The following is a 46,524-nucleotide window of genomic DNA, read 5'->3' on the forward strand; positions in this document are numbered from 1 at the left end:
GGCGGCGTCGGCCCCGCCGGCGATCGCGTAGGTGAGCGGGTTGGCGTTGGCGTCGGTTGCGGTGATGGTGGTGACGAGCGAGCGGTTCTCGGGCGAGGTGAAGGTGGTACCCGAGGTGATGACCGGCGCGCTGTTGTTGGCGGAGGCGGGGACGAACGTGACGTCGACCCAATAATTCGAGTTGTTGTAGCTGGCGTTTGGAAAGACGCCGGGCGTGCCGTCGGCGAAGACGCCGGCGGAAACGCCGGCGGTCAGCACACCGTCGGGTCCGCTGTGGGCGGCGGTGAAGTAGTTGCTAGTGGCGGCGTAGTTCTGCGTGGTGCCGTAGGACACGACGTAGGTCGAGCCGGCTTGGATCGCGATCGGCGCCGAGAGGGTGCCGACCTGCCAGCCCGATTCGCCCGCGGCGGAGGTCACGGTGACGGACCCCAGCAGGACGCCTGCGGCGCTCCACAGATTCAGGACGCGCGTGTCGGTGTCGTTGGCGTCTGCCGCGCCGCGGAAGTAGCGCAGCTCGGTGATGGTGCCCACGGCGTTCGCCGTGAACCTCATGCCGAGCTCGTAGTCGGTCGGGTCGGTCGTCTCGGTCGTCGTCGGCGCGTCGGTCGAGGCGAAGACGCTTGAGCCGGTAATGCCGTTCTCGGCCCGGTCGGTGACGGTGACGGTGATCGCCTGGGTCACCGCCGGCGCGATGCCGTCGCTGACGCTGACGATCAGGTCGTAGACGTTGTTGGCGCCCGCGTCGGCTGGGGCCTCGTAGTCAGGCGCCGCCACGAAGCTCAGCACGCCGGTCGAGGCGTTGATGGTGAAGCGCGCGGCGTCGGCTCCGCCGACGATCGCGTAGGTGAGCGGATCGACGTTGGCGTCGGTCGCGGTGATCGTGCCGGCGATCAGCCGGTTCTCTGGCGAGGCCAGTGCCGCGGCCGACGTAATGACCGGGGGCGAGTTCACCGGCGCATTGAGGGCGTCGAAGGTGATGTCGACCCAGTAGTTGGCGCCGTTGTACGAATCCGACGGCATGACTGCAGTGCCGCCGCCGTAGTGGTAGACGCCATTGTTGCCGCCGGCCCCGTCCTGGACGACGCGCACGACGCCGCCGGACCCCCAGAAGGAATCGTTGTTGAGACCGTCGAAGGCGACGTCATTCGCATCCACGAAATAGTTGTTCGTCGACACGTAATTGTCGTTGGTGCGATACGAAACGATATATTGCGTCCCCGCCGTCAGGGTCACGGGCGACGACAGGGTGGCAACCTGCCAGCCGGTCTGGCCCAGGCCCGAGGTGAAGATCACCGTGGCGAGCAGGGTACCGTCGGCGCGCCAGAGATGGCCCTCGCGCACGTCGGTGTCGTTGGCGTCGCCACTGCCGCGCCAGTACCTGAGCTCGGTCACGCTCCCGGCGCGGTCGACGGCGAAGCGCATGCCGAGCTCGATCGTCGTCGCGTCGTTGGTCAGGACCGGAGAGCCCGGCGTTTTGCCGCCGAAGGCGCTGAAGGCGCTCGACGGCGTAACCGTGACGACCTCGATGTCCGGAGTAATGTTGTAGACGTTCAGGCTGTCGTCGATTGCCCGGGCCTCGATCGTGACGGTGCCCTGCTTCGTCGGATACCAGTAGAAGCTCCAGGTGGCCCAATTGTCGGCGGAGCTCGCAACCTTCCAGGTGGTGCCGCCGTCGACGGATACCTCGACCGCAGCTACCTTGCCGTCGGTCGTCAACGGGTTGCCATCAATGTCGGTCGCCGTGCCGGTGATCATCACCGGCGACAATGCCTCGACAGTGTCGGGCAAGTCGTTGATCGAAGCCACCGCGGCGGTGGTGTCGGTCGACGCGCTGGCGCGCTTCAGCCCTTGCGAGATCAGGAAGGCGTCAGCGACCCCCGGCTGGATTCCCATGTCCGCGAACATGTTGATCGTGAACTGCTGGATGTCGACGTTCTCGATGTTGGCACCGTAGGGTGAGCTGTCATGCTCGTCGCTGAGTCCCCAGGTCCAGAAGGTGGTGCCAGCACCAAAGACCAGCGAGCCACTCGCGGTGCGATAAAGCGACAGGTTGTGCGTCGCGACACCTGGGGCAGTGTTGTTGCCCTGGTCGGTCAGGATTGCATTCCACGACAGCGTCGTCTCGGACAGCTTGATGAGGCCGGCGGGACGCTGGTTGTCGTCGGGCGAGGTGTCCCACTCGTAGCCGAGGATTCCCGGGGCAATGTCGAGTTGGCCGCCGTTGGCGATGGTGGTGTCGCGCCAGACCCGCAGGGTGGCATAGTTCGACGGCACATCGAGGGCACCGCCAAACTGGCCGGCGCCATCGGGGCCGAACAGCTGGCCGGTCAGCTGGTTCTGGCCGCAGTGGCAGGCCGGGTTGAGGCCGGTGATCGGGTCCACATCCTGGAGGTTACCGCCGCCGGCCTGCGGGTTACCATGGAAGCGCGTGTCCATCCACGTTCCGGTCCAGATGTCACTCGGGTCTAGGTTGTAGTAGTCCGCCGGGCCGGCGTTGGGATCGGCGACCGCAAGCGTCTCCTTGTAGCAGACGAGCGTGCGGTAAGCCGTGCCGTCGGCGCTGTAGGCGACCTCCCAGCGCGTCTTCCAGTAGACTTCGTTGCCGCTCCAGAAGAGCAGGTTGACGCCAGAATCGCGCGCTTCTTCGACATTCGCGCGCTGGTCGCCCGACCAGTATTCGTCGTGGCCAACCGAGATGAATGACTTGTAGTTCTTGAGGTAGTCGGCCCCGAGCCGATCGGTGTCGACGCCAGAGATGTAGGAGACGTCGTACCCTTGCTTCTCGAGCCAGTAGATCGCCGAATAGTCGGCGCCGAACAGATAGTCCTGCGCGCCAGAGGCCGCGCCGGTGCCGTCATCCGTAATGAAGGGGCGATTGTAGCTGACCGCGTAGGCGCGATCTTGAGAGAAGTTACCGGCCCCTGGGATAGGGTCCCAGTTGATGCTGCCGTTTTGGTCTCCGTAAAGATTGGCGCCGACCACGCCGTTGTTGCCGCCCCAGGCATTGTAGGCCTGCCAAGTCGTGTCGGAGGTCTGCAGGACGATGTCGTGGCTCTCGCCGTCGTTGCGCACGACGAAGGGGATCTGGTTGACAGCTCCGTCGATCGGGTCGCCGTTCGAATCAAGGCGCTGCAGGCGGGCTAGGTAGACGCCGGAAACGGCGTCGGCCGGCACGTTCCAACCGTCGGTCACCGACCAGTTGCCGGCGTCGACCGTGCCGGTTGAGGCGTTGACGAGCGCGTTCGGCTGGACCTTGGCGTTGGTGTTCGTCCACTGGGCAACCTCGCGGGCACCGCTACCGCCGTAGTAGCCAAGGCGGAAGATCTCGACGATGTAGTCGCTGCCCGCGCCGCCGTTTACGTTGATCTTGAAGTCAACGCGCGTGCCGGCGTTGACGCTCATGTCTGTGGTGAAGCCTTCGATCTCCGTGCTGTGGGGTACGTTCCAGTACGACTCATCGGCACGACCTTCGACAATCGCATTCTCTTGGATAATCTCGTTCATGTACCCCTCGCAAACACGCATTGGTGAGGGGATAGATTCGAATGATTCAACAGCGACTGCAGGATCTCCTGCCTCCGCCGCCGCCCCTCACTCACCTCGCGCACAAGGGGCAGTTTGCCTTGCGCAATCCATGCGTGAAATCCTGAGCCGTGCGGTCATTCGGGGTAACCCCCTTGAGCCCGCCCCGGTTTGACGGAGCTCCAACTCGAGAAGGTCGAGCCATGACAAGCAACGCAGGAACAGCTCCGCCTGAAATCCGTAGGCGGTCATGAGTGTGAGCATGCGGCGCGATGGTCAGCGCTCGTCTCGATAGCAAGCAAAATTGGCTGAACGCCGCAGACGCTGAATGAGTGAAGAAGGTCGAGTGCGACGGCGGGCACAGGCACGGCCTGACAAGGGGCGTGGCAATCAGGGTCAGGCCTCTCGAGCCGGAGATCCGGGATTCTCGCCAGGCCAATGAGATCGATGTAAGGCGATCGCCGGGCGAAACCCCACCGCCGACACAGCCATGACCGCCTCAATCCACGATCACCCCCCTGGCGTAAGGGGTCGAGGCAATCTGCAGGATGCCGCCGATCACGGCGCGTGACCGATAGGGGATGGTAAGCGAGACTCTCGGTTGATTCGTGTCAGCTGGAATCGCGGTTTTCGCCGATATGCGCGTCGCCTGCAGCGACAATTTTGCGCTGAAAGCTGTGCCTCGGAACGAAACGCAACCGTGGACGTGAGACAAGACACCGTTCAAGTGCCGCCGTAAGCACCGCGCGATCCATGCCGGTTCCGATGAAGACCAGCTCTTGCCGACGATCGCCGAACGGCGCCCGCCAGTTCCCGTGGATTCGGGCGACGGCCTCGCTTTCGGTCGGCCAGTCCTTCTGTGGAATTGCCGCCCACCAGCGGCCGAGGGGACGGGTGTCGGTCAGACCGCCGGCGACACTGTACTCGAAAATGAGGTTGGGATCGGTCTCGACCCAGAACCAGCCCTTGGCGCGAAGGACGCCAGGCATGGCGCCGGCGAGGACGGCGTGGATCCGGCGGGCATCGAATGGTAGGCGAGCGCGCCAGACGAACGATTCGATGCCGTATTGCTCTGCCTCGGGGATGTGGTTCGCGGAGCCGTTCAGCTCCTGGACCCAGAGCGGGCGCGTGCGAGCCTTCTCGAAGTCGAACAGGCCGGTGTCGAACACGTTGGTCAGCGGGACGTCGCTGAAGTCGGTCTCGATGACCCGTGCGCCGGGGTTGAGGCTGCGGATGATGCGGCGGGCATCGGCCAACCGCTCCGGGCCTGCGGTGGTGACCTTGTTGAGGACGATAACGTCGGCGAACTCTATCTGGTCGACGAGAAGCTCGACTAGGGTACGCTGGTCCTCGGCGTCGCGCTTCTCGCCGCGGTCGCGGAGGAAGTCGTGGCTGGCGAAGTTGCGCGTGAGGTTGGCGACGTCGACCACGGTGAGCATCGTGTCGAGCCGGGCGACGTCGGAAAGGCTGACGCCGGTCTCGTCGCGGAAGTCGAAGGTGGCGGCGACAGGCAGCGGCTCGGAGATGCCGGTCGACTCGACGAGCAGGTAGTCGAAGCGGCCGTCGGCGGCGAGGCGGCGCACCTCGGTCAGGAGATCGCCGCGGAGTGTGCAGCAGATGCAACCATTGGTCATTTCGACCAGGGTTTCGTCTCGGTGCAGGACCTGGGGGCCCTCGGAGCCCACGCGCTGGGCGTCGATGTTCACCTCGGACATATCGTTGACGATGACGGCGATCCGCATCCCCTCGCGGTTGCGGAGCGCATGGGTGAGGAGTGTCGTCTTACCGGCGCCGAGGAAGCCGGACAGGACGGTGACAGGCAGTCTGGTCGGCATGGCTCTCACCCATCACGGAGAAGTGGCATCTGGTTGTTTGCCAAAGGCGTCGGGTCGCCGAAGGGAGACTGCGGTCGACGTGCGATGATAGGCTTGGAACCATTGGACGAACCGGTCGATGCCCTCGGCAATCGAGGTCGCTGGCTTGAAATCGACCTCGCGCGCCAAGTCGTCGACATCGGCATAGGTCGCCGGGACATCGCCCGGCTGCATCGGCAAGTACTCGCACTTGGCCTTGGTGCCGATGGCCTCTTCAAGCAAGCGGACAACTTCGAGCAACTCGACCGGACTGTGGTTTCCAACGTTGTAGATGCGCCAGGGGGCTGCGCTCGAAGCGGGGTCGGGCTTGTCGCCGGTCCAGTTCGGATCGGCTCGAGGCGTACGGCCGACCAGTCGGACAATCGACTCCACGACGTCGTCGACATAGGTGAAGTCGCGTCGCATGTGTCCATGGTTGAAGAGCTGGATCGGGCGCCCGTTGGTTATGGCATCGGCAAACAACCACATTGCCATGTCCGGCCTGCCCCAGGGGCCGTAGACGGTAAAGAAGCGCAATCCCGTCGTCGGCAGGCCAAACAGGTGCGCGTAAGAATGCGCCATCAATTCGTTTGCCTTCTTGGTGGCGCCGTAGAGGTTCAGAGGATGATCGACGTTGTCGTGAACCGAAAACGGCTGGTGCGTGTTGGCACCGAACACCGACGAGGATGAGGCATACAGCAGATGTCGGCAGCCATTGTGCCTGCATCCTTCCAGGATGTTGGCGAAGCCGACGAGGTTGGAGTCCACATAGGCATGAGGATCAACGAGAGAATGCCGTACGCCTGCCTGAGCCCCGAGATGGATCACAAGGGGGAAGCGGTTCCCAGCAAAGAGCGCCGCCATGCCCTCGCGATCGGCCAGATTCAGCCGGGCAAACCGAAAGGTAGAGTGCGCTGCCAGCTCTGCCAGACGCGCTTCTTTCAGGGCTGGGTCGTAGTAGGCGTTGAGATTGTCCAGCCCGACGACCTTGCGACCGTCCCGCAACAGCCGGCGCGCGACATGGTAGCCAATGAATCCAGCGGCGCCGGTAACGAGGATGGGAGACGCGGGCACTAGCGGAACAGCCGTTTATGCTTGCGACAGGGCGCTGGCGGCAGCGCGACCACCAAGCATCTGGCCGTACTGCGCGGTTGGCCGCACAAGCGGCCGTGCCGGATTGCCGACAACAACCATCCCAGCCGGCACATCCCGCAGCACTACCGCGCCCATGCCGATCAGGGCGCCCTCTCCGACAGTGATGCCGGGGCGCAGCATTGCGCCGGAGCCGACATACGCTTGTGCTCCGAGCGTCACGCTGCCGCCCAGCGTCGCGGAAGGCGCCACGGTTACGCCGGCACCCAGAACGCAGTCGTGGCCAATCACGGCACGGCTGCCAAGCCAGGCATGGGCGCCAATCTCCACCTGACCCGCGATGGCGCAGCCAGGCCCAATGCAGCTGCCGTTGCCGATCTCGGCACGGGTCGACACCGCTGCAAGGGGATGGATCAGCGTGACGAAGCGCGCAGCTTTGAGGCCGGTTCCGGCGATGATGTCGAGCTTGCGGCGATGGGTGCGTTCGCTGGCAATGCCGTTGATAAAGACAGTGTCGGCCAGCGCAGCAGCCTCAGCCAACGAGCCGACGATGGGCAGGCCGGTAAACTTGCTGCCCTTTCCGTGTTTGTCATCCAGCACGCCGGCGACCTTCCAGGGCGCGCCGAGTGCATCGATGATGTCGAGAATGTCGAGCGCATTGCCCGACGCGCCGAGGATAACGACACGCCGGCGGTTCAAGGCTGCACCGCGGTTTTCAGCGCGCCGACGACCTGATCCTGCTCGGCCTCCGTCATCTGCGGGTAGAGCGGCAGCAGGATTGTGCGGTCCTGCGCGTCTTCCGAGACAGGCAGTGGGAAACGTGCCGTTTCTGCATATGGCTTCTCGCGGTGGATGCACATGATGCCGCGGCGCGTGGCGACGCCGCGGTCGAGCATGGATTGCATCACCTCGCGCTGGTCCACCCCGTCCGGCAGGTGCACCGCGTAGGACTGCCAGTTGGTGCGGACGCGGTTCGGCTCTACAGGTGCCGCCACCTCGGGCGTCTCGGTCGCGATACGTTCGCGGTAGCGCTCGGCCAAGGTGCGGCGGCGCGAAACGATTTCCGGCAGGCGCTTGAGCTGTTCGATGCCGACCGCCGCCTGGATGTCAGTCAGGCGGTAGTTGAACGCCACGGCGTCGTAGGATTCGAAGATCACCTGCGGGCTACCATGGCGCACTGTATCCGGCACCGTCATGCCATGCTGGCGTAAAAGGCGGAAACGCGCGTCGAGCGCGGCATCCTGTGTCGTTAGCATGCCGCCGTCGCCGACGGTGACGACTTTGCGCGGATGCAGCGAAAAGCAGGCAACATCACCCGCCGGATCGCCGACGCGCCGCCACGATCCGCCAAATTGCATCTCGGATCCCAAAGCGCAGGCTGCGTCCTCGACCACCTTGAGCCCGTGGGCCCGTGCGACTGCCATGATCGCATCCATGTCGCAGGGTGTTCCGATCTGGTGCACGCAGAGGATGGCGCGCGTCTTCGGAGTGATGGCCGCAGCGATCAGCGCGGCATCCATGCCATAGCCGACCGGCTCGATGTCGATGAAGACCGGTGTCGCGCCGCACTGGTGTATGGCATTGGCGCAGGCAATGAAGGTGTGGCTGACGGTGATGACCTCGTCACCCGGGACCACGCCGACGGCGAGCAGAGCGAGATGCAGCGCGGTGGTACAGTTGGACACGGCGCAGGCGTGGGATGCGCCGGTGATTGCAGCGAATTCTTCCTCGAAGCGCGAGACGCGGGCGCCTTGCGTCAGCCAGCCCGAACGCACGACCTCGGCCGCAGCGAGGGCTTCCTCTTCGCCGATGAGGGGCTTCGTGATGGGGATCATGCAGCGACTCCGGTGAGCGCGGTCTCGGAACGCCACCAGCCGACCAACTCGGCAATGCCCTCCTCGAGGGCATGCGTCGCCTTGAAGTTGATCAGCTCGCGCGCCTTCGAGACATCGGCGAGGCGCTTCGGTACAGGGTTCACTGCGCGGGCCTCTTGGTGCACCGGTACGAGCTGCGGCTGGCCCATGACGTGGCAAAGGAGGCGAGCGAGGTCGAGCAGCGAGGTCTCCGTTCCGCTGCCGACATTCAGAGCGACGTCACTGGCCGGTGCGACGGCCGAGAGAATGTTGGCACGCGCCACGTCGCGTACATGGACCATGTCCATGGTCTGCAGGCCGTCGCCGAAGATGATCGGCGGCTCGCCGCGCGCGAGGCGTTCCATCCAACGCACCAGCACCTCGGTGTAACGGCCGTGGATGTCCATGCGAGGGCCATAGACGTTGAAGTAGCGCAGCGCTACGTAGTTCAGCCCGTGCATGTCGTTGAACGAGCGGTAGAGCCCCTCGTTGAAGGTCTTGGCCGCGCCGTAGAGGGTGCGGTTGTTATAGGGATGCTGTGCCTCGGTGGTGGGGAACTGGTCCGCCATGCCATAGACCGAGGCGGTGGAGGCGGCGACCAACTTTCGGATGTTCTCGGCGAGGCACAGTTCCACGAGGTCATAGGTCGCCGCGACCATCACCTCGAAGGCGGCGCTTGGTTCCTGTGCGCATTGCGTGATGCGTAGCGCGGCCTGGTGGAAGACGGTATCGCATCCAGCGACGAGCGACTTCATTGTCGCCGTGTCCCGGATATCGCCCTCTATCAGGCGCACCCGGTTGCTGGCGAGCGCACGAGCAAGGTTGTCGCGCCGCCCACGCACCATATTGTCGATGACGCGAACCTCGGCCGCACCGGCGTCCAGAAGCAGTTCGACGATATGCGAACCGACGAAGCCTGCGCCGCCGGTGACGAGGCAGGTGGTGCCGGCAAGCATGCCCTGAGGGTCGAGGGTTTCACGCGGCATGACTGGTCACCGGGTTAGGAACGAGGAGGCCACGCAGTGCACCGGCAATGTGGCGCTGCTGCTCGGGGCTGAGTTCGGGGAAGATGGGCAAGGAGAGGAATTCGGTGGCGAGGGCCTCGGCCACAGGGAAGCTGCCGGGCCCGCTGCCGAGGTCGGCATAGGCTGGCTGCAGATGCACGGGGCGTGGATAGTGGAGGCCCGTCGCGACGCCGGCTTCTGCGAGGCCGTGCGCGAGCCTGTCGCGGTCCGGATGGCGCAGTGCATAGACGTGGTAGACGTGCTCCAACGCTTTGGGCTTGGCTGGCAATTGCACGGGAAGCTCGGCGAGCAGCGTATCGTAGAGGGCTGCGACCTCGCGCCGGCGCTCCGTCCAGCGCGGCAGATGCGCGAGCTTCACCGACAGGATCGCGCCCTGGATTCCGTCCATGCGGTAGTTGAAGGCGTGCTCGACATGGTTGTAGCGGCCCTCTTGCCCCCAATCGCGCAGCTTGCGCATCCGAGCGGCGAGGGTGGCATCGTTGGTGACGGCGCCGCCGCCTTCGCCGCAGGCGCCGAGGTTCTTGCCGGGGTAGAAGCTGAAGCAGCCGATCGCGCCAATCGTGCCTGCGCACCTGCCCTTCCAGGTCGCGCCATGTGCCTGGGCGGCGTCCTCGATGACCGGCAGGCCATGCTGCTCGGCGATCGCCATGATGGCGTCCATGTCGGCCATGCGGCCGTGCAGATGGACGGGGATAATGGCTTTGGTGCGCGACGTGATCGCGCGCGCGATGCCTGCCGGGTCGATGTTCCAGGTGAGCGGATCGGCATCGACCAGCACTGGCGTCGCGCCGGCATAGCGGATGGCCGCGACCGTGGCGACGAAGGTCATCGAGGGCGCAATCACCTCGTCCCCCGGGCCGATGCCAAGCGCGAGCAGCGCGAGATGGAGCGCGGAGGTGCCGGAATTCAGCGCCACGGCTTCCTTGGCGCCAGTGTAGGTGGCGAAGGATTTCTCGAAGGCATCGACCTTCGGACCGGAAACATAGGCGCCGCTCGCCAGCGTCTCGAGCACGGCGGCGTCGAGTTCGGACTTGATGCCGGCGTACTGAGCGCGAAGGTCGAGAAGCGGAATCATGAAGCCATCCTTTTTGGAGAAATGTCGATGGGCTGGCCGCGCTGCCGCAGCGACAGCATGGCGGCTTCGAGCGTCTCGACGACGGTCAGACCGCAGCGCCCGGAGGTGATCGGCTCCCGCCCGTGGGTCACACAGTCGACGAAATGCTCAATTTCAGTAAGCAACGCCTCCTTCACCGAGAGCTGCGGCGCCCACATGTCGCCACTGCGATAGGAGATGCGCGCGGCGAGCTGCTCGGGGCCCTCGCCGCAGGTAACACCGCGGTCATAGACCTTGATCTTTTCGGTGGGCTCGAGGTCGTTCCAGACGATCATCTTGCGACTGCCGCCGACCAACGTCTGACGCACCTTCACCGGCGCGAGCCAGTTGACGTTGAGATAGGCAACGGTGCCCGAGGGATAGAACAGGCTGAGATGGGCCATGTTCTCCTGCCGCCCGCGGATGTGCCTTGCGCCGCTGGCCGAGACCGCGGTGGGCTTTTCCTGCAGCAGGTAGTCGAGCACCGAGAGATCGTGCACGGCGAGGTCCCAGATCACGTTTACATCGTGCTGGAACAGGCCGAGATTCACACGCGTGCTGTCATAGTAGTAGACATCGCCGAGGTCTCCGGAGCGGATGATCTCGCCGATCTTCTGCACCGCGCTGGTATAGACGAAGGTGTGATCCACCATCAGGGTGAGGTTGCGTCGCGTCGCCTCCTCGATCAGTCGGCGCGCATCGTCCGACGAGTCAGCGATCGGCTTCTCGACGATGACATGCTTGCCGGCGCGTAGCGCGGCAGCGGCCAGGTCGTGATGCGTCGCGACCGGAGTGGCGATCAGCACGGCATCGACGGCGGGGTCGTCGATCAGCGCGCGAGGGTCCTGATGCAGCGCGAGGCCTGGATAGCGCTTGCCAGCGCGCGCCAGTGCAGCAGCCGAGAAATCGGCAATGCCTGCAAGGCGGCAACCTTCCGTCTCGGCGACGCTGCGCGCGAGGTTCGGCCCCCAATAGCCGTAGCCGATGACTCCAATTCCGATCATTGCGCCGCCATTCCTGTTGCCGGGGTGGGAAAGTCTTCACGATTGCGAACATCGCCGACCACCTTGGCCGGAACGCCGGCCACGATGGCGTAGTCGGGCACGTCGCGCGTCGCCACCGCCCCTGCGCCGACGAGCGCGAAGCGCCCGACTGTGATGCCGCAGATGATGGTGGCATTTGAACCGATCGAGGCACCGTGGCGGATGCGCGTCGGCACCACCGACCAGTCGGCCTCCGTCTTGAGTCCTCCTTCCGGCGTGCAGGCGCGGGGGAAGAGCTCGTTGGTAAACATCACGCCGTGGCCGATGAAGACTTCGTTGTCGATCGTCACGCCTTCGCAGATGAAAGTATGGGAGGAGATCTTGCAGCGAGCGCCGACGTGGCTGTTCTTCTGGATCTCGACGAAGGGGCCGATCTTCGTTCCATCGCCGATTGAACACCCGTACAGATTTACGAGATCCGGGTGGGTGAGGACCGTCTCGGTACCAAGCTGGACGTTTCGGAGAGCCATTGCCCGGAACATCTGTGTTTGCCGGCTCTGTCGCAATCGGGCAATGGAGGTAAGACCAAAGTCCAGTCCAGGCTTGGAGCGCATGCAGTGCCGCTCGGGAACCCGATCGGGAGGACGATCACATTGCGGAGGCTGAGGGTGTCGACCGGGGGGGCGAACGAGAAACCAAGGCTAAGCGCAACCCAAGGGGCGCCAGGGTGGCCGAAGACCCTTCATCTCGATTCCGGCTTCACGCGGCCTTCATTCGTGCGGCCGCATCCAGGATGTCGTCCAGCCGTTTCAGTGTGGCCTTCCAGTCATGCCCCGCCAGCACGGCGGTGCGCGCCGCGGCGCCCAGATCTGGCGTCCTGCCGGCCAGCACCCGCGTCACCGCCGCCGCCATCGCTTCTGCACCATCCGCCACCAGCAGGTCGCGCCCAGCAACGGCCCGCACGCCCTCATGCGCTTCCGGCGAGGCGACCACGGGGCGCGCCATGGCCATCGCCTCAAGTACCTTGTTCTGGATGCCGCGCGCGATGCGGAGCGGCGCCACCGCCACCGCCGCATGGGCCAAATAGGGCCGCATATCCGGCACGCCGCCGGTGACGTGTACGCGCGGCAGTTCGGCCAGGGCCCGCACGGCAGGCGATGGACTGGCGCCAACGATGTGGAAATGCGGTGCCGGCAAGAGCGACACCAAACGCGGCATCACTTCGGTGGCGAAAAAGCTCACCGCCTCGATATTCGGCCGGTAGTCCATGGTGCCGGTGAAGATGATGGCGGGCGATGCGGCGGCGAAAGGGTCGGGCCAATCGTATTTCGGGTCAAAGCGCTCGACATCGACGCCGTTCTCCACCCAGTCAATACGGGACGCCACCTCGGGCGCGAGTGCGGCGAGGGTCTGTGCCTCCTGCGCCGAGACAAGCAAGGTGCGATCGAATTGCGCCGCGGCCCGGCGCTCGAAGGCCAGCAGGGTGCGCGCCTCCCGCGCCCAGACCAACCGTTTCGGCCCGCCGGCCGAGGCGGCGTAGGCGCGCCATTTCTCGGAATCCACATCGACCATGTCGAGGATGCGCAGCGGCCCGCCGGGCCCCGGCGGTACATAGGTCGCCATTGCCGAGGAATAGACCAGCACCGCATCGTAGCGCTGAGCGCCGAGGCCGGCGCGCACCCAGCGCGCGAGACCGGGCTCGCGGAACCAGGCGAGGCTCAGCGGCTCTCCGGGCCGCGTGCCAAACAGGGTGCGCGCAATGCGCCCGTTGCGCGTGACCGGCGCGGCATAGACCGCTGCGCAGCAGCCCCGCAGCACTGGCAAATGCTGGGCGTCCGCCGGATCGTCCACGAGGCAGCCGAGATCCACCACCCAGTCCCGCGCCAGATGCTCCAGCATGTGCCAAGCGCGGATCTTCTCCCCCTTGTCCGGCGGATAGGGGATACGATGAGCGAGGAATAAAAGCCGCGGCTTGCCCACGTGCTCAGCCCAGCCCGCGCACCAGATGCGGGCCGATCGCGTTGGCCACGGGCAAAGGCAGCCGCTTCCAGGCCGAAATGAAGTAGCGGAATTTCGGATTGTTCGGGTTGTTGTCCGGCACCTTCGCGCCCGGTGCGAGACGATAGCAGTAGTGCAGTTGCTCCGGCTCGAAGCCCCAATTCTTCTTGAAGGCGAAGGCGCCGGTATCGGCCTTGCTGCGACCGAAATCGAACATCGTGGCGCCGCGGTCCCGCGCAGCGCGACGCATCACCTCCCAGTACATCACATCGGCGGCGGCGAGGCCGCGCGCTTCCCGCGTGCCGCCGCCGTAATAGGGCAATACTTCCTGCTTGTAGTGGAAGGAGAGCACCGAGGCGACCGCCTGGCCGTTATGCAGGACCGTGGTTACATCGGACTCCTCGGGGAAGGCCTCGAGCAGCGCGCGGAAATACCGCTTGGGGAAGACCGGGCTGCCGAGGTTGCGCACGCTTTCCGCATAGACGCGGAAAAGCGCATCGACGTCGCGGTTGGTGTGGATCTCGAGGCCCCGCTTGGAAGCTTTGCGCACCTCGGCGCGCTGCTTGCGCGGAATGTTGGCGGCCATATCCTTGGCGTCATCGCCGGTGAGGGCGGCGATCGGCTTGCGGAAGGTGTAGTAAAGCGCCGGCCGTTCCACCCAGCCCGGATCGGCGGCGCCGAAGCGGCGATATTCGAGGCAGGGCGTACGGAGCTTCGCCTGCAGCTCGAAGGCATACTCGTTTAGCGCGTCGGCACCCTCCGACGTGGCGGCCAGCCCGCCGCCGTAGACACAGTAGGGCGTGGAGGCGAGCAGGTCGCCGAACAGCAGAGTCTTCATGCGCACGAGCGGCAGCACGCCGACCACGGCGCCATCCTGTTCAGCCAGCGCGTAGTGGGTGGCGTGGCCGAAACTCTGGGCAATCACCTTCGCCCAGGCTGAAAGGTGGAAGAAGCTACCTTCCGGCAGGGCGCGCACGAAGGCATCCCAAGCGATAGCGTTGGTCTCGTCGAGGGGGCGGATGCGGACCGACATGTCAGGCCGCCTCGAGATGCGGCGCGCCGATTGCGGCGCCGAACACCTCGTCCATACGGCCCCAGCGAAAGTCGCGCAGGAGCCGCACCAACCGCGCTTCCATCTCGCGCAGCCCGACATAGTGGCGGAAACGCGAAAGACGCCCGGCCCCCTCGGCGCGCGGCTGAGCGGGGTCGATCTCCCAGGGATGGAAGTAGAAGACACCGGGCTGGCCTTCGGTGGTATTAACGCGGCGCAGCCCGCTGCGCGTCAGCCCGTAGGGCAGCAGGCGGAACCAGCCGCCCCCTGCGCAGGGCAAGCTGCGCCCGAAGGCGCGCACCGTCGTCATCGGGATCTCCGCGACGCCGTCCGGGCGCGGCCGGTGCGGCCGGCGCGGCGCATCGGGATCGCCATAGAGGTCGTGGCGTACGGGGAAAACCGAGGAGGAGTAGCGGTAGCCTTCCTCCGCCAGCACCGCATGCGCCCAGGGAGTGTGCCTCGCACTGATCGAGAAGGTGGGAGCGCGATAGCCGATCACCGGTACGCCGCCGGTATCCTGCAGGATGGCTCGGGCGCGGCGGATGTCGGCACGGAATGCGGCCTCGCCGATGGCATTCACCTGTTCGTGGCCATGGCCGTGGCTTGCCAGCTCATGGCCCTCAGCGACGATACGGCGGATCAGCGCTGGATGTCGTTCGGCCACCCAGCCCAGGGTAAAGAAGGTGGCGCACACGTCGGCGGCGGCGAAGAGGTCGAGCACGCGATGGGTGTTCGTCTCCACGCGTCGCTCGCGCGCTTCCCAGCTGTCGCGCGAGATGACGCTGGTGAAGGCCTGGACCTGGAACCAGTCTTCCACGTCGACGGACATGGCATTGCGAAGCGAGCTCATGCGCGGCCGCCCAGCGTGGCGAACTGAGTCCACAGCTTCTGCAGGCGCCCCCTGCGTTCGCGGGGCGCCACGCCGCGTTCCAGCTGGCCTACGCGCTCGGTAAGCGCACGCAACGCGGTGCCGTCCTCCGCGCCATGGGGTGCCGGAGCCTTAGCACAGATCGCGCCAAGATCCTGCGTTAGCTCTTCGGCGGTGATGCTGACCAGTTCGGCGGTCAGCACCGTGGCATGTTCCAGTGCCCCAGCCAGCAGCACCCGCGTGCAGAGCCGGTTGATCCGGCGCGGGATGCCGCCGGAATGCTCGTGCACCAGGTCAAGCGCCTTCTCCTCCAAGGCGGGATAGCCGGTCCAGCCCACCGAAGTCATGCGGTGCCGGACGTAGAGATGCGTCTCCTCCCGCGTCAGGGCGGCGAGGTGATAGGCGGCGAGGACACGTTGACGGAGCTGGTCGAGATCTGGCCGCGCCAGGGTATGGCGCAGCTGCGGCTGACCTAGCAGCAGCACCTGCAGCAGCGCATGCGCGCCCTCGGTCACGTTGGAAAGCATGCGCAGCTCCTCAAGCGAGGCGACCGGCAGAGCCTGCGCCTCGTCCACGATGAGGATCTGCCGCCGGCCCCTTTCAGCAACGCCGCGGCGCAGCGTGGCGATGATGCCCTGCAGCAGCTCCGCCTTACCGCCGTCGGCCGGGGCGCCGAAGGCGATGGCGACGAGGCGCAGTAGCTCCGCGGGCTCGACCTGTGTCGTCATCACCCGCGCCATGGCATGGCCCTTGGTGGAGAATTCGGCGCAGAGCCGTTCAATCAGGGTGGTCTTGCCGGCGCCCACCTCGCCGGTGACAACAACGAAGCCCTCGCGCTGCGACAGGCCGTAAAGCAGATGCGCATAGGCGCGACTGTGCGCCGTGCTGGGGAAGAACAGCCGCACATCCGGCGTCATCCGGAAGGGCTGCTCGTGAAATCCATACACGTCGAGATTCATGGCGCTGCCTCAGAAGGTTCGGCGCAAGCTGGCGCGGATGACGCCCTGCGAGTAGCCCTGGTTCACTACCGAAGAGGTGTTGTTGGTCCAGGCGACCTGTATGCTGCCGGTGAGCTTATCGTTCAGCTGGTGGATCAGCGTCGCCGACAGAGCATAGGTGTCCGAGTCACCCTGGGCAGGTTGCCCGAAGCCGGATTGCCCGAAGCCAGGTTGCTCGAAGACGTGCCCATACTGCGCCGTCGCCACGCCGGTGGTGCGCGGCGAGAACTCGTGCCCCCAGCTTAACGTCGCATAGGTTCCGCGGTTGGAGATGGCGGGTACGGCGTTGTTGGCAGAAGTCATGGGATCCTGACTCTGCCAGGTGCCGGAAAGCGTGAGGACATCGCGCGGCCAGTGATGGCGCAGCGACGCCGTGCCGATGCGCATGCGGTAGAGCGTGTCGGACAAGCCGAGAAAGGGATTGATCAGCACGACCGGGGCGCCAGACTGGCTGTCCACCGGATTGCCGAGCGCATCCACGGTGGTGGTGGCCAGCAGGTCCTGGGCCTGAGTGAGTGTCGTGGCGAGAGTTTCCCTGTAGGTGGCGAAGAGAGTTGTCCGCACGCCGAGGGCCGTGCCCGCATTCAGATAAAAGGAATTGAAGCCGTTTTGTCGACCATATTTGATAACCACGATGGAATCGGGCCCCGGCGTCAGTCGCAGTCCAACCGACCAGATCGCATCGCTTATACTGAACGGGCTAGTGCCCGAGTATTCCTGGTTCTCATAGCCGATCTCGCCAAGGAGGGCGACGCTACGCAGAATGGCGTAGCGTGTCTCGAGTGCGGTGATGAAGCGGTGCGAGTCGTCATAGATGCCGTTGCCGACATACTTGGTGCCGTCGACACGCGCCTGCAGCGCCAACCGGCCGAAATCCTCACCGCTGCGCAACACCGCAAAGCCGCGATGCGCCGTGTAATTTTCGGCCGAGCCCGGGCTGTTCAGGCTGAATTCCGGGCTGCCTTGGCTGAAATTGGTAAAGTTTTGCGAGGAATACTGGAAAGAATAGCCGGCCTGCACCGTCGCAGCGCTTCCGAAACGTTGCACGAGAAAGGGCGTGACCTGCGCAGTGTAGGTTTGCATGGTGTCGCTCCCGGCGACAAGCTGCCCGCTGCCCGGGATGAAACCGGCGAAGCTTGGCAGCACACTCGCCGCCCCGCGCACGTCTACATAGAAGAGCCCGGGAACCAGCGCCGCGAGGAGCCGCCCGTCGCCGACCTGATCTACACCATCTTGGTTGGAATAGGTGGCGTAGAGGCGCAGTGCCGGCATATAGCGCAGTGTGCCGGTCAGGCGCGTCGTAGCGATCGCCGCTTCGAGGCTCGGCGCGATGGTGGTGACGATGTCACCACGGGCATCGGATGTCTGAAACACATTGTCAGTGGCCAGGACCTCGACGCCGATCGAGGGCCGAATGGCGTAAGGCCGATTGCCCAGCTCGAAGGGTGTGCCGACGCCGGCGACTCCAAGGCCCGGTGCTGTGTTCGCAAAGCCTGGCAGCGCACCGCCTAGGAAGGGACGGTTGATCGGAGTGTCGGGGGCGCTCAGCGGGCCGAGTGCGGGAGACTCCAGGGCAGGCGTGGCAGGCGGTGTGACGGTGCTGTCGCCGGGAACGGCCGGCGTCGGCGGCGCGCTGTCGCCTGTGACAACAGGTATCGTGCCACCCGCTGGCGGGGCGATCTGCGCGGCGGCGGGCAACGCGACCACCACGCTGGCCAGGAGGGCAGCGCCAAGCTTAATGGGCACCGACCGCCACATCCCCCGCGCGCGAGGCGGGCCCTCTGAATCGGTCACTGACCCCCAGTGCCAAGCGATTCAGGAGGAGTTGCAACGTCGGGCAGGCATCGAGGATGTCGAGGGCCGCTTCCATCTCCGCTCGCTTCGTGCGTTCCGCCTCCACCACTAGCGCAATCTGACCGGCCGCGGAAGCGAGCAAGCCGGCGATACTGGATTCCAGGCAGGCCGGTGTGTCAAGGACGACGATATGGTCCGAAAGCCGCCCGCTGAGATGAAGCAGTGCCGCCGCCATGGCACTGCCCTGCGAGCCGGAAGGCCCGGCCATGCCATACGGCAGGACTAACAGGCCGGGGACTTCGGTGCGCCGCAGCAAGCCCGCGGGGTCGGGGCCGCCCGTGTCGCGCAACTGCGCGAGTCCCGGCGCGCTGCCCAGGCCGAGAAGGGCGGTGAGCGAGCCGGCGCTCCGTTCGGCATCCACCAGGATTACGGGGCGATGCGCGCCCTCGGCGATGCTCGCAGCGAGGTTAAGCGCGACGAAGGACTTGCCCTCGCCGCTATGGGTGCTGGTGATCATCACCAGCCGCGCCTGCCGCCCCTCGGCCGGAGGCGTGGCTTCGACGCTGCGCAGCACCTGCTCGCGAACCAGCGCGATCTCCTCCCGAGCGGAGCCCGCCTTGTCGACCAAGCCAGCGCGCCGCAGAAGCGCGCGGGTGACCGGGGCGAGCTCGTTGTGGCCGAGCAGACTGGCGCCCTGGCTGTGGGGAGGCGGCGCCACTACCGTCTCCACTACCGCGGGGATCACCTCGACCGGTGCCAGAGGCGGCCGCGACGCACGGGCGAGGGATGCGTCGTCCGCTATGGCGATGCGGGCCGCGTCGGCCGCCCGTTCGACGAGATGGCGGCGCCCATCGTCCGCCATAGCGATGCGGGCCGCATCGGCCGCCCGCTCGACCAGATGGGAACGCCGAGGGATGGAGGCGCTCATACGGCGAACCTTGCCACGAGGTTGAGTGGCCCAATGGCCGTAACGACGAGTCCGAGGGGAAGCGGCAGCAGGCAGAGGAAGAGGAGCACGACGTCCGCCCTGCGCAGCCGGCCGCGCGACGGGGCGGAGAAGGCGCCGAGCACCGGCAGGCCGATGCCGCGCAGCTCGCGCAGCGTATAAAAGCTGGTGTCGAGCTGCACTTGGAGGAAAAGCAGCGCGCCGCCCGCACCGAGTGCCGCCAGCAGCACTCCAGCCGCCAGCAGCAGGCGCTTGGGACTGGTTGGAATGGTCGGCATGGTCGGCGGATCAACCACTTCGAGCGTCACGCGGTCGCTGCCTGTGCGCGCGGCTTCGGCGATATTCACTGACTCGCGGCGGGCCAGCAACTCCTCGTAGTTGCGACGGATGATGTTATAGTCGCGATCGAGATTGGCGAATTGCGCCTGTACCTCGGGCGCGTTGCGCGCCATTTCCTCCAGTCGGTTACTCTGCGCCTCCAGGTCGCGCAGTTGGCGTTCCAGCGAGGCAATCTGGGAGTCGGTATCAACGATGCGCACCAGCAGCTGCTCGCGCACTGGATTGGCGCGCGTCGTGCCAGCGGCCGTGCGGTTGGCGCCAACTGCGCGGGCAGCCGCAACCGCGGCGCGCGCCGCGGCCACATCCGGGTGCTGCTCGGTGTAACGCTGGCGCAGGATCATCAGGCGCTGCTCCGCGTCGGCGGCGGAGGCTCCGGCTGGGGCCGCCACCTCGGGCGTAGCGTCGATCTGTTGCTGTAGGAGGGCGCGGAGGCCGATCTTATCCGACAATTCGCCGCGCATTGCCTCGATACGTGCGCGCACGGCATCGAGCCGCGAGACGCTGCCGTTCAGGGCGAGCAAATCCTGGTAGCGCGAGGTGAACTCCGCGCGGCGCCGCTCTGCTTCGCGCAGCTGCTGCTCATACGCGGCAAGCTGCTGCAGCAGGAAGGCGCGGGCATTCCCCATTTGGCGGCGGTCCGAGCCGCTGGCCAGTTCGAGGAACAGGTCCACAACCTGCTGTACCACGCCATGCGCGACGATCGGATCGCTGTCGACATACTCAACGGTGAACAGGTTGCGCGCTTGGCTGCCGAAGCGGAGGTCGCGGGCCAGCGTATCGATGGTCTTCTCGCGGTCCGCGCCGGCGGCGATGCGTTGGGAGAGCGCGGAGCGGTCCACCAGCCTTTCGAGGTTGGGGCGACTAACCAAGGTACGCTGAAGCACCTCGACCTGCGCGGCAGGGGAATTGTCCATGGCGATGCCGCGCAGCAGCATGCCGAGCACAGCGTCGGCGTCGGCATAAATGCGCGCGGTGGAGACGTAGCGGTCAGGCAGCATACGCACGCCGGTCCAGCCGATCAGCGCCACCAGCCAGATCAGCGCCACGGCCTTCCAGCGGTGCCGCCAGGCCGAGGCGGAGTAGCGGCGGAGGAGGTCAATGGCAGTCACTGTTCAGAACCAAGCTTGCGGAATAACGATGGTATCGCCCGGGCGAAGTGGCACGTCCTGGCTGACGTCGCCGCCGCGCATCAGGTCGTCGAGGCGGACGCGTAGGTTGCGGGGGGGCATGCCGGAGGCGTCGCGGCGGATGATTTCGGCACGGTTGCCGGCGGCATATCGGGTCAGGCCGCGCGCCTCGATCACGGCGTCGACTACAGTCATGCCCTCGCGGTAGGGCATGGTGCGCGGTTGGGTGGCCTCGCCGATGATGCGCACCTGGTGCGCCGGGGAGCCGACGAAGCCGCGCACCATCACCGTGACATTGGGATCGATCACATAGGGCCGCAGCCGCGCCGTGATGTCGGTGGCGAGCTGGGTGGGCGAGCGCCCAGCGGCGACGATGTCTGGTACCAAAGGCAGCGAGATGCGCCCGTCCGGCCGCACCGGCAGGCCGGTCGTGCTCAACTCCGGAGATAGATAGACGAAGACGTCGAGTCCATCGCCGGGGCCGATCACATACTCGGGCGCGGCCGCCCCGGTGGACACGGCGATGCTCTCGGGCGGCGGCGCAGTAGCGCTTGTGCAACCCATCGCCGCGAGGGCAAGAACCGTCACGGCATAGTGCAAGACGTTCGTTGAACGCATTGATCCCCCAAACAATGATGGGGTGAACCTACGCAAGGTCGAATGCTCAACGCAACGCAGCGAAAGCCAAACATGATTGGTTCTTTTGGACTAGAACTTTTGGACAACTCTGAAAATTCAATGGGTTGTCGGCTAAGACGGGCCTTCTTGGGCGAGCGAGCCGAAGCATCTGGCTTGGCCTTCGCTGGCTTGCGCGACACAGGTGGCCCTGTTTGGCCGTCCCTACTGGCTGGCTGGCTGGCGGCGCGGCGATGGCAATCACACCGTCGACGGCGGCGCGGGTGCGGACGCCATGGACGACGGCCTGAGCGAAAACCTCTATCACGACGGCTATCTAACCCCGCCGGTGATGTTGCGACCGAGTTCGTGGCGGCAACGACGCGGTACACGCTTCGGTACCTTCGCTCTCTCGGTAACGTCGAGAACTTGACCTTGACCGGTGCGGCCGCGATTGAAGGCACCGACAACATCCTGCCCGAGCTTTGCCGGCATTAACACGCTGATTGGCGGCAGCAACGACACCTTGGGTTCGGCGCGACGCTCGTCGGCTCCAGCTGTCAGTGCGTTTCTCTTCCGAACGGGTGCCTCGGCCGGGCACATCCGAGGTACCTATTCGGCTTGGATGCAAATGTGCAGTCGAAGCGGATACGTTGCCCCAGCCAAGAGTTTGGCAGGGTGTGGGCGGCCGGTGGGACGGCTGCCGCTAAGGGAAGGAGAATTCATGTGCGTTTTGAACGTTCCCGGGCGGTATCCGACGATCGCGGCTGCAGTGACGGCAGCGTGATCGTGGCGCCAGACTATGCGGGCGGCGAGGCCGTCATGGTGAGCGCCGATGGGCAGGTGGTGCCGGAATTCTTGCCGCAGAACTGGCTACGCGGCACCCGCGCCCTGCGCCAGGGCGCGCTGGAGCATGTCCTGCATCGCGGCCTCGACATCTGTGCCAGCCTCTCACTGCTGCTGCTGACACTGCCGCTGCTGCTGGTGGTCGCGCTGGCCATCAAACTCGATACGCGCGGACCGCTCTTTTACCGCCAGGAACGCGTCGGGCAGCACCATCGCCGCTTCCATATCCTGAAATTTCGCTCCATGACGGTCGATGCCGAGAAGCCCGGCGCAGCGGTCTGGGCCACTGTGGGCGATAGCCGGGTGACGCGGGTGGGCCGCTTCATCCGCCTCACCCGAATCGACGAGATTCCGCAGGCCATCAACATCCTGCGTGGCGACATGGCCTTCGTCGGCCCGCGGCCTGAGCGACCCGTCTTCGTCGAGCAGCTCACCGCCGCCATCCCGCATTACGCGGACCGCGCCGCGGTACGCCCGGGACTGACGGGCTGGGCGCAGGTAAAATACTCCTACGGCGCCTCGATCGAGGATGCGCGGGAGAAGCTATCCTACGATCTGTGGTACATCCGGGAGCGCAGCCTATGGCTGGATCTGCGCATTATCCTCGCCACAGTCCGGGTGGTCCTGCGCCAGGCTGGAGCACGGTGAGGCATGGCACGCCTGTCCCCCTTGGCCGCCGCCGCCCCGTCGGCGGAGATTCTGCCCTTCCCCGTTGAGATTAAGCGCAGGGATGTCGCACCGCTGCGCTTGCTGACCTTCAGCACGTTGTACCCGAACGCGGCGCAGCCCAATCATGGCATCTTCGTCGAGAACCGGCTGCGCCACTTGGTGGCGAGCGGCGGGGCGACCAGCACGGTGGTCGCGCCGGTGCCCTGGTTCCCCTCTCGCGATGCGCGGTTTGGCGAATGGGCGCGTTGCGCCGCGGCGCCAGCCGAGGAGATGCGGCACGGGCTGCGCGTGCTGCATCCGCGGTACGCCGCGCCGCCGCGCCTCGGCATGTATACCGGCCCTTGGGCGCTGCTGCGGGCCGGCCGCGCCGCGCTCGCCCAATTGCTCGCCGAGGGCGCGCGTTTCGATGCCATCGATGCGCACTACCTCTACCCGGATGGCGTTGCTGCGGTGTGGCTTGCGCGCGAGGCCGGGCTGCCGGTGGTGATCACCGCGCGCGGTTCGGACACCAGCCAGCTGCCGCGCTTCGCGCTTCCGCGCCGGCTGATTGGCGCCGCACTGCGCGAGGCGGATGCGCTGATCGCGGTAAGTGCGGGTCTCGCTGCGGGGCTGAACGCTCTGGGGGCGGCACCTGGGAAAGTCACGGTGCTGCGTAACGGCGTTGATCTCGCCGCCTTTACCCCGCCGACTGATCGCACCGCGCTGCGGGCGGAACTCGGCTTTTCGGGACCGGTTATCCTTTCGGTTGGGCATCTGATTGAAAGGAAGGCGCATCATCACGCAATCGGCGCCCTGGTGGAGCTTCCTGGGGTCAGCCTCTTGATCGCCGGTGAGGGACCGGAGCGCCGGGCCCTGACGGCGCTGGCCGAGCGGCTCGGCGTGGCTGAGCGCGTCCATATGCTGGGTGCCCGGCCGCATGGTGAGCTGAAGAAGCTTTACGGCGCGGCCGATGCGTTGGTGCTCGCCTCCACCCGCGAGGGCTGGGCGAATGTGATGCTGGAAGCCATGGCCTGCGGCACGCCGGTGATCGCCGGTCCGGCTTGGGGCAGCCGCGAGGCCATTTCGGCCCCCGAGGCCGGACTGGTGCTCGACGAGGTCGGCGCGAGTCCGATCGCCACGGCGCTCCGGCAGCTGCTGGCCAACCCGCCGGCCTGCCGCGCCACGCGCGCCCATGCGGAACGCTTTAGCTGGGATGAGACGACGCGCGGCCAAGTTGAGTTATTCGCTCAGGTGCTGGCGGTGCGGAGCGCGGCATGACGCTTTGGCTGGTTACCGGTGGTTGCGGCTTCATCGGTTCGCATCTCTGCGCCGCCCTTGTCGCGGCGGGGCAGCGCGTGCGGGTGTTGGACAATCTGTCCACGGGCCGGCGGGAGAACCTTGCCCCCGGCGCCGAGTTGCTGGTGGGGGATGTGGGCGACCCGCAACTGCTGACGCGCGCCCTGGAGGGCGTTGTCGGCTGCTTTCACCTCGCTGCCATCGCCTCAGTGGAGCGTGGCGTACGCGAATGGCGCGAAACGCACCGAGTGAATCTTTCTGCTTTCGTCGCACTGCTGGACGCGGCGCGGGCGGCGGGCGGCGTGCCGGTGGTCTATGCTTCCTCCGCCGCAGTCTATGGCAGCAACGATGCGCTGCCGCTTGCTGAGACGGCGGACACCCGGCCGCTTTCCGCCTATGGCGCCGACAAGCTGGGCTGCGAGTTGCAGGCCCGGGTCGCCGGGGCAGTGCACGGCATACCGACACTCGGGTTGCGCTTCTTTAACGTCTATGGCGTGCGGCAAGACCCAGCCTCGCCCTATTCGGGGGTGATTTCCATCTTTGCGGACCGGTTGCTGCGCGGGGAGGCGCTGACCGTGTTCGGCGACGGGCTGCAGAGCCGCGACTTCGTGCATGTCTCGGCGGTAGTGGCGGCGTTGCGGGCTGGAATGGGCCGGGCCAATACAGCGGCGCCGGTGTTCAATGTCTGCGCCGGGCGCAGCACCACGGTGCTGGGACTGGCACGGACCCTGGCTGAAGCCTGTGACATGGAGCCCGTCATCCACCACGCGGTCGGCCGCGCTGGGGAGGTGCGCCATTCGCTCGGCGCGCCGGAGGCCGCACGCGCGACACTTGGTCTGAACGAGCCGTTGCCACTGCTGGATGGGTTGCGGGAGGTAGTGGGCTGGATGCGCTCCGGCCGTCCGCTGCTGGCGGCGGCCGAGCTAGTTGAAGGCGAGTAACGCAATGGCCGCGATACCGCCCCAAAGCAGCAGCGACAGGACAATGATGACCAGTGCAGCGGTCGGCCAGGCCAAGCGCGTGCCCGCGCGAGCTTGTGAAGGCAGAGGATTCCCAAACTCTGCGTGCGCTTTGTCAACTTTCTTGGCAGCGACCACGGGACATCCTCACGCGAATGAACGGTCACGGTACCAATCCAATAGCCGACACGCGCTAGGCGGCATAGGCCGACTTTGCGGCGTCGGCCCAGCTATACACATTACTGTGGAAAAGGTTCCAATATGTGCGGCATAGCGGGCCTCTTCCACCCATTCCGCCCCTCGGTTCCGCCGATGCGGAGTCTAAAGGCGATGGCCGAAGCGCAGCGCCATCGCGGGCCGGATGGAGAAGGCTTCCATGCGGAGCCGCATCTCGGCTTCGGCCACCGACGGCTGGCCATCGTGGACCTAGCCGGCGGGGCGCAGCCCATGGCGACGCATGACGGGGCGGTGGTCGTCACCTTCAATGGCGAAATCTACAATCATGAGGCGTTGCGCCGGATGCTCGAGGCGCGTGGCCATGTCTTCCAAAGCCGCTCCGACACCGAGGTACTGTTGCATGGCTGGCGGGAATGGGGGGCAGAAATGCCGGCCCGCCTGATCGGCATGTTCGCCTTTGCGCTATGGGACCGCCGGGCGGGGCGACTGCTGCTGGCGCGCGACCCCCTGGGCGAGAAACCACTGCATTACGCCTGGCTGCCGGATGGTAGCTTCGCCTTCGCCTCGGAGATCGCAGGGCTGAAGGCGCTGCCGGAACTGCCACGCGGCCTCGATCCGGTGGCGCTGGATGACTTCCTTGCCCTCGGCTATGTGCCGGAGCCGGCGACCATTCATGCCGCCATTCGACGCCTGCCGCCCGGGCATCTCATGCTGCTCGAGCTGGGGGAGGCTCACGCGACCCAGCAGCGCTACTGGGCGCCGCCACGCGTGGCCGTCGCCGGCGGCGCGGATGCGGCCGAGGCATTGCGATGTCGCCTCGATGCCGCGGTGCAGGCCCGGATGATGGCCGATGTGCCACTCGGCGCCTTCCTTTCGGGCGGCATCGATTCCGGCGCGGTGACCGGCCTCGCCGCGATGGCGGCTGGCCAGCCGCTCGCCACCTTCACCATCGGCTTCGCGGACGCGGCGGACGAGCGGCCGGATGCCGCGATGGTAGCGGAGCGCTACGGCACGCGGCATGTCGCCGAGGATGGCACGACGGCCGATTACCTCGCCATGGCGCGCGAGATCCCGCGCCTGTTCGGCGAACCCTTCGGCGACCATTCCGCGGTACCGACCCTGGCAGTGGCGAGGTTGGCGCGGCGCCATGTAACGGTTGCGCTGTCCGGCGATGGCGGCGACGAGGTGTTCGCTGGGTATCGTCGCTATCGCTTCCACATGATGGCCGACGCGGCGCGACGGTTGCTGCCGACCCGGCTGCGCCGTGGCGCGGTGGGTGCGCTGGCCCGGGCCTATCCTAAGCTCGACCGGGCGCCACGCTGGCTGCGTGCGAAGACGACGTTGACCGAGATCAGCTTGGATAGCGCGCTTGGCTACTACGGCACGGTCTGCAGGCTGGCCGAGGAAAAGCGCCGGGCGCTGTTCTCGCCAGCCCAGCGCGCGGCGGTAACAGGGCATGATCCCTCGACGAGATTCGCGGCGCTGATGGCAGAATGTGACCCGGAAGATTCGCTTCTCCAGGCACAATACGCGGACCTGCAGACCTATCTGCCAGGCGACATCCTGACCAAGGTGGACCGAACCAGCATGGCTGTTTCGCTGGAGGTGCGCCCGCCACTGCTGGACCCGGAACTCGTCGGTTGGGGCCTGGCACTGCCAGCGGCGGCAAAGCTGCGCGGCGGTGTGGGCAAGCGCGTGCTGCGCGAGGCCGCTTCGGCCTTGCTGCCGGCGACACTCCTGCAGCGACGCAAGCGGGGCTTCGCGACGGAACTCCGAGGACAATTTCAGGCCGCCGCGCCGCAGATCCGTGCGCGGCTGACGGGCGGGCCGATGGCCGCGAGCGGGCTGTTCAATCTGCCGGCGGTGGGGCGGCTAGTGGACCAGCACGGCAATGGCGATTTTGATCACACCCAAGCCCTTTGGAATCTACTTGTGGTTGAAGGTTTTCTTTTGGCTGAGGCAACGCGGTCGGACGAGGGTTCGATGGCGGGGCGTCGCGTCGCGTGAAGCAGGTGCTCTGCGCCACCGGGCAGCACCGCGAGCTGCTGGACCAGGTGCTGCCGGCCTCAACCCGGACGACGATCTCGTCATCATGCATCTGATGCGCTGGTTGTCGCCGCGCGAGTGGGCAGGGCTGCTTTCGGAGCGGATGGGATTGCAGCATGCGCATTCTCTATAGCCATCGCATTCAGTCCCATGACGGAATGGGTGTGCATATCGAGGCGCTGGTTGCCGCGCTGCGCGCTGCCGGGCATGAGGTCTGCGTCGTCGGGCCGCCGGCCTATGACGCCGTGGCACTGGGTGGCGAGAGCCCGGTGTTCGCGCGCATCCGCCGCCTGCTGCCCGGGGCACTGCGCGAGTTGGCGGAGATGGCCTATGGGCTGGTCTCCACCGTGCGGCTTGCGCGCGCGGCGCGGACCTTCCGCCCAGATATCGTCTATGAGCGCGCCAACCTTTTCCACGTCGCAGGAAGCTGGACGGCGTGGCGCCATGGCGTGCCGCTGCTGCTGGAAGTGAATTCGCCGCTCGCCGAGGAACGCACGCGCTTCAGCGGGCTGCGGCTGAAGCGACTGGCCCATGCCGCGGAGCGTTTTGTCTGGCGCCGCTCGGACATCGTTCTGCCGGTCACCGAGGTGTTGGCTGGCCATGTGACGGCGGCGGGCGTGCAGCAAACGCGCATCGCGGTGGTGCCGAACGGCATCGATCTCGAGGATTTTGCCGGGCTTGCCGCACGACCGGCGGACGAGGCCGTGCTGCTTGGCTTCGTTGGGTTCGTGCGCCACTGGCATGGACTTGACCGGGTGCTGCGCGGGCTTGCCGCCTGGAAGGGAGCGCCGCGCCTCGACCTCACCGTGGTGGGGGACGGGCCGGCGCGCGTCGATCTCGAGTCCCTCGCCGCGGAACTCGGACTCGACGACCGCGTGCGCTTCACCGGTCTTGCGACGCGGGAGGAGATCCCGAGCCTGGTGGCCAGCTTCGACATCGCGCTGCAGCCCGCCTCCGTGCCGTATGCCTCGCCGCTGAAGCTGTTTGAGTACATGGCGGCAGGGCGGGCCATCATCGCCCCCGACCAGCCCAATATCCGCGAGGTGCTGGAGCAGGGCCGCACCGCGTTGCTGTTCGACCCGGCCAACCCCGAGGCGATGTGGCAGGGTATCGAGACCCTGGCGCGGGATGCGGCGCTGCGCGTACGCCTCGGCGCCGCGGCGCGGAAGGAGGTGGTGCGGCGGGACTTCACCTGGGCCGGCAATGCGCGCCGTGTCGTCGCCCTGGCCGAACGCGCGCTGGACGAGCGAAGGACGGGATCACGGACATGAGACGCATCGGCCTGATCGGTGTGGGCGTCATCGCCCCGCACCCATGCCGAGGCATTGCGCGCCGTGCCGGGCGTTCGGTGAGCGCGGTGGTCGATTCTCGCCTCGGTGGCGGAGGGCCAGGCGACACTGCGGCTTCGTCCGCCTGGTCCCGCTCAATATCGACGCGCTGATCACCACGAGCGTGCGATGCGTCCAATCAAACCTATGGCTCACTTATCGCATTGCCCCTGACGATCCCAGATGGCGCACAGCTCCCATCGCTCCGTCCCAGCGCAGCCTGCGGGGTTTTGGCGCGCGTTAATACCAATCCTCTTGGCCCGTTGCGCTCAATCAGTCCTGCCGCCCTATCCCGCAATGACAGCTTGAGAAATCCGGGCTAGACACTCACTACAACCCATTTTCAGTGAGACTCATGAGCAAGCGGATATTGGTCACCGGCGGCGCGGGCTTCCTGGGTTCGCATCTGTGCGAGCGGCTGCTGGCGGCCGGCAACGACGTGTTGTGCGTCGACAACTACTTCACCGGCGCCAAGCAGAATTTGGCGGCGTGCCTCGATAATCCGCGCTTCGAGCTGATGCGCCACGACGTGACGTTTCCGCTCTATGTCGAGGTCGACGAGATCTACAATCTCGCCTGTCCGGCCTCGCCGATCCATTACCAGCACGACCCGGTGCAGACGACCAAGACCTCGGTGCACGGCGCCATCAACATGCTGGGCCTGGCTAAGCGCACGCGCGCCAAGATCTTTCAGGCCTCGACCAGCGAGGTCTACGGCGATCCGACGGTGCATCCTCAGGTCGAGAGCTACCGCGGCAACGTCAATCCGCTGGGGCCGCGCGCCTGCTACGACGAGGGCAAGCGCTGCGCCGAGACGCTGTTCTTTGACTACTGGCGCCAGCACAAGCTGCGCATCAAGGTGGCGCGCATCTTCAACACCTACGGCCCGCGCATGCATCCCAACGACGGCCGCGTGGTGTCGAACTTCATCGTCCAGGCGCTCAAGGGCGAGGACATCACGATCTACGGCGACGGCATGCAGACCCGCGCCTTCTGCTACGTCGACGACCTGATCGAGGGCTGGCTCAGGCTGATGGATCACACGCCGGACGACTTCACCGGGCCGGTCAATCTCGGCAATCCGGTCGAGATGCCGATCAGGCATCTCGCCGAGAAGGTGATCGAGCTAGTTGGCGGCAAGTCGAAGCTGGTGATAGCGCGGCCGCTGCCGATCGACGATCCGCTGCAGCGCTGCCCCGACATCACGCTGGCACGCGACAAGCTGAAGTGGGAGCCCAAAGTCAATCTTGACCAAGGCCTCGACCGGACCATCGCCTATTTCGACGGGCTGTTGCGCGCCAACCAAGACGTCGGGCGGATGGGGCGCTAGTCTGGATGCGTCACGCCGGCTTTTAGCTGCCGAAATGCAACCGCCTGCTGCTCGATATGCATGCGAAGGAGGGCGTGCCCGCGTCATCCCGCGCCCGGGCCGGATGGTGGGGGAGGGGACCTCGCCCTTCCACGTGATCGGTTGGAACCGCGGCACCGACCGGCTGCCTTTCGTGCTGGTGGCGGATGTCGCCGCCGCCATGCTCGGCGTGTTGCGTTAAAAGGGGATTAAAGGGCTGCTGCTTCAATCTGGTCGGCGGCATGCATCCAATGCGCGGGACGGAAGCGGCCTGCGCGCTACGCGCCGGTCTTAGTCAGAGCAGCTGCTCGCGGCGCGGACGGGGCCAGCCTTCGCCGTCAACTGAAGAATGTCCACCGCCGGCGCCAGCGCCTGCCCGCGGTGGATAGCCATTCCGGCAGCAAGCGGACGGCGGGACCGTAACGGCCCGCATCGCGCAGCTCGCCCAGCCGCCACAGCCGCCACCATTCACGCATCCGTGCCCGCGTGCTGAGCAGGCCGAGCTCGTATTTCAGCAGCCGGTTGCGGTCGCGCTCGCCATCGGGCTGTCCGCCGTGGATGGCCTGAATGAAGACATCGGGCTCGCCCTCGAACACCTGGTCCGGCGCCGCGGCGCCGCCATGGCGCGGCGCCGCCAGCGCCTGTCGGTACAGCGCTTCCAACCTGTCGAGCCAGGCGCCCTGAATGTGATTTGCGGCGATCTGCTCCTGCAGCGCCGCGCCGAGTTCTTGGCGATGCGACTCGTCGGTGATCAGCCGCGATAGCGCTTTGTGATAGGCGCCGCGGCTGCTGCAGGTAACCAGCAGCCGGTCCAACCCCGGCATGTTGCAGCCGAGCACGGCCGAATCGCGCCCGAAGGGGAACAGACTGACTGCCGGCGTGCCGAGGATCGCGGCTTCCAGCGTCGAGGTAATCGATACGAAGGGGAAGGAATCGACGTAGATGTCCGCAGCCTCGAAGAACAGGCGCGGATCGTCGTGCTCGGGCAGCGAGATGATGCGCCCCTGGCAGCGCTGCATCGCGTCGGACCAGTCCTCGCGCGCGCCCGGCCCGACGGTGAGCAGCACTGCTTTCGGATGTTCCAGCAGCGTCTGCAGGTGGAGATCGGCGAAGCTTATCCCGCCCAACGTCGCGTATTTCCGTTCCCGCGCCACGCTCACCAGCAGAACGCAATCCTCGGGCAGGCCGATCCGACGTTTGGCCTCCTGTCGGCTGACGCGGCGATGGCCTTCGTCGAGGATGGTTGGCAGCACCGCGATGCGCCCCGGCGGGATGCCACGCCGCTCGATCATGATGCGCCGCCCGGCTTCGCGCATGCTGGCCATGACGTCGGTGATGTGAGTGCCGAGCCAGAAGCCGTGGTCCGCGTGGTCGAGGTAGACCACCGTCGGCCGGTTTGGCGTCGCAAAGGCAAGCTGCGGGACGATGTCGAAGGGATGGATGTGCAAGACGATCAGGTCGGCCGCCTGCGCCGCATCGCGCAGGCGCTGCGCGCGCTCGAACAGCCCGCCGCGGCGATGGTCGAGGATCCGCACCGTGCCGCCGCGCTGAATCACCGCGTCACGGATGCTCTCCGGCAGCGGCATGATGGCTTGCCGCGTGATGGCGACGGAATGCGTCCGTCCGGCATCGGCGCGGATCCAGCGCTCCATCATGCGCGCCAGCCCGCCCAGTGCCGGCACCTGGGTCGCGACATGCATCACATGGCGGGTGGCGCCCGGCGCCCGACGCCCGGGCGTGTCGCGCAGCCTGCGCTCGGCGATGCGCGCCAGCAGTGCCTCCAGCCGCGGGCTGGCCCACAGGCCGCTGTGGCGCGCCACCGCATGGAAGGCGGCGATGAAGATCTGGACGCAAGCCTCGTCGTCGCGACCCTGGGCGGCGAGCCGCTCGGCCTCTTCGGCGATGCGTATGAAGCAGGCGGCGTTGCCCGGCAGCCGCGCCTGCCCGACGGCGCGGATCTCCGCCAACAGCGGGGCGAAATCATCGGCGGGGACGTCCAATATGGTCAACCTTTCCCGGCGCCGCCGCGAAGGCGCCGGTCGAGCACCGGGGAGCCCAGGAAGCGCAACGACCCGGCGAGGAAGCTGCCGAGGAAGCCTGCCTGCCTGCGCACGTCGCGCAGTGAGCCGCGGGCGCGCAGCAGCTCGCCGAGCAGCCGCGACAGCCGCCAGTAGAACCAGCGCGCCGCCGGGCGGTCGCCGCCCAGCGAGAATTTCGACAGCAGCGCCCCGTCGGAGAAATGGTAGTTGCGCTTCAGCGCATCGCCCTGCGCCGCGGTGGTGCGCTTATGGTTGTGGAACACCACAATCTGCGGGAAATACACCACGCGGCAGCCGGCGCGGTGCGCGCGCAGCACGAAATCCGCATCCTCGCCGGCGCGCATCACACTGCCGGCGCCGAAGCGCGCATCGAAGCCGCCGATCTGCCCAACCAGCCGCCGCCGCAGCGCCATGTTGCAGTTCATCAGGATGGCACCGGGATAAGTGTGGTCGTCCATCACCTCGACGCGGCGGGAGGTCTTGATGGTCAGCGGCAGGTGCCGCCGGTCGAGCAGCTCGATCCTCCCGCCGAGCAGGTCCAGTTGTTGATCCGCCTCGAAGGCCGCGAGGATCTCGCGCAACCAGCTCCGCGCCGGGCGGCAGTCATCATCGGTCCAGGCGATAATTTCGCCGCGGGCGAGGCCGAGGCCGCGATTGCGCCCCGCGCCAGTGCCGCGCTCCGGCTCCGTCGCCGCCACGAGCGGGAAGGGCAGGAAGTCTTGCGCCTCGGCGATCACCTCGGCGGTGCGGTCGGTCGAGCCGTTGTCCACCACGACCACCTCACCGCTGCGTCCTTCTGGGATCTGCAGGCGGGTGAGCGAGCGCAACGTCGCGGCGAGGTCCTGCGCCCGGTTGCGCGTGCAGATGACGATGCTGAAATCCGTCATGCGCCCTGCAGCAGGCGGCGGCGCAGATCCAGCATGGCGGGCGGCAGGCTGGCGGCCACCAGGTCGATCATGCGGCGGGAGCTCAGGCCGCGCCGCAGCGCCGCCATCAGCAGCCGGCGCGCCACCTTCATGTTCCGCACATACAGCGCCGCCTGGCCATGCGCGTGGTAGCCGACGGCCACCCGCTGCCGGATGCGTTCGCGCGGCAGGCCGAAGATGGCGCCGACATCCTCCATGCAGACCCGCTCGGCCTCGGCGAAGCGGATTAGGTTCCGCGTCAGGCTCTCGTCGGTCGGGCTGTAGATGATCACCGGCGCATCGACCACGACGATGCGCCAGCCGGTGCCGGCCAGCCGCAGCCACAGATTGTAGTCCTCGCATGGCGGCAGGTGCGCGGCCATGCCGCCGGCGGCGAGGAAGGCCTCGCGGCGCAGCAGCACCGAGGATGTCGCGATGGTGTTGTGCGCCCACAGCGCGTCGAAATCCGGCGCGGGATGGAAATGCGGGTCGCGGCGGCCGACCACGCGCCCCGCCACGACGGCGGCCTTGGGGTCCTCGGTGGCGGGAAGCTGCCGTTCGAGCTTGTCCGCCAGCCAGACATCGTCGGCATCAAGGAAGGCGAGCCAGTCGCCGGTGGCGGCCTGCGCGCCGTTGTTGCGCGCGACCGCCGGGCCCGCATTGGGTTGGCGCAGCAGGCGGACCTCGGGAAAGTCGCGCGCCACCAGTTCGGCGGTGTCGTCCGGTGACCCGTCATCGACGACAATCACTTCATGCACCCGCACGGTCTGCTCGCGTATGCTGCGCAGTGCTGCGGCGATGGTCGCGGCGGCCTTATAGGCAGGCATGATCACTGAAATTTTGGGGCGCATGACCGAGCCTCCCTGGGCGCAGGCTTCCGCCGCCGAGGGATTATGTGAAGTTCGAGGTGTGGGCGAGGACGGTTTCGGCAACAAGCTGGACGTTCCTGAGCGACATCGCCCGGAGCATCTATGTCTGCTGGGTCTGTCGCAAATACTACAAGTAGGTAGCTCCTATTCGTTACGGTGGCAGAGATGGAAAATGGGCTAAGAACCGCCGCCAATCGAAAACTGTATTCCTTTCGATAAGGCCGATCGATACGAGGTGGGGAAGTGGCCACGAGTCTCAGTTGTTCTCGCGAGGCGATGGGTATTTGCAACCATAAGGAGAAGCCGACGCCCAGTTTCTCCTGTCGCGCAAGTAGGGCGGCTGCCCCGGGGCGCGCGGCGCGATGACCTCGCTTCGCCGATCCCTGCTGTTCTCCTTCATGGAGCGCTATGCTGGCATCGTCATCGGCTTGGGCATGACGATGACCGCTGCTCGGATGCTTACCCCGGCCGATTTCGGCGTGTTTGCGGTCGGCATGTCGGTGGTCATGCTGATCGACGTAATGCGGGATTTTGGCACCGGCACCTATCTCGTGCAGCTCGAGGCGCTGGAGCGCAGCGCGGTGCGCTCGGCCTTCACTGTCTCTTGCATCATCTCCGGCAGCTGCGCCGTGGCGCTCGCCCTGGCGGCCATCCCACTCGGCCGTTTCTATGATGAGCCGGGCGTCGGCAACGTCGTCCTCGTGCTGTCCGCCGCACTGCTGCTCAACCCCTTCTTGACGCCTGCCACCGCCATGCTGCGTCGGCAGATGGCCTTTGACCGGCTGGCGATGATCAATGTCGCCAGCGGCCTCGGGCAGTTCGGCACCCTCGTGCTGCTGGCCAGCCTCGGTCAGGGCTACATGGCGATGGCCTGGGCCGGGCTGGTAGCGGTGCTGGTGCGTATCGTCGGCGCCAACATCGTGCACCCAATGCCCTGGGCCTTCCGCCCGACCCTCGTAGGCTGGCGGGACATTCTCTCCTTCGGCGCCTGGTCCACCGCCACCGGCATCGTCAACGTCGTCCACGACACTCTACCGCAGCTCATCATCGGGCGCGTACTCGGCACCGTGCCGGTGGGCCTGTTCAGCCGCGCCCAAACGGTCTGCCAGCTACCGGACAAGCTGATCTCCAGCGCGCTGCATCCGATCGTCCTACCGGCGCTCGCTGAGCATGCCCGGCGCGGCGGCTCGCTGAAGGAACCCTATCTCCTCGGCCTGTCCTATATGGCGGCGGTGCATGTCCCGGCCATGGTGTGCCTGGCTCTGCTCGCCGAACCTATCGTCGACATCCTGCTCGGGCCGCAATGGGGCGAGGTGCCGACCCTGGTGCGGCTGATGGCAATGGGCTTGGTCTGGCTGTTCCCCGCCTTCCTCACCTATCCAATGCTGGTCGCCCTCGGCCGTATCCGGGACACGCTGGTCTCCAGCCTGATCAGCATCCCGCCCAGCATCCTGCTGATCGCCGCCGCGGCACCCCACGGCATCAGGGCGGTGGCGGCTGTCAGCCTCGTCACCGGGCCGCTGCAGGCCTTCGTCGCGGTCTCTTTCGTGCGTCGGCATATCGGTCTCGCCTGGGGCGAGATCCTGCGCTCCGCCGCGCCGGGCGCGGTAGCCACGGTCGGCGCCGCTGCCGGCATCGTCGCGGTGATGTCGCTGCTCGGCTTCCGCACCGCGCTCTCCTTTGGCGAGATGGTGGTCGCCGTCCTCGCTGCCGGGCTCGGTTGGGTGGCCGGGCTGTGGATCGGCGGCCACCCGCTGATCGGGGAGCTGCTTGGCCTGTGGGGACGGGTGCGGCGATGGGCGTAACCGCGACAACACCGCTGTTCGCCGTCGTGCGGGGCCTCCTCGGCGTGCTTGCCTTGCCACCGGTCTTGCTGCTGCTGGCCGCCTTGGCGGGCGCTTGGCTGGGTTGGCGCGGCCGACGTGTCGGTGCTGCGGTCGCGGTGCTCGGCATCGCCGCGACCCTGCTGCTCGCCACGCCAATGGCCTCCGGCCTGCTGCTCGCCTCGCTCGAAGGGGCCGCGCCGGCGGTGCTGGCCGCGCCGGGCGCCATCGTCATCCTCAGCGCGGAGGCCAGGAACGGCCCGGACGGGTCGGACGTGGGCCCGCTGACGCTGGAACGGCTGCGCCGTGGCGCCGTCCTGCAGCGCGAGACGGGCCTGCCATTGCTCGTCACTGGTGGGCCGCCGAGCCCAGAGACACCGCCGACCGCCGCCGCCATGCGCGCCGCCCTCCAGCAGGATTTCTCCGTTCCGGTGCGTTGGGAGGAACCCGCCGCGCTCAACACCGGGGACAATCTCCGCCTTGCCGCCGCCATGCTGCGCCAAGCGGGCATCGGCTCAGCATACCTCGTCACCCATGCCTGGCACATGCCGCGGGCGCAGCTCGAGGCGGCGCGCGCCGGCTTGTCGGTGTTGCCGGCGGCGGTGCCGCGGCCGCGCCGCCCGGACGGCCGGCTGACCGACTGGCTGCCTCGCGCTGACTGTCTCGCCATGAGCTGGCTGGCATTGCATGAATGGGGCGGCCTCGCCGCGATGAAGGTGGGGCTGTGATGCCATCGAGACGCGGAGGACGCACATGAGACGCATCTGTTTGGTCGGGGCCGGGGGGATCGCCCGCATCCATGCCGAGGTGCTCAGCCGGATGCCGGAAATCTCCGTGGTGGCGGTGGCAGACCCGCGCATGAGCGCCGCCGAAGCGCTGGCGCGCCTGCTGCCCGGGGCGCGGCCGGTTCGCTCGTCCGAAGAGGCCTTGGCCGCCGGCGGCTTCGACGCCGCCCATGTTCTGACGCCGCCCGACACCCATGCCGCCATCGCCATGCCGCTGCTCGGAGCGGGCTGCGACGTGCTACTGGAGAAGCCGATGGCGACCTCGCGTGAGCAATGCGAGCGCTTGGCCGAAGCGGCCGCTGCTTCCGGGGCGGCGCTCGGCATCAACCAGAACTTCCTGTTCCACCCCGCGTTCCTTGCGCTGCGCCGTGCAGTGGCCAATGGCCGGCGGGGGCGGCTGCGCTTCGTGGATTGTGTCTATAGCGTGCCGCTGCGCCAGCTATCCGCGGGGCAACTCGGCCATTGGATGTTCGCCGCCCCGGCCAACATCCTGCTAGAGCAGGCGGTGCACCCGCTGTCTCAGATCGCCGCCCTGCTCGGTAGCATCGAGGCGGTGGAGGCAGTACCGGATGCGCCCCAAGTGCTGCACGAAGGGCGGTGCTTCCGAGCCGGCTGGACAGTCTCCCTGCGCGGCCCACACGTGTCCGCCACGCTGCGCTTCGCCGTGGGCGAGAAGTTCCCGTTGTGGCAGCTCACCGCGATCTGCGACGACGGTGCGATCGTCGCCGACGTGCTTGGCAAGCGCGTGCATATGTTGGGGCGGACACGCTTCGCCGACCCGATCGACGGCATGGCTGCGCCCGCCCTCTCGGCAGCTGAGATGGTGGCCGGCGGCGTCGCCAATGCTGGCCGCTACGGCGCCTCACTGCTCGGCCTCTCCAAGCGCAACGACGCGTTCTTCCGCAGCATGCAGGGCAGCATCGTGGCCTTCCACGCCGCGCCCGCGCGCTTCGAGGCAGATGCCGCCTTCGGCGCGCGGCTGGTCGGGTTGTGCGAGGAGATCGCCGCCCGCCTACCCGCTGAAGAAAACCGCCCCGTTCCGCCGCAGGCGCCAGCCACTCTGAGTGGCCATCCGGATGTCGCGGTGCTGGGCGGCACCGGCTTCATTGGCCGAGCCACGGTGGCGCGGTTGCTGCAGGAAGGGCTCAGCGTAACCGTCATGGCGCGCGGTACCGAGGGACTGCCACCGCTCTTTTCTGGGCCGCGCATCCGGCTGCTGCGCGGCGACATAGCCGACGCCGGCGCCGTGGCGCAGGCAGTGGCCGGGGCGGGTGCGGTGGTCAACCTCGCCCATGGCGGCGGTGGCGCCGACTACGCCGCGATCCGCGCCGCGATGGTCGGCGGGGCCGAAGTCGTCGCGCGTGCTTGCCTCGCTGCCAGCACGGCACGGCTGCTGCATGTCGGTTCCATCGCCTCGCTCTATCTCGGCCCCGGCGCCGAACCCGTCACCGGCGCCACTGAGCCCGATCCTGAGGCCGTCAGGCGCGGCGATTACGCCCGCGCCAAGGCGGAATGTGACCTGATGCTGCTAGGACTGCATGCGCAGGAGGGGTTGCCCCTGGTGATCCTGCGGCCCGGCCTCGTGGTCGGGCCGGGCACCTCGCCGTTCCATAGCGGCATCGGCTTCTTCAACGCGGAGCAGCACGTCATCGGCTGGAATCGCGGCCACAATCCGCTACCCTTTGTGCTGGCCGACGATGTCGCTGCAGGCATCCTCGGCGCATTGCGGGCGGAGCAGGCGGTCGGGCGCTGCTACAACTTGGTTGGTGATGTGCGCCCGACAGCGCGAGAGTATCTCGCCTGGCTGGCCGAGGCGACCAACCGCCCGCTGCGCTTCCACCCCAAATTCCCCGCCACGCTGCTGGCTGAGGAGGGCTTCAAATGGGTGCTGAAGCGGGTCGGCGGACGGCGTTCGCCGCCGCCCTCGCGGCGCGACCTGCTCTCGCGGGGGCTGCGCGCGCCCTTCGACTGCAGCGATACCAAGCGCGACCTCGGCTGGGCGCCGGTGGCCGATCCGGCTCGATTCCGCAAGACGGCGTTCGCGATGGGGCAGTGATGCGCTCCGCCGCGCCCCTGCTGCTGCATGTCTTCGCGACCTTTGCCACCGGCGGGCCGCAGGTGCGCTTCGCCACCCTCGCCAATCGGCTCGGCGGGCAGTTCCGCCATGTGGTGGTGGCGATGGATGATCGTCAGGAAGCGCGCGCGCTGCTCGACCCCGCACTCGACATCTGCTTCCCGCAGGTCGGCGCGGTGAAGGGCGACGCGCGCGGTAATCTGCGCCGCTTCCGCGCGGTGCTGCGCGAGATGGCGCCTGACCTGTTGGTCACCAGCAACTGGGGCAGCATTGAATGGGCGCTGGCGCGTATCGGTACGGGCGTGCCGCATCTGCACATGGAGGACGGATTCGGCCCGGAGGAACGCGCGCGCCAGCTGCCGCGCCGTGTGCTGGCGCGCCGACTGCTGCTGCGCCGCTCCACGGTGGTGTTGCCGTCCGGTCTGCTGTGGCGCATCGCCACCGAGACTTGGCGCCTGCCGCAATCGCGTCTGCGGTTGCTGCCGAACGGCGTCGATCTCGCCCGCTTCGCCGCTGCCGGATCGTGTGAGAGAACGCCGCCCGTGGTCATCGGCACCGTCGCGGCGCTGCGTCCGGAAAAGAACATCGCGCGGCTGATCCGCGCCCTGGCCCGTCTGCCCGCTGCGGTGCCGGCGCGGCTGGTGATCGTCGGCGATGGCCCGGAACGAGGGGCGCTGGAAGCCCTGGCCGTAGCGGAGGGCGTCGGCGGGCGGGTGGAGTTTGCCGGTCACCGTGCGGATCCGGCGCCGTTCTATGCCGGCTTCGACATTTTCGCGCTCTCCTCAGACACCGAGCAGATGCCGCTCTCCGTCCTAGAGGCGATGGCGTCGGGGCTGCCTGTGGCGGCGACCGATGTTGGGGACGTCGCCACCATGCTGGATGCCGCGAACCGCCCCTATGTCGTGGCGCGGGAGGACGGCGCCCTGGCCGACGCACTGGCCATCCTCGCGGCACGGAACGACATGCGGGCCGCTCTTGGCGCCGCCAATCAGGCGCGCGCCAAGGCCGAATTCGGCGAGGCAACTATGGTCGCCGCCTGGCGCGACTTGTTTGCCGGCCTCGCACTCAGGCGATGATGTGATGTCCGCGCAGCCGCCCGCCCCGTCCGCATCGAAGCGCAGCCCGCGCAAGGGGGCGCCACGGCGGCGACGCCGACATCGTCCTCAGCCCCGCCGGACTATAGCCTCCGCCTCGTCTGACATCAGGGCGTGGCTGACCAGCCCCAGCACTGTGTCGATGCCGCTATGTCGCCGGCACCGTTGACGATGTAGACGTGGTCACCGAAGCCGCCGTCCATGATGTCGGCGCTTACGCCGCTGTCGAGCAGGTCGTTGCCGGCGACGACTTGCCGGTCGGCGGCCTCGGGGCCGGCAGGCACCAAGCCGAGGAACGACATGAGTTGACGTGGCGTGTCGAAGCGGCGCACGTCTCTATCTCGGCGGCAAAGGTCACGGCGACCAGGAAGGAGACGCCGCGCATAGCTTGATAGGCGGCGACCACCGGCGTCATTGACCAGGTGCGGACAAGGTTGGCCAGTTGCTCCTCGAGCCGGCGCTGTCGCTCGACAGCATCCTCGATAGTCGCAACCGCGTCCTGGAAAACGATCTGCTGAGCCGCATGATCGAAGCTCTGCTCGGCCAGCCAGCGCCGATGTGCACGGGTCCAATGATCCCCACCGCTAAAGAACCGGCCATGCCGCAGCAGGAACGACAGCAACTGCTGGCGCTTGCGAGGAGCATCCTCGGCCGCTGTCGTGCGTCCACGAACCAAGTCCCGGACCGCCTCGTGGACCGCGTCAGGAACCCAGACGCCGCTGAGCTCGCCAGCACGAAACAGGCGGGCCAAGGTGAGCGCGTCGCGACGGTTCGCCTTAACTCTCTCCCGAGCGCCGAGGAATCAGCGCCGGCGTCACCACCAGGCGGTCATGCCCCCAGTGCCTGCACCTGCCGATAAAGCCTGTATCCTGTCGGTCCTGCCTCCTCAGCCATCGCAACCGCGTGCCTCAGCTTTGCTCTCCCATGGCCCGTCCCGCCATGCCAGAGGCTCGGCTCGGCCCGTCCGAGCAACCCTTTATCCTGACATGAACGGGGCGGGCCACCGGCTTCAGGCCGGGGACGTAACGTCTAGATGTTTAGTCCCGGCATTTGGTGGAGCGGCTCAAGGATGAATTGCTCTGGCCCTTTCGTCCAGATCCTGCAGATGTATTCGTAGGGTGTGAGACCCTTGAGTGTCTTGAGGCGCTTGGCGAAGTTGTGGGCGGTGATGAAGTCGGCGAGATGAGCTCGAAGCTCGTCATGGGTTTCAGTAGAAGCGCTTGACGGTGGCGTCCTTGATGGTGCGGTTGATCCGCTCAACCTGTCCATTGGTCCAAGGGCGCTTGGGCTTGGTCAGGCGATGATCGATGTCGTCAGCAACGCAGGCCACTTCGAAGGCAGGAGCCCGGCATGGCTCCCCGCGCTCGAGCATGCCTTTGATATCGGCAGCCGACCAATTCTCGCCCTTCGGGTCAGTGAAGTGGGTGGCGTTGTCAGTCAGCATGGTATGAATCTTGTAGGGGACCGCTTTGTTGAGATTCTGCAGGCAGTCGCTGCGACCTGCCGTGTGGCTTTCTCATGCAGCTCGGTGAAGGCGAACTTCGAGGTCCGATCGATGGCGACAAAGAGGTAGAGCCTGCCTTGGGCGGTGCGTACGCCCTCGACCACCAGCCCATCGGCGCGCCACACGGCGCAATCCTCATAGGTGCCTGGAGCAATGCGAACGACATCTCCTTGCCGCGCGGCCGCGGCAGCCGCGGAGGGCGTGTGGAAGGGGCGACCCGGGCCAACACCGAGGATTCTCGGCTGCGCCGACAGCGCCGTCGGCAATATCAGCATCAGCAGGGCGATCGCGGCAAGACGCATGGATGGGCATGACCCATCGAGCTGCCGGCTCGACATCGCGGGCAACGTGCCGCCACCGCGCGGCGGGGAGGTGCAGCGGGACGGCTTGGCGATCCGCAGGTGCGCCAGATAGTTCGAGAGATGCGTGTGGCGCTGGCGTCGATCATGCGATGGAACCTCGCATAGGCGCGCGATGTCAGGATGGCCGCCTCGCCCGGACGCGCCAAGCGGCCAGATGCGGCGCGGAAGCCGCGGCCTGAGGAGGTGCCATAGGCAGGGCCGGCGCGACGCCGGATTCGGCCGGCGCGGGCGCCGGCGCCGCGGCGGCCCGGTGCAATGCGGCCGAGGCGCTGACTGCTAACGCGAATAGGTAATATTGCAGCGGGTAGAAGGCGATGCCGACAAAGGCCGCGCCGGCCATGAAGATCAGCACGCCATGGCTCAGGGCTCGGGCGAGGTCGCCGAGCCATTCGAGATCCGGCCTGTCCCGCACCTTGCGCCGGATACGCCGCATGTCGAGGAAGAACACGGCGAAGATGGCGAAGAAGATGGCGAGGCCGATCCAGCCATGCTCGCCCAACACCTCGAAATAGATGCTGTGGAAGGCGCGGCCCTCTTGGACGATCTCCTGCCCGTCTGCGTTGCGCATCTCGATGCGGTTGCCGAGATAGGCGTTGAAGCCAGCGCCAGCGGGGTGGCGGTCAGCGAGATCGATTGTCCAAGCCCAGACCAGCAGACGGGTGTTGGCGCTCTCCTCCTGGCGTGGCTCGAACGCTGTCGAAATGCGTGCCAGCCAAGCATCGCCCATTAGCGGCACCACGGCCGCGGTCGCGGCTACCATCATGACCGCCACCATTAGCTTGCGGCGGGACTGCCACCAGGCAAGCGCTGCCCAGACGAGGCAGGCGATCAGCGCCGAACGCGCGAAGGTGCCGAAGGCGCCGATGGCCGCGATGCCCGGCGCCGCCAAATAGACCCAGCGCAGCCAGCTCCGGGACGGCGCCAGCAAGGAATGGCGCTGCAGATAGGCGACCAGCGGCAGGCAGGCGAAGGCATAGGTGCCGAGAGTGCTGCCCTCCCCGCCCCAGCCGCCATTGATTTCGATCAGCCCAAACGGGCGGCCATAGCCGCCGCCGCCGAACACGGACTTGATCGCGAAGGGCACCACGTTCGAGGCGATGCAGCACAGGATGACGAGCAGCGCCGCTTCCATCTGGATGCGGGAACGGAATATGAATGGCAGCAGCGCCGTGAACAGAATGGTTTTGAAGGCCCAGTCCCATTTCCACCAAGCTGAGGCGGGGAACATCGCCCAGGTCGTCGTCAGGGTGATCCAGCCGGCCCAGAGGACCAATAGCGCGGTCAGCAGGCCGAGCCGCGGCGGGTCTCGCCGGTCCAGCACCAGATAGGCGCCGATCGTCAGCATCGCCGTCGTGGCGGAGAAGGGGAGGAGCTGGCCGAGCGCCGGCGCGACGTCGTGCGGGCGGAACAGGTCTACCCAGACATAGGCGAGCGCCATGACGAAGGGCGCCACGCAGCCCAGGGTGATCAACGACGCCCAGCAGCCGAAAATGAACAGGGCCTGCATGGGCGCGGCTCGCTCAGCGTCGTGTGCGCGGCAGGTTCGCCGCGGAGCGCTGGGCCGCCTGGCGGCGTTCCATCAGGATGGCGCGAATTGCCACGGCGAGGACACCACCACAGGTTGCCAAAATGACGAGATTATCGATCATGCCTTCGTTCCGATTCGGAGCGGCGGGAGGCAGGGGACGCCGCCGCACAACGATCATTTTGCCCGTTTTGCTAGCTGAATGCTGCCATCTTCCGGACTACCTCAACCGGGCCGGGGAGGGGGCGTCGCGAGGTGCCCCGCCGAGCGCGGGATGCGCTGGGTCTCAGCCAGCGGCGTCTTCGTCACCTTCGCGCCGGCGGTCCTAGTCGCCTGTTTCGTTTGGGCTGGCCATCGCGGCCGATTTTGGACGCGATGTAAGGCAGGGCGACCGCTTCCATGCGCAATGGCCTCCAGCTCGCAGATCACCCTCCAGGCCTGACGGCGAGAAAGCTCCTGCCGCCGCCAGGCTGTTAAAGTCGTCGAGCACGCCAAGCAGACGGAATCATCGACTATCGTCGCGCTGATCGCTGGCGGAGTTGAGTGACCAACGCTGGTTCATCGCCTGAGACGCGATGTTGGGCCGGCTCCAATGGCCCACCAGCGCCCGCGACGGCGCTTCACCGCCGAAGGATGTGAATAATCTGCTCATCGATAAACCGCTACCGCTTCATGTTCGTTCTCACTGAACACGGCTTCAACCTGTTGTCTGGGGGCTTTTCGGGAGCTGGCTCAGCCTATTGATGGTTACTCCTGAAGCGTCCGGGCGATCTAAGTGGCGATCCGTTACCTAGCCTGTTTGAGGCCGGCGTTTTCGGTCTTGGCTGCGACAGGTTCGCCCCAGTGGCGATACGGGGCGGATGGGGCATGACCAAGAACCCTGAATTCGTCGGAGCATTAGCAGGGGGCATCGACGCTCCCGGCTTCACAGGCCGCTTTTGGTTCCCAGCCCTGATAAGTATAATATTCGCGGGATGCGTCTGCGGCCTCATCCTGCTAGGCGCAGCTGTGATGGCGGGAAGCAGGGGCGTGAGCGGGAGGATTGTGGATTTCAGCCTTCAGAACGCGGCAACGGTACAGAGCGCCACCCAGTACATCCGATTCAACCAGATCTTCGCCGAAGGGGACTTGCCGCAGGGCCAGTCGCTCAGCGCCGTGGTTGGCACGCAGACCGTGCCACTGCAGATGGACGTGTTGTCGCGCTACGCCGATGGGTCCGTGAAGTCGGCCGTCCTAACCATCGCCGCGCCGGCGATCGCCGCCGGCGCCACGTTCAAGGGCAGCCTGGCGGCGAGCAGCGCGGCGGCGGGGGCGGCCGTCGCAAACAATGCGGCGGTGGCGCGAGGTTACGACCTCATGGTCAATATGAACATTTCGGGTGTTGGCGCGGTGACAATCAATGCCGCGCAGAAGCTCACCGCCGCCGTGGCCAGCGGCGATTTCAAAGTGCTCCGAAAGGGGGAGCTCGCTACAGAAATCCGCTTCGACGTGGCGGTCATCCGCGCGCTGCGTGTCACCTTGGATGTCGTCACATATGCTGATGGTAGTGTCTCCACCAAGGTTTGGTTTCAGAACGACGCCGCCATGGGTGCCACAGGCGGCGCCGTCCTGTTCCACAGCCTGTCCATCGTCGAGCGCGGCGCCACCCGCTTCAGCACGAACAACCTGACCCAGTACCAGTATCAGGTTTGGGCGCAGGACGTCACGAAAGACAACAGTGCAGCGCAGACGCTGAATGTCAGGCATGACATCGACTACTTGGAGCAGACGCGCGCCATCTGGGACTACGACCTCACCGCCACGGTGAGAGCGGCGCCCTCGGTGCCATCGTCCTGGACCAACGTGCTCGGGTTCAACGGGCTTGTTCCCTACATGCCGACCACCGGCGGACGGCCGGACATCGGCCCGACCACCGAGGCGAATGCCCGCTGGCTAATCACGCAGGATGCCCCGGCGTTGACTCACGCCCTTGCCCAGGCACAGGCAGCGGGCAGCATTCCCTGGCATTACTACGACACGGCGAAAGGCCATTACCTCTCGGTCGCGGACTATCCCAAGCTGTGGATCGACCAGCGCGGCACCGTCCGGCCCTCGCAGATCGCCGCTGACGAATCCGGCTGGACAACCGACCGCGCGCACAGCCCCGACGTCTCCTACGTCGCCTGGCTGCTGACCGGCGACCGCTACCATCTCGACATGCTTAACGCTCAGGCGTCCTGGGTGATCGCCAATACCTGGAACGACCCGCGCCAGAACGAGCAGGGTATCATCGCCAACGCGGTCGATGAGGTGCGCGCGCAGGCATGGTCGCTTCGCACTGTGCAGGAAGCCGCCTACGGCAATCCCGACGGGTCCTACGAGAAGGCATATTTTAACCAGATCGCGAACAACAACTGGGCCCATCTGCGCGCTAGGGCGGCAACGCTCAGCGGCACCCAGGGCGAGGTCCACGGCTATTTCGGGGGTGCCTATCGCGACACCACGGCGACGCCGCCCTGGCAGCAGGATTTCTTCGCCAGCACCTCAGCTCTCGCCGCGCTGCAGGGCAACAAGGATGCGCGCGCCGTGCTGAAATGGCAGGCGAACTTCCTCAGCGGACGCTTCCTCTCGCAGGACCTCGATCCGTACAATGGCTTCAACTATTTGCTGAACATGTACGGCAGCGATGGCAAGGCGCTGACCGGCTGGGCCGAGGTGGCGGCAGCCACGCGCGCTGCCGGTAACTATGCGATCGGCACCTCCACCGGCTACTGGGCGGAACTCGCCGCCATGAGCAACGCCAACATTATCACCGTCTTCGCTGGCGGCGAGGATCCCACCGACCACCGCGTCGCCGCCGATGCGATGCGCGCCTATGGCTGGATCCTGGGGTCCGGCATGCCGGACCTCCGCACCGACCCGCAATACCAAATCGTCCCGCGCATGCCCGACGGCAAGCAGATCGGCGTTAGCAAAATGCGCGTTGTCTCGCCCACGGCGCAGAACACCACCCTCACCTTCGCCGGCGACAATGTCTTCGCCTATGATTGCGGCATCGGCCGCACAACGCTGATCGGCACGGCGGGCGCCGACGTGCTGATCGACAATTCGACTAATGGCGGCGATCGGCTCGAGGGCGGGGCCGGCGACGACTATCTGATCGGCGGCATCGGCACTAATGTCTTTGCGCCGGGCGACGGGCAGGACTACGCCTTGATCCGCGGCGGCGCGGCGCGCTTTGAGGTGAGCGCTGCGAGCCCGGGCCGGCTCGAAATCGAGGGCTTTCGGCCCGGCACGGACGTCATCGCCATAACCGGCACGGTCTCGCTCACTTCAATCCTCGCCTCGGCCCGGTCGGACAGGTTCGGCGCCACGCTGCTTACCATCTCGCCTAAACGGACCATCCGGCTGAACGGCCTCACGCCGTCCAAGATCACCGTGGGCATGTTCGCCATCAGGTGAGGACACAGGCCGAATTGGCTCGCGCTCTCTTCCTCAACCCTGCATGGGTCCACCGAGAAAGTACTTCCTGGCAATCATCCAACGCTGCATCCCAACCTCGGCATTGAGAGTGGCTCCTTTGGGCAGCTCTGATGCCCTCGCACGTGGTCCCTCCGTGACGGTGCCCCACCTTATGTCCAGATGTAGCTGGAGACTGGCGCCTGAACACTTCTGCCGTTTCGGCGGGAAGGGGTCAAAGCGGCAGCAGTCTGGACACGCACTAGCAGTTTGCTGAAGAACCTTTGAGTCGAGTGTATCT

General features: G+C 66.7%; 36 protein-coding genes and 2 pseudogenes. 13 read left to right on the plus strand and 25 right to left on the minus strand.

Annotation, left to right across the window (positions count from 1 at the left end):
- From RSO01_RS30135 to RSO01_RS30215, 17 genes are all read right to left on the minus strand, one after another.
- A partial coding sequence (locus RSO01_RS30135) for a N,N-dimethylformamidase beta subunit family domain-containing protein (protein ID WP_147154271.1) occupies window positions 1-3,504 on the minus strand: 3,504 nt, incomplete at its 3' end.
- 629 nt (window positions 3,505-4,133) lie between these two features.
- A complete protein-coding gene (locus RSO01_RS30140) occupies window positions 4,134-5,357 on the minus strand; it encodes a GTP-binding protein (protein ID WP_147154272.1) in 1,224 nt (407 codons plus the stop codon).
- Window positions 5,358-5,369: 12 nt separating this feature from the next.
- Entirely contained in the window at window positions 5,370-6,449 is a 1,080-nt protein-coding gene (locus RSO01_RS30145; protein ID WP_147154273.1) for an NAD-dependent epimerase, read from the minus strand.
- A gap of 15 nt (window positions 6,450-6,464) precedes the next feature.
- Window positions 6,465-7,166 carry an acetyltransferase gene (locus RSO01_RS30150; protein WP_147154274.1) on the minus strand — a complete coding sequence of 234 codons (702 nt, stop codon included), beginning with the start codon at window positions 7,164-7,166 and terminating at the stop codon, window positions 6,465-6,467.
- On the minus strand, window positions 7,163-8,302 hold the full coding sequence (locus RSO01_RS30155) for a DegT/DnrJ/EryC1/StrS family aminotransferase (protein WP_147154275.1): 1,140 nt from the start codon (window positions 8,300-8,302) through the stop codon (window positions 7,163-7,165). Before RSO01_RS30155 ends, RSO01_RS30150 begins: the two co-directional genes overlap by 4 nt.
- Window positions 8,299-9,306 carry an NAD-dependent epimerase/dehydratase family protein gene (locus tag RSO01_RS30160; protein WP_147154276.1) on the minus strand — a complete coding sequence of 336 codons (1,008 nt, stop codon included), beginning with the start codon at window positions 9,304-9,306 and terminating at the stop codon, window positions 8,299-8,301. The genes RSO01_RS30155 and RSO01_RS30160 overlap by 4 nt, the downstream gene beginning before the upstream one ends.
- Window positions 9,296-10,420, minus strand: a complete 1,125-nt coding sequence (locus RSO01_RS30165) for a DegT/DnrJ/EryC1/StrS family aminotransferase (RefSeq protein ID WP_147154277.1) — start codon at window positions 10,418-10,420, stop codon at window positions 9,296-9,298. The genes RSO01_RS30160 and RSO01_RS30165 overlap by 11 nt, the downstream gene beginning before the upstream one ends.
- On the minus strand, window positions 10,417-11,442 hold the full coding sequence (locus tag RSO01_RS30170) for a Gfo/Idh/MocA family protein (protein ID WP_147154278.1): 1,026 nt from the start codon (window positions 11,440-11,442) through the stop codon (window positions 10,417-10,419). Before RSO01_RS30170 ends, RSO01_RS30165 begins: the two co-directional genes overlap by 4 nt.
- Window positions 11,439-11,951 (minus strand): acyltransferase, encoded by a 513-nt coding sequence (locus tag RSO01_RS30175; protein ID WP_147154301.1) that lies wholly within the window; start codon window positions 11,949-11,951, stop codon window positions 11,439-11,441. Before RSO01_RS30175 ends, RSO01_RS30170 begins: the two co-directional genes overlap by 4 nt.
- Window positions 11,952-12,180: 229 nt before the next feature.
- Entirely contained in the window at window positions 12,181-13,401 is a 1,221-nt protein-coding gene (locus tag RSO01_RS30180) for a TIGR03087 family PEP-CTERM/XrtA system glycosyltransferase (RefSeq protein WP_147154279.1), read from the minus strand.
- Window positions 13,402-13,405: 4 nt separating this feature from the next.
- Window positions 13,406-14,452, minus strand: coding sequence for a FemAB family XrtA/PEP-CTERM system-associated protein (locus RSO01_RS30185; RefSeq protein ID WP_147154280.1), 1,047 nt, complete (start codon window positions 14,450-14,452; stop codon window positions 13,406-13,408).
- Window position 14,453: 1 nt separating this feature from the next.
- Window positions 14,454-15,320 carry an XrtA system polysaccharide deacetylase gene (locus tag RSO01_RS30190; RefSeq protein ID WP_147154281.1) on the minus strand — a complete coding sequence of 289 codons (867 nt, stop codon included), beginning with the start codon at window positions 15,318-15,320 and terminating at the stop codon, window positions 14,454-14,456.
- Window positions 15,317-16,297, minus strand: a complete 981-nt coding sequence (locus RSO01_RS30195; RefSeq protein ID WP_147154282.1) for an ExeA family protein — start codon at window positions 16,295-16,297, stop codon at window positions 15,317-15,319. Before RSO01_RS30195 ends, RSO01_RS30190 begins: the two co-directional genes overlap by 4 nt.
- A 9-nt stretch (window positions 16,298-16,306) precedes the next feature.
- A complete protein-coding gene (locus RSO01_RS30200) occupies window positions 16,307-18,082 on the minus strand; it encodes a TIGR03016 family PEP-CTERM system-associated outer membrane protein (RefSeq protein WP_170303458.1) in 1,776 nt (591 codons plus the stop codon).
- Window positions 18,072-19,058 (minus strand): P-loop NTPase family protein, encoded by a 987-nt coding sequence (locus RSO01_RS30205; protein ID WP_147154284.1) that lies wholly within the window; start codon window positions 19,056-19,058, stop codon window positions 18,072-18,074. Before RSO01_RS30205 ends, RSO01_RS30200 begins: the two co-directional genes overlap by 11 nt.
- Window positions 19,055-20,524 carry an XrtA system polysaccharide chain length determinant gene (locus RSO01_RS30210; protein ID WP_147154285.1) on the minus strand — a complete coding sequence of 490 codons (1,470 nt, stop codon included), beginning with the start codon at window positions 20,522-20,524 and terminating at the stop codon, window positions 19,055-19,057. Before RSO01_RS30210 ends, RSO01_RS30205 begins: the two co-directional genes overlap by 4 nt.
- A 3-nt stretch (window positions 20,525-20,527) precedes the next feature.
- The gene (locus RSO01_RS30215; RefSeq protein WP_218037502.1) at window positions 20,528-21,160 is read right to left on the minus strand and encodes an XrtA/PEP-CTERM system exopolysaccharide export protein; all 633 of its coding nucleotides are present in this window, start codon (window positions 21,158-21,160) and stop codon (window positions 20,528-20,530) included.
- 202 nt (window positions 21,161-21,362) lie between these two features.
- Here RSO01_RS30215 and RSO01_RS30220 point away from each other — a divergent pair, with 202 nt between their 5' ends.
- The 4 genes from RSO01_RS30220 (at window position 21,363) to RSO01_RS30235 (ending at window position 24,888) form a co-directional block, all read left to right on the plus strand.
- Window positions 21,363-21,590, plus strand: coding sequence for a hypothetical protein (locus RSO01_RS30220; RefSeq protein ID WP_147154286.1), 228 nt, complete (start codon window positions 21,363-21,365; stop codon window positions 21,588-21,590).
- 293 nt (window positions 21,591-21,883) lie between these two features.
- Window positions 21,884-22,651 (plus strand): exopolysaccharide biosynthesis polyprenyl glycosylphosphotransferase, encoded by a 768-nt coding sequence (locus RSO01_RS30225; RefSeq protein ID WP_281291535.1) that lies wholly within the window; start codon window positions 21,884-21,886, stop codon window positions 22,649-22,651.
- A 3-nt stretch (window positions 22,652-22,654) separates the two neighbouring features.
- Window positions 22,655-23,929: a glycosyltransferase gene (locus RSO01_RS30230; protein ID WP_147154287.1), complete on the plus strand. Its 1,275-nt coding sequence runs from the start codon at window positions 22,655-22,657 to the stop codon at window positions 23,927-23,929.
- Window positions 23,926-24,888, plus strand: coding sequence for an NAD-dependent epimerase/dehydratase family protein (locus RSO01_RS30235; RefSeq protein WP_147154288.1), 963 nt, complete (start codon window positions 23,926-23,928; stop codon window positions 24,886-24,888). Before RSO01_RS30230 ends, RSO01_RS30235 begins: the two co-directional genes overlap by 4 nt.
- On the opposite strand, the gene RSO01_RS47615 is transcribed toward RSO01_RS30235, so the two are convergent.
- A complete protein-coding gene (locus RSO01_RS47615) occupies window positions 24,871-25,044 on the minus strand; it encodes a hypothetical protein (protein WP_170303459.1) in 174 nt (57 codons plus the stop codon). The genes RSO01_RS30235 and RSO01_RS47615 overlap by 18 nt on opposite strands.
- A gap of 123 nt (window positions 25,045-25,167) precedes the next feature.
- On the opposite strand from RSO01_RS47615, the gene asnB reads away from it, so the two are divergent.
- The 3 genes from asnB to RSO01_RS30250 all read left to right on the plus strand — a co-directional run bounded on the left by asnB (window position 25,168) and on the right by RSO01_RS30250 (window position 29,787).
- Window positions 25,168-27,090 (plus strand): asparagine synthase (glutamine-hydrolyzing), encoded by a 1,923-nt coding sequence (asnB, locus tag RSO01_RS30240; protein WP_147154289.1) that lies wholly within the window; start codon window positions 25,168-25,170, stop codon window positions 27,088-27,090.
- Between the two features lie 155 nt (window positions 27,091-27,245).
- The gene (locus tag RSO01_RS30245) at window positions 27,246-28,400 is read left to right on the plus strand and encodes a glycosyltransferase family 4 protein (RefSeq protein ID WP_147154290.1); all 1,155 of its coding nucleotides are present in this window, start codon (window positions 27,246-27,248) and stop codon (window positions 28,398-28,400) included.
- Between the two features lie 412 nt (window positions 28,401-28,812).
- Window positions 28,813-29,787 carry a UDP-glucuronic acid decarboxylase family protein gene (locus RSO01_RS30250; RefSeq protein WP_147154291.1) on the plus strand — a complete coding sequence of 325 codons (975 nt, stop codon included), beginning with the start codon at window positions 28,813-28,815 and terminating at the stop codon, window positions 29,785-29,787.
- Between the two features lie 356 nt (window positions 29,788-30,143).
- Here RSO01_RS30250 and RSO01_RS30255 read toward each other — a convergent pair whose 3' ends face one another.
- The 3 genes from RSO01_RS30255 to RSO01_RS30265 are packed head-to-tail and all read right to left on the minus strand — an operon-like array spanning window position 30,144 to window position 33,600.
- A complete protein-coding gene (locus tag RSO01_RS30255) occupies window positions 30,144-31,805 on the minus strand; it encodes a glycosyltransferase family protein (RefSeq protein ID WP_147154292.1) in 1,662 nt (553 codons plus the stop codon).
- A 5-nt stretch (window positions 31,806-31,810) separates the two neighbouring features.
- Entirely contained in the window at window positions 31,811-32,731 is a 921-nt protein-coding gene (locus RSO01_RS30260) for a glycosyltransferase family 2 protein (RefSeq protein ID WP_147154293.1), read from the minus strand.
- Window positions 32,728-33,600: a glycosyltransferase family 2 protein gene (locus RSO01_RS30265; RefSeq protein WP_147154294.1), complete on the minus strand. Its 873-nt coding sequence runs from the start codon at window positions 33,598-33,600 to the stop codon at window positions 32,728-32,730. The genes RSO01_RS30260 and RSO01_RS30265 overlap by 4 nt, the downstream gene beginning before the upstream one ends.
- 380 nt (window positions 33,601-33,980) lie before the next feature.
- Between RSO01_RS30265 and RSO01_RS30270 the strand changes: the two genes are divergently transcribed.
- The 4 genes from RSO01_RS30270 to RSO01_RS30285 are packed head-to-tail and all read left to right on the plus strand — an operon-like array spanning window position 33,981 to window position 39,376.
- The gene (locus RSO01_RS30270) at window positions 33,981-35,423 is read left to right on the plus strand and encodes a lipopolysaccharide biosynthesis protein (protein ID WP_147154295.1); all 1,443 of its coding nucleotides are present in this window, start codon (window positions 33,981-33,983) and stop codon (window positions 35,421-35,423) included.
- A 26-nt stretch (window positions 35,424-35,449) separates the two neighbouring features.
- Entirely contained in the window at window positions 35,450-36,169 is a 720-nt protein-coding gene (locus RSO01_RS47620; protein WP_170303461.1) for a YdcF family protein, read from the plus strand.
- A gap of 25 nt (window positions 36,170-36,194) precedes the next feature.
- Window positions 36,195-38,282 (plus strand): NAD-dependent epimerase/dehydratase family protein, encoded by a 2,088-nt coding sequence (locus tag RSO01_RS30280; protein ID WP_147154296.1) that lies wholly within the window; start codon window positions 36,195-36,197, stop codon window positions 38,280-38,282.
- Window positions 38,282-39,376 carry a glycosyltransferase gene (locus RSO01_RS30285; protein ID WP_170303462.1) on the plus strand — a complete coding sequence of 365 codons (1,095 nt, stop codon included), beginning with the start codon at window positions 38,282-38,284 and terminating at the stop codon, window positions 39,374-39,376. The genes RSO01_RS30280 and RSO01_RS30285 overlap by 1 nt, the downstream gene beginning before the upstream one ends.
- Window positions 39,377-39,651: 275 nt before the next feature.
- Here the strand turns inward: RSO01_RS30285 and RSO01_RS30290 are convergent.
- Both RSO01_RS30290 and RSO01_RS49090 read right to left on the minus strand, forming a co-directional pair.
- Window positions 39,652-40,279 (minus strand): annotated as a pseudogene (locus RSO01_RS30290) (transposase); the annotation flags it as partial.
- A gap of 144 nt (window positions 40,280-40,423) precedes the next feature.
- Window positions 40,424-40,990 (minus strand): annotated as a pseudogene (locus RSO01_RS49090) (integrase core domain-containing protein); the annotation flags it as partial.
- Here RSO01_RS49090 and RSO01_RS47625 point away from each other — a divergent pair.
- Window positions 40,913-41,212 carry a hypothetical protein gene (locus tag RSO01_RS47625; protein WP_170303463.1) on the plus strand — a complete coding sequence of 100 codons (300 nt, stop codon included), beginning with the start codon at window positions 40,913-40,915 and terminating at the stop codon, window positions 41,210-41,212. The pseudogene RSO01_RS49090 and the gene RSO01_RS47625 sit on opposite strands and share 78 nt — an antisense overlap.
- 163 nt (window positions 41,213-41,375) lie before the next feature.
- Here the strand turns inward: RSO01_RS47625 and RSO01_RS30300 are convergent, their stop codons facing one another.
- Window positions 41,376-42,767 (minus strand): putative O-glycosylation ligase, exosortase A system-associated, encoded by a 1,392-nt coding sequence (locus RSO01_RS30300; protein ID WP_147154299.1) that lies wholly within the window; start codon window positions 42,765-42,767, stop codon window positions 41,376-41,378.
- Between the two features lie 13 nt (window positions 42,768-42,780).
- Entirely contained in the window at window positions 42,781-42,909 is a 129-nt protein-coding gene (locus RSO01_RS49555) for a hypothetical protein (protein WP_281291537.1), read from the minus strand.
- Between the two features lie 743 nt (window positions 42,910-43,652).
- On the opposite strand from RSO01_RS49555, the gene RSO01_RS30305 reads away from it, so the two are divergent.
- Window positions 43,653-46,226, plus strand: coding sequence for a hypothetical protein (locus RSO01_RS30305; protein ID WP_147154300.1), 2,574 nt, complete (start codon window positions 43,653-43,655; stop codon window positions 46,224-46,226).
- Window positions 46,227-46,524 lie beyond the last annotated feature (298 nt).

It is taken from the genome of Reyranella soli (assembly GCF_007992495.1).
In the GTDB taxonomy this organism is placed as follows: domain Bacteria; phylum Pseudomonadota; class Alphaproteobacteria; order Reyranellales; family Reyranellaceae; genus Reyranella; species Reyranella soli.

Excerpts from the sequence above, each read along its gene's own strand:
- RSO01_RS30195 (WP_147154282.1), bottom strand. The coding sequence starts at position 16,297 with ATGAATCTCGACGTGTATGGATTTCACGAGCAGCCCTTCCGGATGACG.
- RSO01_RS49555 (WP_281291537.1), bottom strand. The coding sequence starts at position 42,909 with ATGATCGATAATCTCGTCATTTTGGCAACCTGTGGTGGTGTCCTCGCC.
- RSO01_RS30260 (WP_147154293.1), bottom strand. The coding sequence starts at position 32,731 with ATGACGGATTTCAGCATCGTCATCTGCACGCGCAACCGGGCGCAGGAC.
- RSO01_RS30230 (WP_147154287.1), top strand. The coding sequence starts at position 22,655 with ATGGCACGCCTGTCCCCCTTGGCCGCCGCCGCCCCGTCGGCGGAGATT.
- RSO01_RS30170 (WP_147154278.1), bottom strand. The coding sequence starts at position 11,442 with ATGATCGGAATTGGAGTCATCGGCTACGGCTATTGGGGGCCGAACCTC.
- RSO01_RS30235 (WP_147154288.1), top strand. The coding sequence starts at position 23,926 with ATGACGCTTTGGCTGGTTACCGGTGGTTGCGGCTTCATCGGTTCGCAT.
- RSO01_RS30185 (WP_147154280.1), bottom strand. The coding sequence starts at position 14,452 with ATGTCGGTCCGCATCCGCCCCCTCGACGAGACCAACGCTATCGCTTGG.
- RSO01_RS30270 (WP_147154295.1), top strand. The coding sequence starts at position 33,981 with ATGACCTCGCTTCGCCGATCCCTGCTGTTCTCCTTCATGGAGCGCTAT.
- RSO01_RS30175 (WP_147154301.1), bottom strand. The coding sequence starts at position 11,951 with ATGGCTCTCCGAAACGTCCAGCTTGGTACCGAGACGGTCCTCACCCAC.
- RSO01_RS30280 (WP_147154296.1), top strand. The coding sequence starts at position 36,195 with ATGAGACGCATCTGTTTGGTCGGGGCCGGGGGGATCGCCCGCATCCAT.
- RSO01_RS30305 (WP_147154300.1), top strand. The coding sequence starts at position 43,653 with ATGACCAAGAACCCTGAATTCGTCGGAGCATTAGCAGGGGGCATCGAC.
- RSO01_RS30165 (WP_147154277.1), bottom strand. The coding sequence starts at position 10,420 with ATGATTCCGCTTCTCGACCTTCGCGCTCAGTACGCCGGCATCAAGTCC.
- RSO01_RS30245 (WP_147154290.1), top strand. The coding sequence starts at position 27,246 with ATGCGCATTCTCTATAGCCATCGCATTCAGTCCCATGACGGAATGGGT.
- RSO01_RS47625 (WP_170303463.1), top strand. The coding sequence starts at position 40,913 with ATGCAGCTCGGTGAAGGCGAACTTCGAGGTCCGATCGATGGCGACAAA.
- RSO01_RS30140 (WP_147154272.1), bottom strand. The coding sequence starts at position 5,357 with ATGCCGACCAGACTGCCTGTCACCGTCCTGTCCGGCTTCCTCGGCGCC.
- RSO01_RS30300 (WP_147154299.1), bottom strand. The coding sequence starts at position 42,767 with ATGCAGGCCCTGTTCATTTTCGGCTGCTGGGCGTCGTTGATCACCCTG.
- RSO01_RS30155 (WP_147154275.1), bottom strand. The coding sequence starts at position 8,302 with ATGATCCCCATCACGAAGCCCCTCATCGGCGAAGAGGAAGCCCTCGCT.
- RSO01_RS30205 (WP_147154284.1), bottom strand. The coding sequence starts at position 19,058 with ATGAGCGCCTCCATCCCTCGGCGTTCCCATCTGGTCGAGCGGGCGGCC.
- RSO01_RS30160 (WP_147154276.1), bottom strand. The coding sequence starts at position 9,306 with ATGCCGCGTGAAACCCTCGACCCTCAGGGCATGCTTGCCGGCACCACC.
- RSO01_RS30190 (WP_147154281.1), bottom strand. The coding sequence starts at position 15,320 with ATGAGCTCGCTTCGCAATGCCATGTCCGTCGACGTGGAAGACTGGTTC.
- RSO01_RS30265 (WP_147154294.1), bottom strand. The coding sequence starts at position 33,600 with ATGCGCCCCAAAATTTCAGTGATCATGCCTGCCTATAAGGCCGCCGCG.
- RSO01_RS30285 (WP_170303462.1), top strand. The coding sequence starts at position 38,282 with ATGCGCTCCGCCGCGCCCCTGCTGCTGCATGTCTTCGCGACCTTTGCC.
- RSO01_RS30250 (WP_147154291.1), top strand. The coding sequence starts at position 28,813 with ATGAGCAAGCGGATATTGGTCACCGGCGGCGCGGGCTTCCTGGGTTCG.
- RSO01_RS30215 (WP_218037502.1), bottom strand. The coding sequence starts at position 21,160 with ATGCGTTCAACGAACGTCTTGCACTATGCCGTGACGGTTCTTGCCCTC.
- asnB (WP_147154289.1), top strand. The coding sequence starts at position 25,168 with ATGTGCGGCATAGCGGGCCTCTTCCACCCATTCCGCCCCTCGGTTCCG.